Genomic DNA, 57257 nt, shown 5'->3' on the forward strand with positions numbered 1-57257 from the left:
CTGCGCACGGCGGGAATGTGGTCGGTGGGCGGGCGCAGCACGTTGCGGATGCGGTCCGCCATCAGCACCAGCAGCGCATCGCCGGCGGCCGAACCGAGCGTGTCGTTCACCTGGCGGAAGCGGTCGCAGTTCATGAACAGCACGGCAAAACCGGTATCCTCGCGCCGTCCCCCAGCCACGCGCACTTCGCCCCCATGCAGGTCGCCATGGCGGCGCAGCAGGATCGCGCGCAGTTCCTCCTGCACGGCGGCGCGGTTCGGCATGCGCGTGAGCGTGTCGGTGCGCGCCTCGGAGGACAGCCGGCTGGCCAGCCGCTCCTGCTCGCGCCGCGCTTCCAGCGTGATGTCGCTGACGGCCGCCATCAGGCGCTGCGAATCGAGCTTCATCACGTTCAAGGACAGCACCTGCGCACCACCGGGCGCATCCGGCACCACCACGCGCAGGCCATCGACCACGTCGCCGGACGGGTTGGCGAAGGCGCTCACGGCATCGCGCAGTTGCGGCACCGCGTCGTTGAAGATGGTGAACAGGTTGTCGAGCTCGCCATCCGGTGCCAGCGGCATCAGCAGCTGCGCGGCCATCGGGTTGAGCATGTCCACCGTACCGTCCATGCCCGCCTGCAGCAGGCCGATCGGCGTGCGGTACAGGAACTGGATGAGCGCTTCGTAAGCGAGCTTGTCGTCCGCCTGCGTCATGGGGCATCCTCCAGGTCCGGCGACCAGCGCACGATGCGGTTGCGCCCGGCCGCCTTGGCGGCATACATGGCGCGGTCGGCGCGGTGCAGCAGCGCATCCACGCCGGCCACCTGCGCATCCCAGCTGGCCACGCCGGCACTGAACGTGAAGCGGATCTCGGTGCCCTCCCACGGCACGCCCTGCAGCTCGATCGCGGCGCGCAGGCGCTCGACGACGGCGCTGGCCTGGATCACGTCCGTCGAAGGCAGCAGCACGGCGAACTCCTCGCCGCCCAGGCGCGCCACCACGTCCACCGCGCGGAACACGCCGCGCAGGGCCTGCGCGAATGCGCCCAGCACGGCGTCGCCCGCGGCGTGGCCGTGCGTGTCGTTGATGCGCTTGAAGTGGTCCAGGTCCAGCATCACCAGCGCTACCGGGCGGGGGAAGCGCTGCGCGCGGCCCAGTTCCATCTCGACCGCGTAGAAGAAGGCACGGCGGTTCGCCACGCCCGTCAGGTGATCGCTGAAGATGGCCTGGCGCCAGGTTTCGCTGGCCTCGCGGCGGTCGGTGATATCGCGCAGCACCAGGCTGTAGGCAGGGTCCGTGTCCGGCGCCTGCGGATCGCGTTCCGGCAGCGGCGCGATCAGCACGCTGCCCCAGAACGGCGTGCCGTCGGCGCGCAGGCGCAGTCCTTCGTCCAGGCTCCAGCCGCTGTCGTCCGCCTCGCGCAGGCGGTCGCGCAGGCCTTCCGGCGTGGTGGCATCGGCCGGGTCGAACACCGAGTACGGCTGCCCGACGATGGCCTGCGTGTGGCCCGTGACGCGGCCGATGCTGGCGTTCCACTGGTCGACGCGCCCCGCGCCATCCAGGCTCACCAGCGCGTAATCCGTGATGCTGGCCAGCAGTGCGTTGAGCCATGCATCGCTCTGGCGCAGCTGGCGTTCGCGCTGGACCTGCAACGTGACATCCTGCAGCACGGCCATCAGGCGCTGGCCATTCAGCTTCAGCAGGCTGAGCGACAGGATCTGCGGCGTGTTGCGCTGGCCGCCATGCAGGTGCAGGTGCTGCCCGTCGCACACCATGCCGCTCGGCGCGGCGAAACGTTCGCAGGACGCACGCAGGTCCGGCGCCACGTCCTGCAGCGCCGTGAACAGGTTGTCCAGACCGCCATCGCGCGACAGCGGCATCAGCAGCTGCGCGGAGATCGGATTGATCAGCGTGATGGCGCCATCCATGTCCGCCTGCACCAGGCCCACCGGCGCCAGGTACAGGAACTGGATCAGCGCTTCGTGCTCGGCCGCTTCATCGCTGCCGGACGGAAAACCGCTCACGACTGGCGCTGCACCAGCACGTAACGGACGGCCGCACCGGGCAGCGCCAGCAGGCGCAGCTGCACCTTGGTCGGCCGCATGCGCAGCGTCAGCACGTAGGGAATCGTCACGTCCAGCGCGCCGCCCTCGGCCAGCGCATCCTCGAAGCGCTGGGCCACCATGAAGTTGTTCATGCAGGGCGCCACGCTGGTGAAGAACGGCTGGCCCAGCACGGCCTGCGGCGACAGGCCGGCGGCCTGCGATTCGAAGCGGTTGTAGCGCTGCACCACGGTCGCGGCATCGAAACCGATGACGCCGAACGCGGCCTCGTCGAGATCCGCGTCGCTCAGTGCCGCCAGTTGTTGGCCCAGGTCGGGCTGGTCGAAAGCTAGGGCTTCCATCCGGATCTCCAAGAAATTGCGCAAAAGAAATGAATGCTGACATGCTCACAATAGGCTGTCAACGGGCGTTTGATAAATCGAAGATATTTGCAAGGCGCTGAAACAGGTTTTTACAACAGGCAATCGCGCGCAGCCGCACGCGAGGCGGTGCTAGAGTCAGGCCTCGCGTGATCGATTAATCTTTTTGTAATCGGCTCCCTGCAATCATAAACCCAATAACTCGCAAATAAAGGACCACATCATGAACATGACCAAAGCCCTTTTCGCAGCCGCCCTGTGCGCCGGACTGGCCGCTTGCAGCACCGCCGAAACCACCAGCACCGCCACGGACGCTTCCGGCGCCAGCGCCGCCTCGGCCACCGGCTCGAACTCCGGTTCGAACCCGGCCACGTGGAACCAGGATGGCAACACGCCGACCACGGCCACGCCAGGCACCTCGCCAGCCAATCCAAGCAACGCCGACGACAACTCCGTCAAGAAGTAAGCGCAGCCGTTCCGCGCCACTGGCCCGCTTCGGCGGGCTTTTTTTTCGCCCGCGTTTCGCAGCAGGGCCCGTGTCTTGGTGCCTGGCACCAGGACATGGCCGAGCTTGTGTCCTGGTGCCTGGTACCGGGACACGGACCCGACAGTTGCACGCGTCTCTTGCAGCATGCTGCTGTTGCGCGCCCGTCCGGATATTTTCCAGCGGCCGGAACCATTTACCCCGGCCGTGGTCATAATGCTGTCATCAAGGGGAGGCAGCCATGAACGCGTATGCACGAGCGTGGACGGATGCGGTACAACCCTCGGCGGTGCGGGCCACGGGCGCGCCGCTTGCCCCCCGTGCGCGCCGCCGACGGCGCGGCAGCGCTGCCCTCGCCGCGGCCTGTGCCGGCGCGATGCTGCAGCTGGCCCCTGCTGCCTTCGCGCAGGAGCCTGCGGTGGGCCAGTCGATCCAGCGCGTGATCGTCACCGGCTCGAACCTGAAGCGCATCGAAGCGGAAACGGCCATGCCCGTGCAGGTGATCCGGCACGAGGAAATCACGCGCATCGGCGTGAACACGGTGAAGGAACTGCTCGATACGCTCACCTCGTCGGACCGCCAGGCACTGTCCGATGCGGGCGGCAGCAATTCCTTCGCGGGTGGCGCCTCCGCCGTGGCGCTGCGCGGGCTGGGCAAGCAGTCGACGCTGGTGCTGCTCAACTCGCGGCGCGTGGCGCCGTACGCGCTGGCCGACTACAACGAGGTGTTCACGAACCTCGATGCGCTGCCGCTCGATGCGGTGGACCGCGTGGAGATCCTGCGCAACGGCGGCTCCGCCGTGTACGGGTCCGATGCGGTGGCCGGCGTCGTCAACATCATCACCCGCTCGGACTACGAAGGCGTGCAGGCGCGCGCTTCCCACAACCAGTCCACGCAGAATTCCGAGTTCCACGAATCGACGGCGGCCATCACGGGCGGCTTCGGCAACCTGGCCACGGACCGCTGGAACGTGCTGGCCAATATCGAGTTCTACCGGCGCAAGGCCGTCAACTGGCGCCAGGCGGTGGACGACATCAATCCCGATTACGGCGACGCGTTTTCGGCCGTTGCGCCGGGCAGCGGCCTGATGTTCGGCAGCCGCGGCGCGCCGTCCACCTTCAGCTTCCCCGGCAATATCATCGGCCAGGGTGCCCTGCCCGGCTGCGCCACCGTGAACGCGGCCGGCCTGTGCGTGTACGACCGCTTCGCCCACTTCCAGGCGCAGCCCGCCGCCCACCGCGTCAATGCGCTCGTCTCCGGCAAGTACCAGTTCAGCGATGGCCTGGAAGCGTTCGGCGAGCTGCTGCTGTCGCGCACCAAGACGGATTACTCGGGCGCCCAGACCACGTATGGCTCCACCACGGCGGATGCGATCTGGGGCAACCCCGCCACGGGCGAGCAGCGCAGCTTCACATACCGGTTCCTGCCCCCCACCCATCCCCTGAACGAACTGGGCGAAGAAGCGGAACTGCGCTACCGGTTCGCGGACGATCCTTCCTACCGCCACACCGTGAGCGACCAGTACCGTGCGCTGACGGGCCTGCGCGGCACGTGGCGCGACTATGACTGGGAAACGGCGCTCGGCATCATGGGCAGCAAGACGAAGGACCGCAGCCGCGGCGGCTTCTTCAGCCTGTCCGGTTTCCAGCAGGTGATCGGCGCCACCGATGCCACCAGCGACGATCCTCTGCTGTTCAACCGCGCCTACCGGCTGGGCGAACTGAACACGCCGGAGGTGGTGAACACGCTGTTTCCCGAGAACGGCTACGACGGCAAGATCACCCAGACCTTCGTCGATGGCAAGATCACCGGCGAAGTCGCGAAGCTGGGCGGGCGCGGCGTGAACCTGGCGCTGGGCGGCGAAGTGCGGCATGAAAAGTTCGAGATCAACCCCTCGGCCAACCTGCTGGCGGGCGACATCGTCAGCAACGGCGCGGCCACCTCGAACGCCAGCCGCACCAATGCCTCCGTCTTCACCGAAGCCAACCTGCCGCTGCTGGACAAGCTGGAACTGATCGGCGCGGTGCGGCTGGACAAGTTCAAGGACGTGAAGGCGCACGCCTCGCCGAAACTGGCGGCGCGCTGGGAAGCCACGCCCCGCTTCCTGCTGCGCGGCACGTTCGAAAAAGGCTTCCGCGCGCCGAACCTCACGGAGAGCGCGCAGTCCAGCAAGTTCGCGTTCGACAACGGCCAGTTCGACCCGAAGCGCTGCGACCAGGCGCAGGCGCTGGCGAACGACCTGCGCGCCCAGTCCGATGCGCTGCCCGCCTCCGATCCGAACAAGGCACTGCTGGCGGCACGCGCCGATATCGTCGAGGGCAACGAATGCGCGACCGGGATCGCGAGCACGGTGCGCAACAACCCCGGCCTGAAACCGGAAACATCGAAAAGCACCACGCTCGGCTTCGCGATCGAACCGGTGTCCGGCACCAGCTTCACGCTGGACGCCTGGCGCATCGAACGCAAGGACGAGATCGGCGTGAAGACAACGGCCGAGCTGCTGGCGGCCGAGGACTCGCTGCCGCCGGGCACCGTGATCCGGCAGTCCCTCGACCAGGACCGCACCTTCACGGCGGCGGAACGGCAGCGCTATGGCGTGACGGCGGGTCCGCTGTCCGCTACCACGGGCATGTTCGAGAACACCGCACAGACGGTGACGCGTGGCGTGGACCTGTCGCTGGGCTCGCGGGTCGATACGCCGCTGGGCCGGCTCAACGTCACGGGCAATGCCACCTACCTGTTCGAGTACAAGGAATGGGCGCCCACGCGCAACGGCACGGGCGGCTGGGGCGACAACCTGGCCGGCCGCTGGAACTACCCGAAGACGGTGGCCAACCTGACGGCAACGCTCAGCCGCGGCGACTTTGCGCACACCGTACGCAGCAACTTCCGCAGCTCCACCACGCTGCAGGGCGACTACTACGACGACGAGTACAGCGCGCAGGGCTGCGAGGACCGCGGCTGGACGCCGGCCCAGTGCCGTGTCGCGTCGTTCGTGCGCTGGGACTACAACCTGAGCTACTCGGGCATCCGCAACCTGACGCTGTCGCTGTTCGTCCGCAACGTGCTGAACCACCGCCCGCCGCTCGACCTGTACCAGTTCAACAGCTCCGGCGGCGGCGTGATCCCGCAGGATACCGATGACGTGCAGGGCCGCTCGGTGCGCATCACGGCCGAGTACAAGTTCAAGTGAGCGTCACCAGTACTGCGCTGCCAGGTTGCTGCTATCCGCCGGCATTGCCCGGCAACGCCAGCCGGTAGCGCAGCTTGACGCGCTCGCCGCGCCGGTACGTCTCATAATAGGGCGGAATCTCCACTGCCTCCACCAGTTCGCAGCCAATGCGTTCCAGCGTGCGCCGGCACGCCGCGTTGTCCGGGGTGGTGGTGATCCACGCGGTATCGATGCGCAGCTGGGCCACTTCCGGCAGCAGCAACAGCACGGCCCGGGCCGCATAGCCGTGGCCGCGGTGCGCCGCGTCGACGGCGAAGCCGATGTGGCCCAGCAGGTGCGTGTACACGCGCGTGTGGCCGTCGCGCAGGCTGATGGTGCCCACCCGCGTACCGTCCGCCACGATGTGATAGCGCCAGGCACGCACGCCCCACGGCGAGTTGGCCGGGATGAACGCGGTCTCCAGCTCGAGACGAAGGTCCACGGCCGGCGATACCGTGACGGCACTGCGCCCGGACACTTCGACTGCTGCAGGCAATGTGGCCGGACCCGTGGCCGGACCCATGGCCGGACCTGTGGCCCGATCGGCAGCCAGATCTGGAGCCAAATCTGCAGCCGAATCTACAGCGAAATCTGCAGGCAGTTTCGTGGCTGCCCCCGCCTCCACCACCACGCCCGACCGCGTCCCCGGTCCAGCGTCCGACGCTGCCCCTGCCGCCGCCCCTGCTTCCAATCTTGCGCCTGAACCCATCCGGGTGGCCCCTGCCGATCCCGGCACGTACAGCGGTGGTTTTGCGAACATGGTCACTTCGATGTGAAAGGCTGGTTAATTGCAGAGTGAGTCGCGATGCCACCTGCATCCGGCAGCAAAATCGAACGCCCGATCGAACGCCAACTTCGATGCGGCGTCCAATGCGAGCCTGGTCTGAATCGACGCCGACGTGGACCGGACCCGTGGCGGCGTCCGGATCCGGAATCGACGCTGGATCGATGCCTGTATCGATGCCTGTATCGATGCCTGGATCGATGCTGGATCGCGATGCTGGATCGAACCCGGATCAACCCTGCATCGAGGCCGGCAAAGCCGACAGGGACGCCGAAACGGCCCCGCCGGGAACGTCGAACAGACTGTTGACGATCTTATCACGCGTCGTCAGGGATCCACATTCGGTGGTTGAATGCTGGCCATTCCTGCCGAACTCCACTACCATATATTTCCACACAGCATTAAATATATCCATGCGTTCACATCTTCGCAACGTCCTGCCGCTCGCTGCCGTCTTCGTCGCCACGTGCGCCGCGCCGGCTGCCCACGCCAGCCAGTCGCCACGCGAACTCGTCTCGCTGATCAATGCCTACCGCGCAGCGCCCGGCACGTGCGCTGGCCGCCCGGCCGCGCCCGTGGCACCGCTGGATGCGGCACCGGCGCTGTCCGGCATCCGGATCGGTGCCGGCATGTTCCTGGAACCGGCGCTGGAACAGGCCGGCTACCCGGCCGACCATGCGGAAGCCATGTCGATCACGAATGTCAGCGACGCATCCGACGCCATGCGCACGCTGCGCGAACACTATTGCACCCAGCTGCTGAGCACGGACGTTTCGGCGATCGGCGCGGTGCGCTCCGCCGCCGGCTGGGACATCGTGCTGGCCCGTCCCCATCCCGAGCGCCGCCTGCCGGCCCCGGGCGACGTCGCCGACGAAGTGCTCGCCGCCGTGAACGCCGCACGGGCCCAGCCGCGCAACTGCGGCAGCCGCCACTTTGCCGCCGCACCGCCGCTGCGCCTGAGCCGCCAGCTCGATGCCGCCGCCGTCAATCACAGCACGGACATGGCCGAACTGCGCTACTTCAGCCACCAGGCGAAGGATGGCAGCGTGGTGGGCGACCGTGCCATCCAGGCCGGCTACCGCTGGCGCGCGATCGGCGAGAACATCGCCTCCGGCCAGGAATCGGCCCGCGCTGCCGTCGATGGCTGGCTGGACAGCCCGGGCCACTGCGAGAACATCATGAACGCCGCGTTCACGGAAATGGGCATCGGCTACGCCGTCAACCCGGAACGGGGCCGCGTGTACTGGACCCAGGTGCTGGCCAGCGCGCGCTGATCCGCCAAGCGGGACAGCGCTGCACGGCGATTGTCCCGCATCGTCTCCACAACGTAACGACACCCTCCTCCCACGACCACCCCGCAGCGACGTCGTCGCAGTGCAGGCGCCGTCACGGCAATCTGTGGCATCACGGCAGCGCCAGTAACGCGCCCGATTCCACAGGCTGCGGTGACAGCGCGCCGCGACCATCGCAGCGCCGTCCTCACAGCGACTTCCTGACATCGCGCACCACCCGCGCCGCATCGCGCGCCATCTGGCCGATGTCCTTGTCCTTGCGCCGGTCCAGCCAGCGCACTACGCCTCCCAGCAGCCACCAAGACGGCAACCCCGCCAGCACCAGCACAGGTACGGCTACGAACAGGATGCCCAGCGCGGCAGGGATGCCGCACAGCTTCATCACCAGGCCGGCGGACACGAACAGCGACGGCCACCACGAATGCAGCGCCACCAGCAGGAACGGACCGATGATGCCGGCCATCGCCACCGCGCACAGCAGCCGGGACCCCGCCTCGCCACGGGAACGGGGCCGCCGGAACAGGCAGGTCAGCGCGAACGCCGTGACGCCGGCGCCGAGTGGCGGCCCGAAAATGGTAATGAGCGCGCTGGCGGCGGCCCCCGCTTCGATGTTCATGCTGTCTCCTCGCTGTGGCACGGCAGCCAAAAGTTCCGCGTTTTCGATTGAGCGAACGCATAAACATGTTCAGACCGCTTGCAACCGACTTTATCAATTGATATATTTCGAGTCAAGCGTTTGATAATTTATCAAACGATAAATTTATGGTCTGATCTCGGCATGAATATGTACCAATACCGCAGAGAGCGCCTGACGTCCCTGATCCGCGAGCAGTACGGCGGCATCCGCAAGATGCTGGCCGATGCCAGCGGCTGGAGCGAGGCGCGCATTTCGCAGATCCTGTCGTCCACCTATCGCGAGGGCCGCGCCTTCAGCGAGAAGATCGCGCGCAAGCTGGAAGACGATTTGGCCCTGCCGGCCATGTTCTTCGACCAGGGCGCGATCACGGTGCCCGAGGAACCGGCGGCCGCGCCCAGGTTCCGGCGCGTGCGCGCGATCGACGAGGACACGCCCGGCATCGTGCAGATCCGGCGCGTGCGGCTGCGCCTGTCCGCCGGCATCGTCGGCTTCGCGATCGATCCGGATGAAGAGGCGGGCCCGCCCTTCAACGTGGAAGACGACTGGATCGCCCGCAACCGCTTCAACCCGCAGGACCTGATCGCCATCGAGGTCACCGGCGAGAGCATGGAACCGCGGCTGTACCGGGGCGACCTCGTCGTGGTCAACACGGGCGACAAGCAGCCGGCCGATGGCCAGGTGTTTGCCGTGAACTACGAAGGCGAAGCGGTCGTCAAGCGCCTGTCGCGCGATGCGGGGCACTGGTGGCTCACGTCCGACAATGCGGACCAGCGCCGCTTCCCCCGCAAGCTGTGCGATGGCGTGAGCTGCCTGATCGTCGGCCGCGTGGTGCTGAAGAAAAGCGAGAACATCTAGTGACGGAGCGAGAGACGATGACACTGCGCCGGCTCGCCTGCGCCTTCGTCGATGGCGTGGAGAACGCCGCCACCCAGTCGCTGCACTTCGTCGACGGCGCGCCGGACCGCGTGCTGCTGGACGCGCCGGGCGCCGTCACGGAGCTGTGCATCTGGGTATCGGTGGACGCTGCAACGAGCCTGCCCTTGCGCCGCCTGGCCCTGTCGCTGTGGGCGCACGGCCAGGAGATCGACTGGATCACCTACGAGGATGCCGCCGTCGCACCGCCCGACGGCTGGCAGGAAGCGGCCTACACGGTCGACCACATCTTCAGCATCCCGCACCACCTCACCTGGCGCGAAGCCATCTTCGAAGTGCGCGCCGCCAGCGAACTGGGTCCGATCGGCAGCGCGCAGCTGACCCTGGAGCTGCCGCCGCCGTTCTAGCCAGCCAAGCTCCCCACCGGCAGAGTGCGTGTCAACTTCGGGGTCAGTCACCAAAGTTGACACGGGCTGATCGCTTACAAGGATGAGCTCGTGTCAACAAACGTGACTGACCCCGACGTTGACACGGGCTGGGCAGTCAGCGCGTGGACGACGACACCGCGTCCACCCGCACCCGACCCACGGGCAGCCCATCGGTGGCCAGCGTGACGTCGATCGGCCCCGCCTGCAGGCCGGCGCGCACCACGGCCACCAGCCGGCCATGGAACGTGGTGCGCACGCCCGACTGCAGGCTCGATGCATCCATCGGATTGCCATTGCCCGCACCGGCCAGCGTGCCGGCCCCCCGCACGGTCACCGTGAACCGGCGGTCGTCGGCGCGCGCATAGACCGGCGTGCCGTTCGCATCGACCAGCTCCACCGTCACGTAGGCGAGATCCTCGCCATTGGCGCGCACGGTGGCGCGGTCGACCTGCACCTGCACGGCCGCCGGCGCGCCCGCGGTGCGCAGCTCCCACTGCCCGGCCGCCTTGCCGTCGCGGTAGCCCACCGCCAGCAGGCGGCCGGGCGCATACGTCACGCTGTAGTCGGCCTTGTACTCGGTGGCGCGGCCCACGCTGCGGCGGCCCAGGCTGCGGCCGTCGAGGAACAGCTCCACTTCCGGGAACTCGGAGTACACCACTACCTTCAGGGGCCTGCCTTCCTGGCCGGTCCACGTCCAGCTGGGGTGCAGGTCATGCAGCGACCAGTCCAGCTCCGGATGTTCGGCAAACAGCTCGCGGTCCGGCAGGTCCGCCGTGCCGGCCGGCTGCTCGACGAAGGCGGCCACCGGGTCGATGCCCGTCCCCCACAGCACCTGGCGGTAGTAGGCGGCGGGCCGCTTGCGTCCCGTGGTGTCGATCTCGCCGCTGTAGGCCAGGTTCCACGGATACGGGCCGAGCTGCTTCCAGTCCTTCGTGTAGCCCATCCAGCCGATGCCCGTCTCGCCGATGTAGTCCACCGCGGTCCAGACGAAGTCGCCGATCACCCACGGCATGCGGCCCACCGGATCCCAGTAGCGGAACGCATCCTTCGACGTCGATTCGGAGGTGTACATCACGCGCTGCGGATGCGTGCCGTGCTCCTTCTCGAACAGGTGCACGCGGTAGTTGTAGCCGGCCACATCGAGCTCGGCGAACTGCACGGCGTTGTCCGGCCCGTCCATGTTCACGCCCTGCGTCACGGGCCGCGTGGTGTCGAGACGGCGGATGCGCTCCTTCAGCTGGCGCGCGATGGCGGCGCCTTCCTTCGAACCCTGTTCGGGAATCTCGTTCCCCACGCTCCACATCACCACGCTCGGATGGTTGCGGCCCGAGACCACCAGGCTGTCGATGTCCTGCTGCCAGTTCGCATCGAAGAAGCGCGCGTAGTCGGCAGCGCGCTTCTCCTTGCGCCACATGTCGAACGCTTCGTCGATCACGAGCATGCCCAGTTCGTCGGCCGCATCCAGCGTGGCCTGGCTGGCCGGGTTGTGCGCGCTGCGGATGGCGTTGTAGCCGGCCGCCTTCATCAGCGCCACCTTGCGGGCATCCGCATCCGGCGCACCCGCGGCGCCCAGCATGTAGTTATCGTGGTGGATGTTCCCGCCGCGCAGGTCGTACCGCCTGCCGTTCACGCGCAGGCCGTTCTGCGCATCGACCGTCAAGGTGCGGATGCCGAAGCGGGTGCGCCGCACGTCCTTCACCACGCCGTCCACGCGCACTTCCTGCACCAGCGTGTACAGGTTCGGCGCATCGGGCGACCACAGCTTCGGCTGCGCCACGGCGAGCCCTTGCGCGATGTCGGCCGAGCCGCGCGCGGCCACCGTCATGGCCTGCCGCGCCGTGGCCACCGTCGCGCCGTCCGCCCCCACCACCTGCGACGTGACCTCCACGCGCACCGGCCTTGCCGCGCGGTTGCTGACGGTGGCGCGCGCCTCCACCTCGCCCCGGTCGGCGGTGGCCGAGCGCGTGCTCACGAACACGCTGTCCGGCGCGATGTGCACCGGATCGAGCACCTCCAGCGTCACCGGCCGGATCAGGCCCGAACCGGCATACCAGCGCGACGAGGGATCGACATGGTTCACACGCACGGCGATCACGTTGTCGCCCGCCTTCACCTTGCCCGTCAGGTCCACGCCGAACGCCGTGTAGCCGTAGCGGTGCCGCGCCACGTGCGTGCCGTTCAGCCAGATGTCCGCATCCATGTAGACCGCCTCGAACTGCAGCCGCAGCACGCGCGCCGCGTCGGCCGCATCGAGCTTCATATGGCGGCGGTACCAGCCGATGCCACCCGGCAGATAGCCGGCATCCTGGCCGCCCACGGCCTTCGCATCGAACGGCGGCGTGCCATCGGGGCGGTCCATGATGCCGAAGTCGTGCGGCACCACCACGCGGCGCCAGCCGCTGTCGTCGAAACCGGGCTGCTCGGCCCCCGCCAGTTCCCCTGCGCCGAAGAGCCAATCCTGCGACAGGCTGCGCCGCTCGGCGGCGGCCGGGCCGCAGGCCAGTGCGATGGCCAGTGCCAATGGCAGGAGTTGCAGAAGTCGTCGGGGTGAGTGGGTCATGCGCCGGTCCTGTGGATGAGTGGAATAAACCCGCGCATACTAGCAGACGGGGTTGCCGGAATCGCATCGTCATCGGGCAGCCGGCCGGCCGCGTTCCCGGACCTGCGAACCGTGCGCGGGCCGGCGCAGCCGGACTATATAATTTCCGCCTGAAACTTCTTTCGCCGACCGCCCCACCCCCGCGACGGTTTATTAGCGCCGATGGCGCCCGGCTTTGCCACCTCGGCCAAACAGGCTGCCGGTGTTGGCTAGGTCCCTCGAAGAGAGCGGCATGACACTGGCAACAGACCAACAACCGGAGCGCGAGGGCTTTTCGCCCACGTCCCTGCAGTTCCTATCCATGCGCGACGCCGTGATGGACCACTGGGAGCGCGAAGTGCGCGCCCAGGTGGCCGGCGCGAGCGACCTGCTCGGCCCGGTGCTGACGAACACGCTGCCGGCCTTCTACGACAATATCGCCGAGGCGCTGAGCCCCGGCCACCCGCGCGAGAACGCCACCAGCGACACCAACGCGGCCAGCGCCCACGGCGGCGAGCGTGCCCGCATGACGCCGTACGGCCCGGACCAGGTGATCCATGAATACCAGCTGCTGCGCGCCGCCATCGCCGCCGTGGCGCAGGAGCGCTTGACGCTGGGGCCGTCCGACTGGACGATCATCGACGACTCCATCGACGAGGCCATGCGCCAGGCGATCCGCGCCTTCACGCGCAGCCACGACGAGCTGCGCCGCAAGGTGGCGGCCGCCCTGTCCCACGACATGCGCACGCCGCTGTCGGTGGTGCTGACGGGCGCGCAGCTGATCGGCATCGCGCCCAGCATGGACATCGCCCGCAACACGGCCAGCAAGATCGCGGCGAATGCGGTGCGCCTGCGCGACATGATGGGCGACCTGCTCGATACGCTGACCTATCACGGCGATGCCTCGATCCCGCTCGACCTGTCGCAGTTCGACGTGTTCGAGCTGGTGAAGGAACTGCGCGACCAGTACTGCCAGTCGCGCGAGGGCACGCTCGATTTCGAGGCCGTCGGCGAGGCCGTCGTCGGTTTCTGGGACCGCGGCTCGATGCACCGCGCGCTGGAAAACCTCGTCAACAACGCCGTGAAATACGGCGATGGCGGCAAGATCAAGATCAAGGCCTGCGAAACGCGCGGGCGGCTGATGCTCAGCGTGCACAACGACGGCCGGCCGATCCCGCCGGACCAGCACGACCGCATCTTCGAATACCTGCGCCGTGAAGGCGGCTCGCCCGCCGCAGCCGGCTGGGGCATCGGCCTGCCGTTCGTGAAGATGGTGGCGCAAAGCCACGGCGGCACGGTGGCCGTGGACAGCTCGGGTGCCACCGGCACCACCTTCCTGATCGACATCCCCGTCGACTGCCGGCCGTTCGTGGGCGGCGGCGAAGGCCAGCTGCCCGGCTGAGCCCTGCCCGGCCTGCGCCGCGTTCAGCCCTGCCTGATCGCGGCCAGCTGCCGGTCGAAGTCCGCCGGATCGAAGTAATCGCGCCACACCGTGATCTGGCCGTCCACCACCGTGATCGTGCCCATCACCGGCAGCGTGATGGTGCCACCGTCGCGGTGGCGGAACACGTCGATGCGCTCGTTGAGCACCACATTGCCCGCCTGCGCGATGTGCGTGACCTGCCAGTCGAGCAGGAAGTCGGTGCCGATGCCGAAGCCGCGGTGGAACTCGGCAACCGCCGCGCGGCCCACGATGTCCGGGAACGGCACGTTGTCGTACAGGACATCGTCGGCCAGCATCGCCAGCGCGGCGTCGATCCGGTTGTGGTTCCAGTGTTCGAAGAATCGTGCGGCGATCTGCAGTGGCGACAGCGCTTGCGTGGACATGGTGACTCCTTGAGGGTGGATGGCGCCGGGCCGCTGCCCGGCGCGCGTTTCGATCAGATTGCGATCAGATTGCGATCAGGTTGCTGCGATCCGGTAGGAACGCTGCGGATCAGGTGAGCTGCCCGCCGTCGACGGTGATCGCCGTGCCGGTGATGTAGCCCGCATCGGGTCCGGCCAGGAATGCCACCGCACCCGCGATGTCCTCCGGCCTGCCGTAACGGCCCAGCGCGGCCATCCCTGCCAGCGCCGGCGCATGATCGGCCGTCGCCGGATTCATGTCCGTGTCGATGGCGCCCGGGTGCACCACGTTCACGGTGATGCCGCGCGCGCCCAGGTCCCGTGCCCAGGCGCGGCTGTAGGCCGCAACCGCCGCCTTCGTCGCCACGTAGTCGCCGATGCCGGGAAACGGCGCCCGCAGCGCGCCCGTCGTGCCGATCGAGACGATGCGCCCGCCGTCCGCCAGTAAAGGCGCCGCGGCCCGCACCGCCGCAACCACGCCACCGACATTGACGGCATGCTGGCGTTCGAACGCGCCGATATCCGCCTGGGCATCATCGACCGCACCGGTGACGAACACGCCGGCGCTGTTGACGAGGATGTCGAGCCGGCCGAAGTGGCGGTGCACCCGCTGCACCAGCGCCGTCACCTGCGCCGCGTCGCCCTGGTCGGCGCGCACCGCCAGCGCGCCCACGCCCTGCGCCTCGATTCCCCCCGCCACGGTGCGCGCCCGGTCCTCCGCATTGGCATAGCTGAACGCCACGTTGGCGCCCTCCCCGGCCAGCCGCCGCGCGATGGCCGCGCCGATGCCGCGCGAACCGCCGGTGACCAGTGCCGTCTTGCCCTGCAGTGGCCTGGACGTCCGTGCCTGCGCTGTCCGTGCCTGCGATGTCCGTTCCTGCGATGTCCGTTCCATGGTGTGCTCCCGAAAGGCCGGCCGGCGGGATTGCGCGGTTCGCGGCCTGATGGAGACACTCTAGTCGCTTCGAAAACAGGGATAAAGATGCAAAACCGGCCAGCACTGTTCCTGTTCGGGTGATAATCGTGGTCCAGACGGAGCATCCGGACAAGGAGAACGGGCGTGGATTACTACCTGGCCGTGAAGGCCTTCATCGGCGTGGCGGATACCGGCAGCTTCAGCAGGACGGCCGCCCACCTGGACCTGCCGCGCAATGCCGTGACGAAGCTGGTGCAGAGCCTGGAAGCGCACCTGAAGGTCCGGCTGTTCCACCGCACCACGCGGCGCGTGGCACTGACCAGCGACGGCAGCGCCTACTACGAGCGCATCGCCCGCGTGTTCGACGCCTGGCAGGAAGCCGCCGCCGACCTGGCTGCCGCCCACGCGGCACCGCGCGGCCGGCTGCGCGTGGACATGGGCACGACGATGGCGTCGCTGCTGGTGATCCCTGCGCTGCCCGAATTCCAGGCGCGCTATCCGGAACTGCAGCTCGACCTGGGTATCGGCGACCGCACCGTCGACCTGGTGCACGAGCGCGTGGACTGCGTGGTGCGTGGCGGGCGCATCGCGGACGAATCGCTGATCGCCCGCCCCATCGGCGACATGCATTTCGTGACCTGCGCGAGCCCCGCCTACCTGGCGCGTCACGGCACCCCGGCGCACCCGGCGGACCTGGAGGACGGCCACCTGCTGGTCCGGTATTTTTTCGCGGGATCGGGCCGCAGGATGCCGATCGTTTTGCGGCGCGGCGACGAACAGGCGACGGTGACGGGCCGCCAGTTCCTGGCCGTGAACGACAGCAATGCCTACCTGGCGGCGGGCCTGGCCGGGCTCGGCGTCCTTCACACGCCCGCCTTCATGGCCGAGCCCCATATCGCGTCGGGCCAGCTCGTGCGCCTGCTGCCGGCGTGGTCGGCCGAGCCCCATCCGATCAGCATCGTCTACCTGCCGAACCGCCACCTCAGCGCGCGGGTGCGCGTGTTCGTCGACTGGATGGCGGAGCTGTTCGCGCGCCAGGCCCGTTAGCGCATCGGGGCTGCGGGCTCAGTGATCGTGCGGCGTGAACCCGGCCACGGGGCCGAGGTAATCCTCGTCGCTCACCTTGTCGAGCCACACGACATTCACGCCGTCCAGCGCTTCCTGGATGGCGATGTGCGTCATGGCCGTGGTGGCCGTGGCGCCGTGCCAGTGCTTGTGGCCGGGCGGGCACCAGACCACGTCGCCGGTGCGGATCTCCACCTTCCCTTCCCCTTCGCACTGGGTCCAGCCGCAGCCGGCCGTGACGATCAGCGTCTGCCCCAGCGGGTGCGTGTGCCAGGCCGAGCGCGCGCCCGGCTCGAACGTGACGGCGGCGGCCGACACGCGTGACGGTGCCGGCGGCGAGTTCAGCGGATCGATGCGCACGGTGCCGGTGAAGTACGCTTCCGGGCCTTTCATGGAGGGCTGCGAGCCCACGCGTTTCAGTTCCATTTGTTTTCCTTGGTTGAGCTGTTGCGGATTCATCCTGCCGCGGCGGGCATCAGTACAACGCCGCGGGCGAGCGCGGCAGAATACGCGTCACCGGTCTCGCGGCTTGCGGTACTGCGCCTCGCTCACCTTCTCCAGCCACTGCACGTTCCTGCCGTCCCGCGTGGCGCTCAGCGCGATGTGCGTCATGGCCGTGGCGGGCGTGGCGCCGTGCCAGTGCTTCACGCCGGGCGGACACCACACGGCATCGCCTTCATGCAGCTCCTCGACGGGGCCGCCCTCGGCCTGCGTCCAGCCCGTGCCGGCCGTGACGATCAGGTACTGGCCGGCCGGATGCGTGTGCCAGGCCGAGCGCGCGCCGGGCTGGAAGGTGACGCGGCCGGCGCTCATGCTCACCGCCGCACCGGCCGGGAAGACCGGCTGCACGGCGACGGCACCCGTGAACGTGTCCGCGCTGCCTTGGGACGGCGCCTGCGTGGCGGCGCGGTAGATGGTTTGCGTGGCGGGTGCATCGGCTGCCATGGCAACGGTGCCGGCGGCGGTGAGCAGCGCGAGGGCCGCGATGCGTTGTGCAATCATGGGTTCTCCTGGAATGGCGTTCATGCGAAGCTGCGGGACGAGAATGACGGCGTGACGGGAGCGACGGGGTGACGGAGTGACTGTAACGCTGTGCCAACGGCGCGCCTAGACCGCACGGCTGCAAGCCCTTATGAGCAGGGCTCATGAGTAAAGGGCTGAATCGGCCTCCATCCATGAACTGCAGCCATCAATCACGACATTGATTGATGTTGTATCATCGGAATTTCCCCACGACGCAGCCCATGGCCCGAGACAACCTGAACGACATCCTGGCCTTCTTCGCCGTCGCCCGCGAGCGCAGCTTCACGCGCGCCGCGGCCAAGCTGGGCATCACGCAGTCCGCCCTCAGCCACATCATCCGTTCGCTGGAAAGCCGCCTGGGCGTGCGGCTGCTCACCCGCACGACGCGCAGCGTGTCGCCCACCGAAGCGGGCGAGCGCCTGCTGCAGAACGTGGCGCCGCGGCTGGAGGAAATCGAGGCGGAGATCGCCGCCGTCAGCGACCTGGGGGACAAGCCGGTGGGCACCATCCGCATCACGGCGATCGACCATGTGATCGACACGGTGCTGTGGCCCCGCATCGCGCCGCTGCTGCCGCAGTATCCCGACCTGCACGTGGAGATCAGCTCCGACTACCGCATGGTGGACATCGCCGCCGAGCGCTACGACATCGGCGTGCGCCATGGCGACCAGGTGGAAAAGGACATGATCGCCGTGCGCCTGACGGCCGATACGCCGATGGCGATCGTCGGCTCGCCCGGCTATTTCGCCTGGCACCAGCAGCCGGCGTCGCTGCAGGAACTGCTCAAGCAGAACTGCATCAACCTGCGGCTGGCCAGCAGCGGCGGGCTGTATGCCTGGGAGCTGGAACACGAGGGCAGGCCGATGGAAGCGCGCGTGCGCGGCCAGGTGGTGCTCACCAACGTGTATCACATCCTGAACGCGGCACTCGATGGCTGCGGCCTGGCCTTCCTGCCCGAGAGCATGGTGGCCACGCACGTGCGCGAAGGACGGCTGGTGAGCGTGATGCCCGACTGGTGCCCGTCCTTCCCCGGCCTGCATGCGTATTACCCGAGCCGCCGCCACACCTCGCGGGCCCTGGCGCTGATCATCGATGCGATCCGCCACAAGGAAGATGGCGACCCGGCCGGGGTGCTGTCAGCCGCGGCGTTCGGCGCGCGCCGCTAGCACGGCGCACATGGCGGCGGCCACCAGGATCGCCGCGCTCAGGTGGAAGGTGGCGCGGTAGCCGGCCGCATCGAACACCAGGCCGCCCACCGTGGCGCCCAGCATGATGGACAGCTGCACCGTTGCCACGATCAGGCCGCCACCGGCTTCGGCATCCTGCGGCAGCGTGCGGGCCAGCCAGGTCCACCAGCCCACCGGGGCCGCCGTGGCGATCAGGCCCCAGACGGCCAGCAGCGCCGTCACCGCAACTGCCGAACTGCCCAGCGCCACCAGCGCCAGCGCGATCACCGCCATCACGGCGGGAATGGCGATCAGCGTGCGGTACAGGTGCCCCTGCAGGAAGCGGCCGATCAGCGTGGTGCCGATGAAGCCGGCCACGCCCAGCACCAGCAGCATCAGCGACAGCGTCGACACGCCCACCCGCGTGACCTTTTCCAGGAAGGGCCGCAGGTACGTGAACAGCGCGAACTGGCCCATGAAGAACAGGCCGGAGGCCGCCATGCCGAGCACCACCACGGGCCGGCGCAGCAATCTCGACAGGCTGCCGAGGCCCTGCCCGCCCGCCGCCTGCATCGGCGGCAGGCTGGCCAGCTTCCACGCAAAGGCGATCGCCGCGACCGGCACCACGCAGAAGAACGCGCCGCGCCAGCCGATCGCCGCGCCCAGGAAACTGCCCAGCGGCGCCGCCACCACGGTCGCCAGCGCATTGCCGCCGTTGAGGATCGCCAGCGCGCGCGGCACGTCGGCCGGCGGCACCAGCCGCATCGCCGTGGCGGCGGACATCGACCAGAAGCCGCCGATCGCCACGCCGATCAGCGCGCGGCCCACCATGAAGATGGCGTAATTCGGCGCGAACGCGGCCACCGTGCCGGAGACGATCATCAGCACCGTCAGCGCCAGCAGCAGCACCTTGCGGTCCAGCCGCCCGGCCAGCGTGGCGATGAACAGGCTTGTCAGCAGCGCGAACGCGCCGGAGATCGCGATGGCCTGGCCGGCCTGCCCTTCCGTGATGTGCAGGTCCGCCGCGATGGGCGTGAGCAGGCTGACGGGCATGAACTCCGAGGCCACCAGCACGAACGCCCCGAGCGACATCGCCAGCACGGCGCCCCACGCGGCGGGCCGCGCCGCCACCGGTTCCGGAGCGGCGCTGGCTTCCAGATTCATCATCGGAGCAGCCCCCAGGTGTGGCAGCGGGCGGCACCGATGGGAAGGCAAGGAAGGCGCGATGCGCGGCGGGTGCTGCCCGGCGCTGCGCGGGGCTGGTCGCCGGCGCGGGCGCCGGAGAGGATTGCGGTCATGGATGCTTCCTGCGTGGGATTGGATCAGGGAGGCATGGTAATGGCCAGCACAGCCCGGCGGAGGGGCAACGATTTGATGGGCTTATGACGGCAGCTCATGGATCTCGGCGGAGATTATATATTTGGAGACATGAAATTGGGTGCCAGGTCGGCTCGCCAAAGTCAGCGGTGCCGCCCCGACAGCCGATATCCTTTACCATATTCCTTTGCCGTTTCGTCCTGAACACCCGTCATGCAGCCCTCTTCCGATTTCGAACGCCCCCTGTCCGTGCAGGGCGCCGCGCAGCGCGAGAGCGAAGAAAAATTCCGGCTGATGGCCGATGTCCTGCCGCAGATCATCTGGGTCACGGATGCCGAGGGCCGGGTGCAGTTCTTCAACCAGCAGTGGCGCGACTACACGGGCATCGAATTCCACCCTGCCACCGCCGCGGAAGTCGCCGCGGCCGCCGTGCACCCGGACGACGTGGCGCTGACCATGGCGCGCTTCAACGAGGCGCGGCACACGGGCGGCACCTTCCTCGTCGAGCACCGCATCCGCTCGGCGGCCGGCAACTACCGCTGGTTCCTCGTCAAGGCCGAGCCGTACCGGGATCCCGCCAGCGGCGCGATCACGCGCTGGTTCGGCTCGTCGACGGACATCCACGACCGCAAGCAGGAAGAAGAGGCGCGCCACCGCTTCGCGCTGCGCCAGAGCTTCCAGCTGGCGCTGGCGGACCGCATCCGTCCGCTGGCCGATCCGGAGGCCGTGATCGCCGAGGCCAGCGAGCTGCTGGGCACCCAGCTGGGCGTCACGCGCGTGATCTATGGCGAGACGACCGACGGCGGCGCATCGCTGGTCCTGCACCGCGACTGGACCGACGGCACGGTGCCGTCGATGGCCGGCCTGCAGGTGACGCTCGACGACTACGGTCCCGGACTGGCCGCCAGCCTGCAGGCCGGCATCGTGATGGCGGTGCCGGACGTGGCCGCCAACGAGCATACGGCGCCCTACCGCGAGCGCCACGAGGCCGTTGCGGTACGCGCCTTCCTGGCCATCCCGCTGATGAAGCATGGCCAGCTGCAGGCCATCCTCAGCGTGCATGACGCGGCCGTGCACCACTGGACCGCTAACGACATCGACATGGCGCGCGACATGGTCGACCGCACCTGGTCCGCGGTGGACAGCGCGCGCGCCCAGGCCGGCGCGCTGGTCAATGCGGAGCGCGTGCAGCTGGCGCTGGCGGCCGGCGCCATCATCGGCACCTGGTTCTGGGACCTGCGCACGGACCGCTTCACGGTGGACGAAGCGTTCGCGGAAGCCTTCGGCATCGAGCCGGCACTGGGCCGCAGGGGCCTGAGCCTGGCGCAGGTGGTGGCCACCGTGCACCCGGACGACCAGGCCGGCCTGGCGCAGGCGATCGGCGACGCGATCGCCGCCGGCGGCCATTACGCGCACCAGTACCGCGTGCGCCGCGCCGATGGCTGCTACTACTGGATCGAGGCCAATGGCCGCGTCGACCTCGATGCGGAAGGCAAAGGCATGCGCTTCCCCGGCGTGCTGATCGACGTGGAGAACCGCCGCGCCGTGGAGGCGGAGCGCGACCGCGCCATCGTCAAGCTGCGCGCGCTGAACGACGAGCTGGAACAGAAGGTGATGGCGCAGCTGCTGGCGCGCGGCCGCACCTGGAACGTCAGCCCGGACATCCTCGGCGTGCTCAATGGCGCCGGCTTCTTCGAGGCCTCGAATCCCGCCTGGGGCGCCACGCTGGGCTGGTCCGAGGAAGAGATCTTCCAGACGCCGTTCCTGGACCTGGTGCATCCGGACGACCGCGACGCCACGCGCGCGATGTGGCAGGCGGCGCTGGCGCAGAACACGCCCGTGCCCCGTTTCGACAACCGCTACCGCCACCGGGACGGCGGCTGGCGCTGGCTGTCGTGGGTGGCCGTGCCCGAGGAAGGCAAGCTGTACTGCTCGGCGCGGGACATCACCGTCGTCAAGCAGGCCGAGGACGAACTGGTGACGCGCACGGCGGAGCGCGACCGCATGTGGAATTCATCGCCCGACCTGCTGCTGGTGATCGATTTCGACGGCTACCTGCGCCGCGTGAATCCGGCCTGGACCGGCCTGCTGGGCTACCAGCCGGACGAGCTGGTGGGCCACCACGTGACCGAGTTCGTGCTGCCGGACGATCACCCGTCCACCATCGAGGCGTACGTGGGTGCCGCCGACGGCAACGTGGCGCGCCTCGTCAACCGCTACCGCCACAGGAACGGCTCGCTGCGCTGGATCTCCTGGGTGGGCGTGCCGGCGGCGGACATGACGTATGCCACCGGCCGCGACGTCACCACGGACCGCGAACGCCAGGCCGAGCTGGAACAGGCGCAGGAGCAGCTGCGCCAGTCGCAGAAGATGGAAGCGGTGGGCCAGTTGACGGGCGGCCTGGCGCACGACTTCAACAACCTGCTGGCCAGCATCATGGGCGGGCTGGAGCTGACCGGCATCCGCCTCCGCCAGAACCGGCCGGACGACGTGGAGCGCTACATGGGCATGGCGATGGGCGCCACGCGCCGCGCCGCCGCCCTCACGCACCGCCTGCTGGCCTTCTCGCGGCGCCAGACGCTGGCGCCCACGCCCACCAACGTCAACACGCTGGTGGGCGGCATGGTGGACATCATCCGCCGCACCGTCGGTCCCGGCGTGACGGTGGCCACCGACTGCACGGCGGCACCCTGGACCACGCTGGTGGACCAGTCGCAGCTGGAAAACACGCTGCTCAACCTGTGCCTGAACGCGCGCGATGCAATGCCCGACGGTGGCACCATCACCATCCGCACGCGCAACCATGCCGTGACCGCAGCGGAGGCAAAGCAGCACGAGATGCCGGCCGGCGAATACCTGTCGCTGAGCGTGGCCGATACCGGCACCGGCATGAGGGCGGAAGTGCGGGCGCGCGCCTTCGAACCCTTCTTCACCACCAAGCCGCTTGGCCAGGGCACGGGCCTGGGCCTGTCGATGATCTACGGGTTCGCCCGCCAGTCCGGCGGCAACGCGCGCATCGAATCAACGGTGGCGGAAGGCACCGAGGTCTGCATCCTGCTGCCGCGCCACCATGGCGCACCGGAAGCGGAGGCCGGTACGCCGGCCACGGAACCGCTGGCCATGCAGAAGAGCGCCAAGACCATCCTCGTGGTGGACGACGAGCCGGACGTGCGCCTGTTGGTGATGGACGTGCTGAAGGACATGGGCTACATCGCCATCGAGGCATCCGATGGTGCCGCGGGCCTGGAAGTGCTGGCATCGAATGCCCGCCTCGACCTGCTGGTCTCCGATGTGGGCCTGCCCGGCGGGATGAACGGGCGGCAGATGGCCGATGCCGGCCGCGTCCACCGTCCCGACCTGAAGGTGCTGTTCATCACGGGCTACGACGAAGCGGCCTCGCTGGACAAGGGCCAGCTGGCGCCGGGCATGGCGGTGCTCACCAAGCCCTTCCCGCTGGAGGCGCTGGGCCTGCGCATCCGCGAGATGATCGGCTGAGCCGGCACTGCCGCCCTTACTGGTCCGCCGGCTGGAGCACGTCTACACGCCGCTCCGCCAGCAGCGGCAGGATCCGCCCGACGACGAGCGCCTGGTAGTGCGGCGACTGGCGGTGCGCGTCGATGGCGGCGCTGTCGCGGTACTGCTCCACCAGCAGCAGGCTGTCGGCGCCATCGACATCGCGGTACACCTCGTAGCGCAGGCAGCCCTCTTCCGCCAGCGACTGCGTGCGCAGTTCGGCAATCAGGCCAAGCACTTCTTCCAGCGCCCCGGCGTTCAGGACCCAGCGGGCGATGACGGTAATAGGCGCGGTGATGGGCCCGGTGATGGGCGCGGTGATCGGCGCGGTGATCGGCGCGGTGATCGGCGCGCTCATGCCGCTTCTCCCTGCAGTGCCGCGACGATGGCCTGGGCAAGCGGTCCGCCCGATGCCGGATTCTGGCCGGTGAGCAGGCGCCCGTCGACCACCACGCCCGGCTGCCACGGTGCCACCGACGAATACTCTGCCCCTTCCGCACGCAGCGCCGTCTCCAGGTTGAACGGCACGTCGGCCTGCGCGTAGTTCGCCTCTTCCTCGTCCGAGAACGACGTGAGCTTGCGGCCCTGCACCAGCCTGGTACCGTCCTCCAGCGTCACGCCCAGGAAGGCCGCGGGACCGTGGCAGACGGCGGCCACGATGCGGCCGGCATCCCAGGCCCGCGCCACGGCGCGCTTCACCTCGGGGTCAAGGGCGATGTCCACCATCGGGCCCAGGCCGCCCGGGAAGAAGATCGCGTCATAGTCGAGCACATCGACTTCCGACAGCTTGCGGCTGCGGCCCATGCGGCGGATCGCCTTGCTGCCGCGGAAGGCGCGCTGCGCCGGGTCGTTCTCGTCGTAGCCGTCGAACGGCGGCGTGCCACCCAGCGGCGAGGCGTATTCGATGGCGATGCCGGCCGCGTCGAACACCTCGACGGGGTGGGCTACCTCGGGGAAGAAGTAGCCGGTGGCGCGGTGGTTGGGGCCGATTTCGGCAGCGTTCGTCAAAATGAACAGCACGTGTTTCAGGCTCATGGTGCACTCCTCGTTGGTTGACCGGCACGACCGGCATGAGTGAACTATAGGTGTCCGAACGACGCCTGTGTAGATACTGGCAAGATGACGCAATGTCAAAACCGTTGATACAATCCTTGTACAATCCGGCACATGACCGAACCCCTGCCGATCCTCGACGAACTGCGCGCCATGGTGATCTTCGCCACCGTCGTGCGCGCCGGCAGCTTTGCCGCCGGCGCCCGCGCGCTGGGCCTGACGCGCGCCGTGGTGAGCCACCACATCCGCGGCCTGGAAGCGAAGCTGGGCGTGCCGCTGGCCCAGCGCAGCACGCGCAGCTTCAGCCTCACGCCGGCGGGCGAAGCGTTCCGCGTGCACTGCGAACGCATGCTCGACGAGGCCGTGGATGGCATGCGCAGCATGGAGCTGCTGCGCGCCGAACCGAGCGGCGAGGTGCGCATCACCTGCTCGCACCACTTCGGCAGCAAGCGCATCCTGCCCGCGCTGCTGGAGTTCCGGCGGCGCTATCCGGCCATCCGCCTGCACGTGGCGATGAACGATGCGAACGTCGACCTGGTCCAGCAGGGCATCGAGCTGGCCGTGCGTGCCGGGCCGCTGGCCGATTCGGCGCTGGTGGCGCGCCGGCTGGTGATGGAGCCGACGATGCTGTGCGCCTCGCCCGCCTACCTGCGCCGCAACCGCGTGCCGACGTCCGCGGCGGAACTGGAGCAGCATCGCTGGGTGGTGTACCCGCCGGGCCAGCGCAGCATCAACGTGCGGATTGGCGAACGGGATGTGCCGGTGGCGGTGCGTGGGGATGTGGTGACGGACAGCGCCGCGTCCCGGCTGGCGTTCGTGCTGGCCGGCGAAGGCATCGCGCGGCTGCCGGCCTATGACGCGGCCGCGCTGCTCGCTTCCGGCGAACTGGTGCGCGTGCTGCCCGAAGCGGAGACGGCCTCGCTGCAGATCTACCTCGTGCACGCGAAACGCATCGGCCCCAGTGCGCGGCTGCTGCGCGACTTCCTGCTGGCAGGCGCCGGCAACGAGGTCGCCGCCGCCTGAAGAACAGGCCCGTTGCTTACTTGACGGTGCGCCCCAGGAAGTCACGCATCAGCGCACCGATCGCGGCACTGTCCTCTTCCAGCGCGAAATGGCCCGTATCGAGCAGGCCTGCAAGCTGCGTGACGGGGACGCTGAAGGAGGCGAGGCCGAGAGCGGAAGCGAGGCGGTACAGGGTGGCGACATTGAACATGATCAGTCCTTTGGAATAGGCTTCGACGGGAAGGTCTCGAACAGGAACAGCCTCGAACAGGAACGGGCCGGCATGGGAACAGGCCAGGTGGAGCGGATGCAGGGGAGATCGTCAACGCTGCGGACGCAGCGCAGTCCATTCTAGGGACATGGCCAGGGCCGGGAAACGCCATCGCCGGCAAGACACCGTTGCGCGCGGCGGAATGGCGCGCACGGGTGGGATCGGCTCAGTGGAACTGCCGGTGCTCGCGCAGCCCGCTGGCCAGCAGGTCGATGAAATGGCGCACCTTCGACGAGCCGAACTTGCTCTCCCGATGGAGCACGTGCACGGGCCACGGCGCCTCCTCGTGATCGGCCAGCACGATCTGCACGCGCCCGGCCGCCAGTTCGTCGGCGATCTGGTAGGACAGCAGCCGGCAGATGCCCAGCCCGGACGTGACGGCGGCGATGGCCGCGTCGTTGCTGGTCACCGTCAGGCGCGGCCGCATGCGCACCACCAGCGGATCGTGCGTGCCGAACTTCCATTCCACGCGCGGCGAGATACCGCTGGCGGCAATGATCGTATGGCGCTGCAGGTCGACCGGATGGCGCGGCGTGCCGTGCTTGGCCAGGTAGTCAGGAGAGGCGCACAGCACGCGCCGCACCTCCCCGACCTTCAGTGCCTTCAGGCTGGAATCGGGCAGGTGGCCGATGCGCACGGCCACGTCGATGCCCTCGTCCATCAGGTTCACGATGCGGTCGATGAAGTAGGCCGACACGTCCACTTCCGGATAGTCCTGCAGGTAGCGCAGGATGCAGGGCATGACGAAGGCCTTGCCGAACAGGACGGACGCCGTGACGGACAGGTTGCCCTTCGGCGCCGCATTGACGCCGGCCGCCGCCTGGTTCGCTTCGGCGATGCTGGCGAGGATATTGCGCGCGTCGTCGAGGTAGCGGCGCCCTGCTTCCGTGAGCCGCACATTGCGCGTGGTGCGCAGCAGCAGCTTCACGCTCAGCTGCTCTTCCAGCGCCGCGATGGCCCGCGTGACGGCCGCCGGCGACAGCTGCAGGCGCCGTGCCGCGGCCGCAAAGCCTTCCTCTTCGCCGACCGCCACGAAGACATTCATCAGGTGGATCTGGTCCATTGCTGCTCCGGGCGAAATGGTGATTTACGATGGATGCCGATTCTTGATCCCGGCATTATTGGGGAAAATACCAGGCTTCGCAATGCACGGGGCCGCCGCTTTCATGCGGCACCCCATCACCTATTCCCAATTGGAGAGACATGGACCGTCGTGATTTCATCAGCGCCGCCGCAGTCAATGTACTTGCAACCGCAGCCGCCACCACCACCACCGCGCACGCCGCACCACGGCACACATCGACCGCAGTGACCGTCACGCAACCGGATGGCCTGAACCCGCCCGGCATCCGCACCGCCGGCGTGCGCCTGGTGCCCGTCGTGAACGGGAAGTACAAGGTGTGGACGAAGAAGGTCGGCAGCGGTCCCGTGAAAGTCCTGCTGCTGCATGGCGGTCCCGGGTTCACCCACGAATACCTGGAAGCGATGGAAGCGTTCCTGCCGCAGGCCGGCATCGAGATGTACTACTACGACCAGCTGGGCTGCGGCAATTCGGACCGGCCCGAAGATCCGTCCCTGTGGACGCTGCCTCGCTACCTGGAGGAGCTGGAAGAAGTGCGCGTCGGACTGGGCCTCGACCATTTCGTGTTGTACGGCCACTCGTGGGGCGGCATGCTGGCGATCGACTACGCGCTGCGGCACCAGCGCCACCTGCGCGGCCTCGTGATCTCGAACATGACGGCGGGGATCGGGTCGCTGCTGCGGCACCTCGGCACGATCCGGCGCCAGCTGCCGCCGGCCACGCTGGCCCGGCTGGAAGCGCTGGAACGGGCCGACGGCTACGACACGCCCGAGTACCAGGCGATCATGATGGAGCAGCTTTATCCGAAGATCATCTGCCGCACCGTGCCCTGGCCCGACGCCGTGAACCGCGCGTTCGCCCACGCCAACCTGCAGATCTATAACGCCATGCAGGGCAAGAACGAGTTCGTCTTCACGGGCAACCTGAAGGACTGGGAGCGCTGGGACCGGCTGCACGAAATCACCGTCAAGGCCCTCGTCATCGGCGCGCGGTACGACGAGATGGACCCGGCCGACATGCCGAAGATGGCACAGGCCATGGGCCGCGCCACGGCCGTGGTCTGCCCGAACGGCAGCCACCTGTGCATGTGGGACGACCAGGCGTTCTACTTCCAGCGCCTGCTCGCCTTTCTCAAGACGGTGTGATCACTTTCCTGCCGCAGGCGCGTCGAACGTGAACACGCGGTGGGACGAGGCGGCGATCGCCAGCACGCCCAGCAGGCTCAATGCCAGCGCAATGCGCAGGTCCGAGCGGTGCGCGATGAAGCCCACGATCACGGGCCCGATCAGCAGGCCCACATAGGCCAGCCGCGTGGTGATGGCCAGCCCCGTCGATGGCGACACGCCGTTGGCCAGCGCGATGCGGCCGGCCGACGAGAACATCACGGGAATGATGTTGGCGACACCGAGCCCGCACACGAGGAAGCCCGCCAGCGCGGTCGCCACCGTGGGGAACAGCAGCGCCACGCCCAGGCCCGCGATGCACATGGCGCAGCTGGCCACGACCAGCGCCCCTTCGGAAAAGCGCGCGCGCACCGGGTCGCCGGTGAAGCGCCCCGCCGCCATACCGATCGAGAACGCCGCATAGCCGGCGCTCACGAAGCCGCCCGTCGCCAGCGCCACCTCGCGCATGTAGACGGCGGTCCAGTCGTACATCGCGCCTTCCACGATCAGCGCCAGGAAGGCCAGGCAGCCCAGCACCACCAGCTTGCGCTTGACCCCTGGTGCGAGATGCTCGCCAGCGTGCGGCGTGCCGTCCTCGTTGGTACGCACGGCCGGTTCCGGCAGCAGCCAGCGCGCCGTGGACAGCGTGAGCGCCGCGCACAGCGTGCACACGGCCGCCAGGTGCCACTGGTTCGGCCACTGCATGCCCTGCCAGGCGCTAGCCACCAGTGCGCCGAACATGCCCCCCAGGCTGAAGCTGCCGTGCAGCGAACCGATCACGGGCCGGTCGAACGTTGCTTCGATGACGGCTGCCTGCGAGTTCGCGGCCACGTCGTTCACGGCCGACATCGAGCCATATAACGCCAGCCAGAACAGCAGCAGCGCGTACTGCGGCATCAGCAGGATGCCGAACGCGGCCAGCGCCATCAGCATGCCGCTGGTGACGGACGCGCGCGCACTGCCCACCTTCGCGATCCAGCGCCCGGCCCAAGCCATGATGAGGATGCCGCCCAGCGCCACGGCCAGCATCGACAGCGACAGCGCCGCGTCGGACAGGCCGAACTTGTCCTTGATGGTGGGCACGTGCGTGCCCCACGAGGCGTAGATGACGCCGTTGCAGAACAGGACGGACATCGCGGCAAGGCGGGCCCTGGCGAGGTTGGGCAGCGGCTGGGCAAGTGCGGAGGAGAGCTGGGCGGGATTGTGCACGGCGGTGAAGTAAAGAACCGGGCTGCGCAGTGTAGCCGATCGGCCCCGCGGCGGCCGCCATGCACAGTTTCGGCCGTCAACGACAATTGCTTTGTTTGTGAACTAATGGATTGAGGTAAACTTGCATTTCCACGGCCCCGACCCATGGCCGACCACAGCGGCTGCTAGAAAGGCGGTGTCCATGCGGATCATTCCATGCACTTCGATCGGGCAGGAGGGCTGGCTGGCGTGCCGCCAGGCCCTGTGGCCCGACACCATGGCGGGCGAGCACCTGGCCGAGATGCGCACGGCGCTGGGCGATCCGGACCGGTATGCCCAGTTCATGGCCAGCGCCACCAATGGCAGGGCGCTCGGTTTCGCGGAAGCCGCGCTGCGGATGGACTACGTGAACGGCACGGACAGCACGCCGGTCGCCTTCGTGGAAGGCCTGTACGTGACGCCGGAATACCGCCGCCAGGGCATCGGCACGCTGCTCATCGTGGAAGTCATCCTGTGGGCCAGGGCGCATGGCTGCACCGAGCTGGCGTCCGACGCGCTGCTGGACAATGAAGTGAGCCAGGAGATGCACCGCTCGCTGGGCTTCGAGGAAACCGAGCGGGTGGTGTTCTTCCGCAAGCTCATCTAGGCGATGCGGACGGCCGCCGTACCCAGACCCCAGACCCGCCCGGCCACGTACGTGGCGCCATCGCGCGTTGCCATCAGGTCGCCCACGATCGCACGCAGCGCGCGGGCGCCGGGATCGGGCCGCATCAGGGCGACCTGCGCGCGCGACCAGTCCAGCACCCGGGCACCGAGCGGGTGCCGCTCCGCCTGGTAGGTATCGAGCAGTCCCTCGGACGCCCGGCCCTGCACGGTCGCCGCCAGTTTCCAGCCCAGGTTCAACGCATCGCCCAGGCCCAGGTTCAGGCCCTGCCCGCCCAGCGGCGAATGGATGTGCGCCGCATCGCCGGCCAGCAGGACCCGGCCGTTGCGATAGGCCGTGGCCTGGCGTGCGCGGTCGGTCCACGTGGTGGCCAGGTGCAGCGTTTCGATCGTTACGTCACTACCCGAAATGCGGCGCAGGACATCCTGCAGATGCTCGCGCGTGACGGGCAGGCCGGCATCGTGGAAGGCGCCGCCATCGAACGCCTGCAGCACGATGAAGCCGGGCTGCGACTGGAGGTACATGCCGCGCGCCGTCACGTTGCGGCCCGGCTTGAGTGCTGCCGCGCCGGACAGCTCCGCGCTGAACGTGTAGCCCGTGAATTCGGGCTCCGTGCCGGCAAAGTCGAACCCGCCCGCCTTGCGCACGATACTGCGCGCGCCATCGCAGCCTACCAGCCAGCCCCCCACGAACGTTTCATCACCGGCATGGACCGTGACGCGGTCGGGCTCCTGGTCGAAGCCGGCGATGGCGGCGCCCCGCCGGATCGTCACGCCAAGCTCGCATGCGCGGCGCGCCAGCACGGTCTCCAGTTCCGCCATCTCGGACAGCAGGCTGGCCGGAAGACCGTCCGGCTGATCCGGCCACTGCGACATGTCGATGTCCTCGTGATGGAAGACGAGCCCGGCGAAATGGCCGGCCGGGCGTTTCGCTCCCGGCGACGATGGGCCGACGAACGGGTTCTTCATGCGCTGGTGGAGATCGAGCGCATCGAGCAGCCCGCGGCGGTGCAGCGCGCCGATGCTGGGTGCGGACAGGCCGCGCAGGCCGAACGGCATGCGCTTCAGTGGCGAATCGGGATCGGCGGCCTGTTCCAGCACCAGCACCGCACAGCGTTCCAGCGCCAGCTCGCAGGCCAGGAACAGGCCGACGGGACCGGCGCCGGCAATGATGACGTCGTAATGTGGCTGCGCAGTGCTCATGTTCTCGAACGTGTGGTTGACGATGTCCGGCACTGTAGCGATGCGTGGCTGTCCAGGCTTGTACAAACCCGCCAAAGTCAGCTCTTGCGCAGCCGCTGCGCGAAGGCCGCCGGCGTGGTGCCCGTGTAGCGCTTGAACTCGCGGCTCAGGTGCGACTGGTCCACATAGCCGAGCGCCTGCGCCAGGCCGGCGATGCTGCCGTGCGGCTGCGCGAACAGGGAGTTGCGCACCCCCTCGAAGCGCATCACGCCGGACACCTCCTTCACCGTGTAGCCGGCCCGCAGCTTGAACCTGCGCTCCAGGGTGCGCACGGTGGCATGGGCCGCCGCCGCCACGGCGCTGACGGACAGGGTGCCCTGGCCTTCCCGCAGTGCCGCGCCGGCACGCAGCAGCATGGCATCCGGCGCGATGCCCGATGCCGCCTGCGTGAAATGGCGTTCGAGGTGGGCCAGTGCCTCGTCGACGTGGCCGGCCTCGATGCACCGCGCCAGCGTCGGCTGCAGGCGCGCGACGGGGTGGTCGAAGCGGCGCACGCCGTCCTGCCCGGCGGGCAGCCCGAGCAGGTCGTACACGGCCCACGGATAGCAGCGGATGGCGAGGATGTCGACCCGGCCCTGCGCCTGCAGCATGACGGGCTGCGTCAACAGGCCCATCAAGAATGGCGACGGCAGGCGCTGCACGCGGCCCCCCATCACCATGCCGCACGCGCCACCGAAATGAAAGATGATCTCGGCGCAGCCATCCGGCAGTACCTCGAAGGCGGACGGCAGCGGACCGCCCTCGATGCGGTCGGTCCAGAAGCACTTGACCGCGTGCTTCAGCGCGGTCGGCGGGGCGAATTCGTGGTGGTGGGGTCGCAGGGGCAGCATGGGTCGGTCAGTCGGATCGGGCAGCATGCCGGACGGCGCCCTGCCCGCCTTGTACAAATGCGACAAAGCCGGCGTAAGCGTCAGCCGCGCCGCGCCGCTTCGATGGCGGCGATGTCGATCTTCCGCATCGTCATCATCGCCTCGAACGCCCGCTTCGCCGCGGCCGGGTCGGGGTCGCCGAGCGCCGCCATCAGCGCGCGCGGCGTGATCTGCCACGACAGGCCCCACTTGTCCTTGCACCAGCCGCACTCGCTTTCCTGCCCGCCGTTGTCCACGATCGCGTTCCACAGGCGGTCGGTTTCCGCCTGGTCGTCGGTGGCAACCTGGAACGAGAACGCTTCGCTGTGCCTGAACATCGGGCCGCCGTTCAGGCCCAGGCAGGGAATGCCCATCACGGTGAACTCCACAGTCAGCGGGTCGCCCTGCCTGCCGTCCGGGTAGTCGCCGGGCGCGCCGTGCACGGCCTTCACTGCGCTGTCGGGAAAGGTGGCGGCATAGAAGCGCGCGGCTGCTTCCGCGGTACCGTCGAACCACAGGCAAATCGTATTTTTGCTCATCATGATCGGTCTCCGGGTGACAAGGGTGGGAAGCCGATTGGACCGAAGTTCGGCGGCCGGGTCAAGCGGCATCGGCGCCGGCCGTCAGGACCGTTGCGCGCCGACGGTGGCCACCGCCATGGTGATCATGCCCGCCACCACCTGCTGCAATGTCGGCAGGCTGTCGGCGGAGGCCTTGATGCCGGTGGTGGCCACCCGCAGGATATAGGCGATCTCGCGCGCGCTCATTGTCCCGCCGGGCCCGATAGCCGGGGCTAGCACGGCGGCCAGGTGTGCTTCCAGGCTGTCATAGATGTCGGCCAGCGCCCGGGGCGCGTAGCTGCCGCAATTGGCCATCATGTCGATGCCGTTCGGCGAGTGGATCACCGAGGCCGCCGGTTCGATCACCCAGATCTCGAACAGGCACGCCAGCTGCGCGGCGATATCCCCTGCCAGCGGCAGGCGCTGTGCCGTGGCCGCATCGCTGCGGGCGCGCTGGCGCAGCACGAGCGCCGCGAAGATGGCTTCCTTGTTGGCGAACGAGGCGTACAACGTGGGCCGCGACATGTCGCACGCCGCCGCGATGTCGCTCATGCTGACCTTGGGGTAGCCATGGCGGATGAACAGGTCGAATGCGGCATCGACGATGCGGGTTTCCTTCGGTTCCATGCACTCTCTTCAATGGAATAGCAATGATTTACAGTTTACATATTTTGTAAACCTGTTAGGATGCTTTACAGATTACATTGAGTGTAAAGCCCCGACGAGGAGAAGTCCATGAATGCCCCTGCAACGAACGCCATGACCCCCGCCTACGCCGCACTGGAACGGAACGGCCCGCTGGTGCCCTGGCAGTTCGAGCGCCGCGCACCGCGACCGGACGACGTGGTGGTGAAGGTTCTGTACTGCGGCGTATGCCACAGCGACCTGCACGCCACCGGCAAATGGGGCCAGTCGTTCCCGCTCGTGCCCGGCCATGAAATCGTCGGGGAAGTCACCGCGGTGGGCAGCGCCGTCAGCGTGTTCGGCATCGGCGACAGGGTGATGATCGGCGTGATCGTCGATTCCTGCCGCGTCTGCCAGCCCTGCCGCGACCACATGGAAGTGTATTGCCGCGAGTTTCCTACCCAGACCTTCGACGGCGTCGACCGTGTCGATGGCACCCGCACCCGCGGCGGCTACTCGGCCCGGTACGTGGCTGACCAGCGCTTCGTCTATCCATTGCCGGCGAACCTGGACCCGGCGGCTGCCGCGCCCCTGCTGTGCGCGGGCGTGACGACCTATTCGCCGCTGAAGCACTGGAACGTGGGGCCGGGGATGACCGTGGGCGTGGTGGGCATCGGCGGCCTGGGCCACCTGGCGGTGAAGTTCGCGCGGGCGCTGGGGGCGCATGTGGTGGCGTTCACGACCTCGCCCGCGAAGGTGGCGGCGGCGCTGGCGCTGGGTGCCCACGAAGCGGTGCTGTCGACGGACGAGACGCAGATGGCGGCGCAGGCGTACCGCTTCGACTTCATCCTCGACACGGTGTCCACCACCTATCCGATGACGCCGATGATCCAGGCCCTGAAACTCGATGCCACGCTGTGCTCGCTGGGCATTCCCGACCGGTTCGACTTCGCACCGCTGATGCTGACGATGGGCCGGCGCCGGCTCGCCAGCTCGGGCGCGGCCGGTACCGCCGACACCCACGACATGCTGGCGTTCTGCAGCGCCCACGGCATCGTGGCGGACGTGGAAGTGATCGCCATGGACCAGATCAACAAGGCATTCGGGCGCCTGGCCAGGGGCGACGTGCGCTACCGCTTCGTGATCGACATGGCGACGCTGGCGCCCTGAATCGCTGTTGGCACCGCCAGCCTGAGGGCGGCTTGTTGACCTTTGGTAGAATGCGCAAAGCGCCCGACAGTAATCAGGAAAATGATTATTTTCGGGCGCTTGTACCAACCGACCAACAGCAAGCCTAAGCTTTCGGAACGATCTCGAGGAGCCACGCATGGACATGATCAATCGGCTGAGCCCGGCGATTCTCGGCTTTATCGCATTTGCCAGCTATGCGGTGGCCACGGCACTGGTGCCGGAAGACGATCTCACTGCCGCGACATTCGGCATGCTGGTTGCGTTTGCCGCCGGTTACGCGCGGCTGCCGTCCGGCCCGTTCGTGGCCGGCGTGCTGGTTTCGATGGCCTGCTGGGTCGGCGTGGGACTGGTCTCGGACAATGAACTCAATCGCGCCGCGGCCATCATCACCGTGCCCGTGTTCGTGCTGATGACGTTGCTGTACGGGGGCGGCAGTTTTGTTGCCGGCAAGCTGGTGGGGCTGGGCGTCAATGCGTTGCGGCGGGCGCAGCCGAGCCGGTAGTCCCGCTGGCCCTTGCAGTATCATGCGCGATTGAACAGACGGTGGGCCGGCCCGCCCGCCTTCGCGCACATCGCAAGATCATGTCAGAACAGAAGAACCCGGCGCTGTCCCCGCAGGCGCCACCACCCCGCACGGCGCCACGCCTGCCGCCCACCCGCCAGGCATCGGAAGCGGCCGCCGCCGACCGCGCCGCCCACCAGGCCGCCCGCGAGCGCAAGGATGCGCAGGTGCGCGGCGTGGTGTCCATCGAGGCGATGCGGGAAGCGATCAGGACCGCCTCACGTGCGCTGCCGCCGATCACGGAAGTGCCTCGTCTCAAGGCGCTGGGCACGGCGGCCTTCCGCGAACGCGCCGCGCAGGGATTGCCGTTTTTGATGACGGGGATCGTCGACCGCTGGCCTCTGGCTGCCCTGGACGTGGCCACGCTGCGCGAGCGCTACAGCGACCTGCCGGTGCGTGCCCGCGTGGGCGACTACGTGAACACGGCCTTCGCGCCGGACCGGGCGATGCGGGACATGCACCTGGCCGACTACCTGGACCTCGTCGCTGCCGGCACGGAGGGCCTGCCGCCGTACCTCGGCAACCTGGAAATGCGCGAGCTGAACCGGCTGTGCCACTGGCCGTCGTACTTCGACAAGATGGGCCCGCCGCGCTTCTGGCTGGGCCCGGCCGGCACCGTCACGCCGCTGCATTGCGACTATGACGACAATGTCTTCGCGCAGGTCTGGGGCACCAAGCGCATCACGCTGGCGCCGCCCCATCATGACGAATTCCTGTACCCGAACGCAGCGAACGCCATCCTGTTCGGCTCGCCGTTCGATCCGGAAGCGCCCGACTTCGACCGCTTCCCCCTCGCCCGCCACGCCACGACGATCGAATGCATCGTCCACCCCGGCGACATGCTGTACGTGCCCGCCGGCTGGTACCACCAGGTGCGCTCGCTGAGCTTCTCCCTCTCGTCGAACCGCTGGGCCCGCGCCCTGCCGCTGGCGCTGCCCCCCGCCGCTACCGCCCAGCTCGTGTCCACCGTGGGGTCAACCCTAAAATCGGACACGGACTGAGCTGTAGAAGATGCGCGATGTGTGCTGTTTGAAGATGAGATCGTAGTAAAACTGCTTCTACCCCCCAGGAAAGCTGAACGCTACAGACCAGCTCGTGTCCGATTCTGGGGTTGACCCCACGGTGGACACGGGCTGGGCAGTGAGACTCAGGCGCCCAGCCGCAGCTGCAGGCCGGTGCTGGTGTAGGTCGGCGTGACGGTGTGGCCGTCGACGGTGATGGTGTCGAAGCGGCCCTTGAAACTGGCGGCGCTGATGACGGTCAGCGTGGTGCCGGCCGCCGGCTTGTAGCCGTCCTGGAACTTGATGCGCAGCGTGCCGCCGCCGACGGTCGCGGCGCCGGCCACCGTCAGGCGGCCCTGTTCGGTGGCGCCGAGGCGCAGCTCCAGCGTGCCGCCAAGCAGCTGCGTGTATTTGCCGCCGATGGCCAGCGCGGCCGGTGCGTTGCTGATCACAGTGCCGGCGGCGGTGACGTAGACATCGCCCGTGCCGAACGCCGTGGCCGACAGCGCTTCCAGCGTGCCCCCTTCGACCTGCGTACCGCCCGTCCAGCCGTTCTTGCCGCCCAGCTTCAACGCGCCCGTGCCCTGCTTGACCAGCTTGCCGGTGCCGGTGATGTCGTTGCGCCAGCGGTCGGCTGCGCTGAAGCCGCCCTTCGTCGCATCCATGTTCAGCACCACGTTGCCGGTGAAGACGCCGTAGCCTTCCGCCGCCGCGAACAGGTTCAGGCGGCCCCAGCCTTCCGCATCGTCCAGCACCGGATAGCCGGAAGCGATCGCGGTGGTCTTCAGCACCACGCGGCGCTGCGCATCGCTCAGGTACGGCAGGCGCGTTTCCAGCAGCACTTCGGCGTCCTTCGGCACCACGGCCGGTGCATTGGCGGCGGCGATCTGCGGCAGGCCGTAGGTCATGCGGCGGATGTAGTTGGCCTTGCTGGTGGCGTAGTCGGCGAAGCGGTCGTTGGCCGGCGTGCCGGACACGGCAAACGCGGGGAACGTGGCCGTCGTCGTGTTCGTCAGTTTCATCAGCGTGGTGTGAGCCTGCGTGACGGCGGCCGCACGCGTGGCGGTGCTGGCGGCCAGCAGGTTGGCGGCAGCCACCGCCTGGGCCTGCACGCGGCCGCTGATCACGTCCAGCGGCGAGTGCATGCCTGCCAGGATGCGGCTCTCGCCCAGCTCCAGGCCGCGGCCGACGAGTTCCTGGTAGCGCTCCGGCAGCACGTAGGCCATGGCGACGGCATTACGGGTGGCTTCGGCGGAGTGGCCGCTGGTGAAGCCGCCGTCCGTGCCCGGCGTGGTGCTCTTGGCCGGTTCCAGCTGCGGCACCACCTTCACGGCCGTGCTCCAGCGGAATGGCCGCGCGTACTTGTAGAAGCGCTTGGCCGGTTCCGTCGAGCCGTTGTTGCCCATCGAGTTGACCAGGTCGACGACCTTGCCGAAATCGGCATTGGCATCGCCGCCCACGCCGTTGTTGTTGCCGGCGTCGTCGTACTTGACGGTGGTGGCATTGGCCGGCACGTCGTTGATCGTGGTCGTGGCACGCGAGGCCGCGCGCCAGGCACTCGTCAGCGGACCCATGCCTTCGGTCACGCTGTAGCCCTTGCTGCGGCGGTCGTCCAGGTAGGCCAGCTGCGCCTGCTCCGCGGTGCGGCTGGCGGTGGCCTTCACCACGTAATCGATATTGGCATTGTGGACGGCCGCGTTGACGATCGTGCCGCCCGGCGTGCCGTCATTGGGCACGCCGGTCCAGGCCGACTTCACGACGGCCGGAAAGCCATCCACGGCCGGTGCCGGGGAGTCGGCATCGACCAGCTCCGTCAGCGGCTTCCAGATCGCCAGCATGCCGCCCAGCACGCGCACGCCGGCATTCGTCGTCAACGTCGCGTAGCGGGCATCGCCGCGCTGGTTGGTCGCCGCGGTGTCCACGAAGGCCGTCGCCGTCGGTACCGGTGCCGTATCGGCCGCGCCCTGGTCGGCCGGCGCCGCCGGGATCACGACCGCCACGTCGTCATTGTCGTGATCGGAACCGCCGCATGCCGCCAGGGCAAGCATGGCACCGATGGCGATGGCGAGAGGAAGACGGCGCAGCTGGCTGGCGTGATGCATGTGAAACCCTTCTGTTGGATGGTGGAACGAAAAATTGAGGGCATCATAGGGAGCGACTGTGACGGCTTGATGACGCCGCCTTGTCAGCTTTGCACAACACTCCCCTGCGCCGCCCCGCCTCTCTCCTCCCTGCGGCCGACCGCCATTCAGCAATTTCGTAATTCACTTCAAAAAGATCGCAACGATCTGGCCGGACCAATTTCCCTAAGATGGGCCTGCTGTACGAAATATTTAAAGAACATCGATCGTACGCCATCGCCACGGGGCGAAAAACAAAAATCAGGAGACGACATGAACCAACCGATCGACCAGCGGTGCCGCTGGCTTGCATGCACCATTGCGTCCGCCGTTTTGCTGAGCGCCTGCGGCGGCGGCGATGACGACGATCCGCCAGCGCAGGAAGCCGCCCGCGGCACCGTGCTCGCCAAGCTGCAAACGGGCGCTAACGCCTGCGGCCTCGACGCCGTCAACGTCACCGTCAGCAAACTGCGCCTGAACACCAGCGCCAACGCAGCCACCGGCGACAGCGGCTGGGTGGACCTGGCCCTCGCGCCGGCGCAACGCATCAACCTGATCGACGCCGCCACGGTGCCGGGCGGCGCCACCACCGACCTGGGCGAAGTCTCGCTCCCCGCCGGCATCTACACGCAGGCGCGGCTGGTGCTCGATGCGGCCGGCAGCACGGTGCGGGTCGCCGGTGCCGCGGCCGACACCGCGCTGACGACCGATGCGTCACTCGGCAGCGACGGCATCCGCGTGCCGGTGGACGTGAAGGTGGACAGCGCCGGCAAGGCCACGCTGGTGGTGGACTTCAACGGCTGCGGGTCGATCCAGCGCCGCGGTAGCGCTTATGTACTGAAGCCACGCGCGGCTGCCGTACAGCCCACGCTGAACGGCATCGCCGGCTTCATCGACAAGGCCGCGCTGGCCAGCGGCATCGTCATCACGGCGCAGCAGAACGGCGGCATCTTCGCCACCGCCGTGCCGCATCCGACGACCGGCGAATTCCTGCTGCCACGCCTGCCGGCCAACAAATACGATGTGGTGATCCAGGGCCGCGGCCGCGCCACCGCGGTGATCGGCGCCGTGCCGGTGGAGGCGGCCGCCATCGTGGCCATCGCCACCGCTGCCGCACCGATCGCGCCGGCCACCAGCGCCACCGCCACCGTCAGCGGGCAGGTCAGCTACGCCGCCGGCAAGGCCGCGCCGGACAGCGGCACCTGGGTGCAGGCCGCGCAGACCATCGCCGCCAGCATCAACGTGGGCAATCTGGCGACTCCCGTCACCTACCGCCTCCAGCCGGTGGACCTGGCCAGCGGCGCCTACACGCTGCCCGACCTGCCGCGCGCCTCGATCCAGTACGCGCTGTACAAGCCGGCCCTGCCGCTGGCGCTGGCCAACGCCACCACGAGCCTGGGCAACGGCCGCTATCGCATCGATGCGGTGGCCGCCGGCTACTCGAACACGGCCAGCACGGCATCGACGAGCGTGGACATCAATGCCACCAGCCCGGCCGGCATCAACATCGTGCTGACCCAGTAGAGCGCTGCAAAAATCAAAATAATCGGAGACGACAATCATGCAGAACACAAAGTACGACATGCGTCCGAGGCCGCTCAGCTTCGCGGTCTCGATGGCGCTGGCCGCGCTGGTGACGGGCAATGCCGCGCTGGCACAGGAGCCGGCACCGGCCGGCGATGCACCACAGGGGCCGGTGACCACGGTGACCGTGTCCGCCACGCGCGTATCGGCCCAGTCGAGCATCGACCGCAAGAAGAACGCCGCCACCGCGATGGATTCGATCGTGGCCGAAGACGTGGGCGCCCTGCCCGACCGGAACGTGGGCGAGGCCATCTCGCGCATGGCCGGCATCGCACTCGACCGCGGCGACTACGGCGAAGGCGTGAGCGTGGCCGTGCGCGGCAACTCGGCGGACCTCACGCGCGTGGAACTGGATGGCCAGGCCGTGCAGTCAGCCGGCGGCGCGGACATGGGCGGCAACAGCGGCGCCAGCGGCCGCGCCGTCGAATTCCGCCAGCTGTCCTCGGACCTGATCAAGAGCGTCGACGTGGTGAAGGGCTCCACGGCCGACATGACGGAAGGATCCCTTGGCGGCGGCATCATCATCAAGACCCGCACCGGCCTCGATTTCAAGAAGCCGTTCGTGTCCGTGCGCGTGGCCGGCTCGCAGGGTTCGCTGAACAAGAAGTGGGAACCGGATGCCAACCTGATCCTGGCGAACAAATACCTGGACGGCCGGCTGGGCCTGATCCTGAACGCCTCCAGCACCACGCTGGCCAACGAATCGCACTCGGTGCAGAACGCCTTCAGCGGCCTGCAGGGCTACTACCGCGTGGCCGACTTCGACAACTCGCCGGAAAAAACGTTTACTTTCCAGCCGCAGACGCTGAACCTGGCCGATGCCAGCGCCACGCAGCCGATGCTGCAGACACCGCTGCTCTCGGGCGGCTTCCTGACGGCGGCCAGCCCGCAATCGGTGCTGACGCAATCGGCCGCCGCGCAGACGAAGGCCGCCTGCTACGCGGCCTTCCCGGACCTGACGACGGCGCAGCGCAACAACATCGCCACGGCCAACCTGAACGCGGCGCTGGCGCAGCGCGGCAACGAGCTGGCCACCTGCCTGAACCAGTGGAACGACTACACGCCGTCGAACGTGCGCTACTTCGTCAAGCGCGAGATCGACCGCCGCCAGAACCTGGACCTGCGCGCCGACTTCAAGGTGAACAACCAGCTGACCGTCTACGCGAAGGGCAGCTACAACCGCCGCCGCGACGACCTCTCGCAGCTCACCTACACGCTGGGCAACGTGCTCACGAATACGGGCACGACGATCGGCCCGAACTACACGGGCCCCACGTACACGGACAACACCGCCACGGGCGTGCGCAATGCGGTGCCGGGCTCGGGCTACTACGCCTACGACTATCCCACCCCGCGCAGCAACGGCTATCCGCTGGCGAACACGGTGGTCAACATCGTGCCCGGCTCGATCGTCACGGATGCGAACCACCACCTGACGTCGTACACGATCAGCGACGGCCAGGCCACCACCGACCAGCTGCACGACATCGCCTACGTGACGGCGAAGTACCTGCAGCTGGGCGGCACGTACAAGAACGACGGCCTGACCGCCGAGTTCTTCGTGGGCGACGCGCAGTCCGACTTCCGCCGCGCCCAGAAGCGCATCAGCTTCACCAACTTCTTCGGCGCCACGCAGATGGCCGTGCTGCCGAACGGCCTGTGGAGCTACAGCTTCCCGACCGGGAATTTCAACCAGGCCGATCCCGCGCAATACGTGAAGCTGTTCCCCGCCACGTCCAACGCCAGCGCGCAGCCGCTCGGTCCGCTGAACACCCGCTACGTGCCGGCCTACACGGCGGCGCAGCAGCCGCTGGTGAGTTCGAGCTCGCCCCGCACGGAAGCGTTCTGGAATCCGCAGATCCGCGAGAGCGAGGAAAAAACCGCGAAGCTGGACGTGAGCTACGTGGCACCGGAGTGGATGCCGTTCTTCAAGCGCTTCAAGGCCGGCTTCAACTTCCGCGACAACAGCGTGAACAACTGGAACCCCGGCGATGGCAACAGTGCCGGCATCGTCATGCAGGCCGCCGTGGGCACCTACGGCCAGCCGGGTTACCAGGCGCCTGTCGTCATTCCCACGCCGATTGCACGCGCCGTGGTGCAGGCCTGCCAGGACACGCCCGGCTCGCTGGGCCCGGGCGGCAAGCCCTGCCAGTACGGCTACACGCCGGTGGCCGATCCGCGCCTGGGCCTGAACAGCACGGTGCAGCTGACGCCGCAGCAGTGGCAAAGCCTGATCGGCCAGGTGCTGCAGGGCCAGGCCACGCCCACGCAGTTCTTCAGCGGCGCCAAGGGCCGCTCGGACGGCATGCTGGACAACTGGACCCAGATCAACGTGGAAAAGGCGTTCTCGCTGCTCGGCGTCCCGAACAACAACTACGACTGCGTGAAGACGTGTACGGCCACGGACGGCAAGATCTACGAACAGCCGGTGCAGCGCCTGAACGAACGCACCAAGGCGCTGTACCTGATGGGCGACTTCGGCATCGACCACATTCCGTTCACGAAGATCGCCTTCCCGTTCGACTGGGAGCTGGAAGGCAACCTGGGGTACCGCTACGTGCGCACGGATGTCAACGGCACCGGCATGATGACGCTCACGTCGATCGCCAGGACGGCCTCGTACGATCCGCTCGATCCGGCCAAGGCCGGCGGCACGATCACGAACTCCTACGTGCGCAACACGGCGATCAATGCCAGCACGACGGACTTCCTGCCGATCTATAACCTGGCGCTGTGGGCGATCCCGGACCAGCTGGTGGTGCGCTACAACCATGCGAAGACGGTGGCGCGTCCACCCATCACGCAGCTGATCGCCTCGGGCACCTGCACGTACGACGAAACGCGACTGGACAGCGGCGAAGGCGCGCAGCGCTGCAGCGGCACGCTCGGCAATCCTGGGCTGCAGGCGCAACGCAACGTGAACCAGAACCTGAGCGTCGAGTACTACCCGAACCGCGACACGATGTTCTCGGTGGCCGTCTTCAAGCAGAAAGGCATCGTGGGACCGGCCATCAGCCAGGGCGTCAACAATATCCCCCTGTTCTCCGGCTCGTCGCTGATCGATCCCGCCACCGGCGTGGACCTGTCTTCGCTGCCCTTCGACTACTCGATGTGGATGAACGGCGCGGCCACCACGCGCAAGGGCCTGGAACTCGCCGCCAAGTCCGCGTTCACCTTCCTGCCCTGGAACCTGCGCTATACGGGCTTCGATGCCAACGTGACGAAGCTGCGCTCGATCACCACCACGCAGAACGCGGTGGACCTGCTGACCGGCACGCCGCTGCCGCCGCAGCGCGAGTCGAAGTACTCGTACAACTGGGCGGTCTGGTATGACGACGGCAAGTTCTCGGCGCGCGTGGCCGTGCAGGCGGTGGCTTCCTACTTCACCTGCATCGCCGGCTGCACGCAGCAGGCCGCGATCCAGAACTACCCCGCCGTGAGCCTGACCTCGACGAAGTTCCCGTACAACCCGGGCTCGCCGAACTTCAAGGACGGCACGCGCTTCATCGACGGCAAGGTGGCCTACAAATGGCGCCCGAACATCGAGTTCTTCCTGGAAGGGCGCAACCTGAACAACTCGACCACCACCAACAGCCAGGGCGGCTACACGCCGTTCGCCGACGGCACGCCGAACCTGCTGGACTACGCGTATGCCGGCCGCCGGATCATGGTGGGGGTGAACTTCCGCAACCTGTGATGCACTCGCCGGCCTGGCGCGCTGCGCGGTGTGCCTGGATGGCGGGTGTTTTTGGTGGAGCGGGCCTGGCCTGCTCCACCTTTTTTTCGTCCGTCATGATTGACTACTTCGTTGCGGCCGTCAGGCAGCCTGCTCCGCCCTCTTTGCATCCAGCCCGGCCTGGTATTCGCGCAACAGCGCCACCCGTTTCGGCCGGAAGCTGCTCCCCGCCAGCGCTACCGCGGTAATGCGGTCGGCACGAAACATCCGGAAGTCTTCGCGCAGGCAGCAGCGCGCCAGCACCACCAGCAGCCGGTCCAGGTAGACGATCGCCAGTGGCCAGATCGTCCGGCTGGTAACCGCGCCCTCCCGGTCCTTGTAGCCGATCTCCAGCGCCTCTTCGCGCCAGCACGCCGTGCGGATCATCGCCATGTCCGGCAGCGGCGGGTAGCGCTCGTAGAAGTGATGCACCTGCGAGACTGCATGCAGCAGATGCTGCTGGCTCAGTGAAGGCAGCGTGGCGGCCACCTTGCCCAGCACGGCATTGGCCGCGGCGGTCAATGCCGGGTCGCCCATGTGCTTTACTTCGGCCAGTCCCAGCATCAGCGCTTCGATTTCCATGCGGGTGAAAGTTTGCGGCGGCAGCGTGCCGTCTTCGATCAGCGTGTAGCCGTAACCGCGCTCGCCGCCGATCTCGGCGCCACTGGCGCGCAGGCTGTCGATATCGCGGTAGGTGGAACGGACGGACACGCCCGTTTCGGAGGCCAGCTGCGCCGCGGTGACGGGTGCGGGCAGGCTGCGCAGCGCCTGGAGCAGGCGGAATAAACGGTCGGAGCGGGACATCGGCAACTGACAAAAACTGGCAGGAGGGATGGCTATCATAGCACCGCGGTCGAGCACCGCCACCATTCAACCAAGGAGCCACGATGTCCATTCAAACCGTTACCCACCTCAATTTCCGCGGCCAGGCCCGCGCCGCACTGGCGTTCTACCAGCGCGTCTTCGGCGGCGACGTCACCGTTGTCACCTATGGCGATTTCGGCCGGGCCGAGCGTCCGGAGGAGGCGGACCAGGTCATCTGGGGCCAGGTCGCGGCCGACAATGGCTTTCGCGTCATGGCCTATGACGTACCGGCGGCCATGCCCTATCACGCGGGCGAGAACGCGTTCTTTGTTTCGGTGCGTGGCGATGCCGAGGAGGAGATCCGCGCGCTGTGGGACAAGCTGTCCGAAGGCGGCACGGTTGTCCACGCGCTGGCACCGTCACAGTGGTCGCCGCTGTACGGCATGCTGAAAGACCAGTTCGGCGTGATGTGGGTGCTGGATGTGGCGGCGCCCTATCGCGGCTGATACGCCGCCGTCCTTACACCTGACCGCTCGCGGCGGCGCGCTCCAGGGCATCCACATCGCCACCGCGGATGAGTTCCAGGTGCTCGGTGATCCACGCCACCGGGCGGTCCCACCACGCGATGGCAAGCAGGCGCTGCACGGTCGCGGCATCGAAGCGCTCGCGCAGCACGCCGGCCGGATTGCCGCCCACGATCGCATAGGGCGGCACATCGGCCGTGACCACCGAGCGGGCCGCGATGATGGCGCCATCGCCGATGCGCACGCCCGGCATGACCAGCGCATCGTAGCCGATCCACACGTCGTTGCCGATCACGGTGTCGCCCTTGTACGGCAGCTCGCCCGCCTGCGGCAGCGCCTTCTCCCAGCCGTTCCCGAAGATGAAGAACGGGTACGTGGAGATGCCGCCCGTCTGGTGGTTCGCGCCGTTCATGATGAACTTCACGCCGCGCGCGATGGCGCAGAACCGGCCGATGCGCAGCCAGTCGCCCACGAAATCGAAGTGGTACAGCACGTTGTTTTCGAAGTTGCGGACGCCGTCCGGATCGTCGTAATAGGTGTAGTCGCCGACCTCGATGTTCGGGCGCGTGACGATGTTCTTCAGGAAGCACACCTGCTCGAAGGCGGGCATGGGGTGGATGGTCTGTGGGTCGGGTCCGTGCATGGGGTCTCGAATCGAGCGGGGTTATCGAATGCCAGGGTTATTTCGCTGGCGGCGCTGGAGTGGTTGCTGGCGCGGGCGGCGGTGGCGTCAGCGCCGCCTCGACCTGCCGCCGGGCGGCTTCGGCGATCGGCTCCCGCACGGGGGGGGTGAAAAAGCAGCACCAACGCTCAATTTGTTGAGCAGGTATCATCGTGCGACGATGCTAAGCTCGTTCCCCATGCCGCAGGCGGGTCCGCCCGCGCGGCCGTGCCTCAACAGGAAGATTACATGATTCGCAGAGAATTCATCATCAGCACGCTGGCGGCCATCGCCACCGCGCCCGCCTTCGCAGCCCCGCAACCCGGTACCCGCCGCCCCAACATCATCTTCATCCTGGCCGACGACATGGGCTGGGGCGACACCGCCATCTACGGCTCGACCAAGATCAGGACGCCCAACATCGACCGCCTGGCGAAGAGCGGCATGCTGTTCACGCAGGGTTACGCGGGAGCGCCGGTGTGCGGACCATCGCGCTGCGCGCTGATGACGGGGCAGCACACGGGCCACGCACGCATCCGCGACAACACCTCCGTCGGCGGTGGCCGGCTGGGAACGAAGGGCAAGGGGAAAGAACTGTGGCGCCGCCCCAACCTGCTGCCGGAAGATCACACGGTGGCGCAGTACCTGCAAGGCGCCGGCTACCGCACGGGCCTGATGGGCAAGTGGCACCTGGACGGCTTCGAGCCGAACGCCACGCCGCCGAAGTTCGGCTTCGACGAGTTCAAGGGCTGGCTGATCCAGCAGGAGAGCACGCAGGGCTACTGGCCATCGCAGCGCATGCACAACGAGAAGCTGGTGGACATTCCCGAGAATGCCAACGGCAAGCACGGCCTGTACGAGCCGAACATCCTCACCGAGGATGCACTCGACTTCATCGAGCGGAACAAGGCCGGGCCGTTCTTCCTGTTCGCCGGCTACAACAGCCCGCACTCGCCGTACACGGCGCCCGACTTCGGACCGTACGCCGACAAGGCCGGCTGGGCGGACGACGAGAAGACCTACGCGGCAATGATCCACTACCTCGACGTCGGCATCGGCAAGCTGCTCGACAAGCTGGCCGCCGCTGGCCTCGACAAGGACACGGTGATCTTCTTCGCCTCGGACAACGGCCCCCGTTCGGAGCCGACCGCGCAGCAGACCCGCCTGGCCGACTTCTTCGATTCGAACGGCGGCCTCACCGGCTACAAGCGCGACATGTACGAGGGCGGCATCCGCGATCCGTGGATCGTCAGCTGGCCGGGCCGGATCCCGGCCGGTGCCGTGAGCGACGTGCCCGTGTACTTCCCCGACTTCCTGCCCACGGCGCTCGACCTCGCGGGCGCCGCGGCGGCGAAGACCGATGGCGTGAGCCTGAAACCCTTCCTGGTCGATCCGCAACGCAAGGCCGAAGACCGCCTGCTGTACTGGGAATACTACGACCCCGAGTTCCGCCAGGCGGCGCGCTGGGGCAAGTGGAAGGCCGTGCGCCTGAAGCGAAACGGAGCGCTGGAACTGTACGACCTCTCCGTCGATCCGAAGGAGAGCAGGAACGTCGCGGCACAGCATCCGGAGATCGTGGCCAAGATCGCAGAGGGCATGGCGCGCGAGCACGTCGCTTCGGTCGAGTATCCGGACCCGGCACCGAAGGCCGGCAGCAAGGAAAGCTGAAACCGGAGCTGGTTCAACGCACCGGCCGGACGCAGCGGAAGCCGATGTTGGAGGCCGCGCTGTCCGGCGTGTTCTGCGTGCGCGCGGCCGGCCGGTAGCGGTTGCAGTAGGACGCGTGGCACAGGAACGAGCCGCCCTTCATCACGCGTGCAGCGCCAGCCGATGGTCCTTGCGGATCTGCGCTCGGCGCGGCGCTGAAATCGGTGGACCAGAAATCGGCGCACCATTCCCACGTATTGCCGGTGACCGAGTACAGGCCGTGGCCGTTGGGCGGAAACGCGTCGACGGGACAGGTGGCCGCATAGCCGTCTTCCGCCGTGTTCAGGTCGGGGAATTCGCCTTGCCAGACGTTGCACAGGTGGTGGCCCGCCGGCGTCAGTTCGTCGCCCCACGGGTACAGCTTCTGTTCGAGGCCGCCACGCGCGGCGTATTCCCATTGCGCTTCCGTCGGCAACGTCCCGCCGCTCCACGCCGCGTAAGCCATCGCATCGTTCCAGGACACGTGCACCACCGGGTGATCCATGCGCTCGCCGATGTTCGAGCCCGGGCCTTCCGGCGTGCGCCAGGAGGCGCCGCGCACCAGGCACCACCAGGGCGCCGCGGACAGCGTGTCTTCCACCACCTCGTCATACAGGGCATCCGGGATCTGGGCGTGGAAGACGAACGAGGTGCCGTAGCGTTCCGATTCCGTGACGTAGCCGGTGGCCTGCACGAACGCGGTGAAGTCGGCGTTGGTAACCGGGTAGGCGTCGACCGCATACGACGACAGCGACACGGGACGCACCGGTCCTTCGCCATCGCCGCGGTTGGCGCGCGCGTAGTCGGTACCCATCAGGAAGGTGGCTGCAGGCAGCGTCACCGTCGCGCGTGGCGCTGGCGCGGCGGCTAGTGCGGGCGTCAGTGGCGCGGACTTCAGTGCCATTCCTGTGCGCGAGGCCGCGCAGCAGGGCTTGAGGGCTGCCGCATCGGGCGGCGGAGTGGTTCCAGGCTGGTTCATGCGCGATCGCTGCGGTAGCTGAGACAGGATCTGCGATTGTAGGGGAGGACCTTATGCCTGCATAGCCGCAGCCGGTGCCTGCGGCCGCTGGCCCAGCTGCTCGATCAGCAGCGCCAGCGGCATGGGCCGGTGATACAGGAAGCCCTGCATGCAGGCGCCGCCCTGCTGTGCCAGGTAGGCCGCCTGCGCTTCGGTCTCGATGCCCTCCGCGACGACCCGCAGGCCCAGGTGGCCGGCCATCGACAGGATCGACTGCACGATGGCCGTGCTGTTGTGGTCCTGCGGCGCCTCCTGCATGAAGCTCTTGTCGATCTTCAGTTCGTACAGCGGCATCTTCTTCAGGTACGCGAGATTGGAATAGCCGGTACCGAAATCGTCCACGGAGAAGCGGATGCCGAGCGCGGTCAGCTGGTGCATGCGGGCGAGCGTCTGGTCGATGTCCTCGATCAGCAGGCCTTCCGTCACTTCGAAGATCAGCTGGCTGGCCGGCGCGCCCGTCTCGGCGAGGATCGCTTGCACCTTCTCGACGAAGTCCGGCTGCCGGAACTGCACCGGGCTGACATTGATCGACAGCGGCAGCGCGCGGCCGATCTCATCCAGCGCATGCCATGCCGCACAGGCCTCGCGCAGCACCCAGTGGCCCAGCGGGATGATCAGGCTGCTCGCTTCGGCCACAGGGATGAAGTGATCGGGTCGCACCATGCTGCCGTCGGCGCGGCGCCAGCGCATCAGCAGTTCGGCGCCCACCGGCGTGGCCTGGTGGTCGACCTGCAGCTGGAAGTGCATCGCCAGCTCGCCGTTGTCCAGTGCCACGGCCAGCTCGCGTTCCAGCGCCAGCCGGCGCTGCGCATCGACCAGCATGGCGCACTCGAACAGCATCACGCCATCGCGGCCGCCCGCCTTGGCGTGGTACATGGCGGTGTCGGCTTCGCGCAGCAGGTCGTGCGCGCTGACGCCGTCGCGCGAGGTCAGCGCCACGCCGATACTGGCACCGATGCGGAACGGCTGGCCTTCCAGTTCCAGCGGCAGTGCCAGCGCATTGCGCACCAGGTTCGCGGTTGCCAGTGCCGTGCGTGCCGCGATCGCAGGGTCGGCGCCGAGGTTCTCCAGCAGGATGACGAATTCGTCGCCGCCGATGCGGGCCACCATGTCGTCCGGATTCAGGGCATGGTGCAGGCGCGCTGCCGCGTGCTCCAGCAGCACGTCGCCCGTGGCATGGCCGCGCGCATCGTTGACGTTCTTGAAGTTGTCGATGTCCAGGTACAGCACGGCGCCGAGTCCCTGCCCTGCCGGACCTGCCGCCAGCATGGTTCCCAGACGCTCCATCAGCAGGCGGCGGTTGGGCAGGCCGGTGAGCACATCGTAATAGGCCAGGCGGTGGATGGCTTCCGCCGCGGCGCGGCGCTCCGTGATGTCGCGGCCGACCAGCACCCAGTGGGTCGCGGTGACACCCTCGCGGGCAAATGGCATCACTTCGACTTCGACCCAGAAGGCTTCACCTGCGCGCGTGTAGATCGTCAACTCGGCCTGGCATGGCTGGTTGGTCGCCATTGCCTCGTAGATGCGCGCGACGATGGCGTGATCGGTCTCCGGCCCGCGCAGGGCGTGCATGTCCCGCCCGACGATGTCGTCGCGCTGGTAGCCGGTGCGGCGCAGGAACGCATCGTTGGCGAAGATGATCGGCTGGACCGCCTTCGGGCTGTCGCCCGCCGTGGCGATGATGACCATGTCGTTCAGGCGCGCCACGGCGGCGGACGTGAGCTCCAGTTCGCCCAGCGACCGCGACAGCCCCTTGAGCAGCATGCTGCAGGCGAGCGACAGCATCGAACTGACGGTGCTGTAGTTGATCGCTGCGACCAGCGACGCCTTCAGCGGTTCATCGCCCATGCCCGGCATGTTCAGGGCGATGTGGCCGGTGGCACCCGCCACGATCAGGGCCGCGACGCCGAGGCCAGTGGCGATCATCGCGGACCTCAGGTTCAACAGGATGGCGGCAATGAGCGGTGGCCCGAGCAGATAGCTCAGGCTGGCCGAACCAACGGACAGCATCAGCACGATGGCCAGCACGTAGACCACGGCCAGGAAGTTCAGCACGCGAACCGTATAGGACAGGCGTCTCAGGCGCCAGATGGCGAACATCCACACCAGCGCCAGCGTATCGGCCAGCGCCACCGGCCACATGGCATGCTGGACCAGGAAAGGGATGATCGCGACCGTGGAGATCGCGCCGACAACCAGCACGACGGCCAGCAGCGAAGAAAAAATGCGTTCCCGCCATGCGGCGATATTGTTAGCGTTGCCCATGGCAGTGCGTGCACGCAGGTGATGTCCCTGGGCAATTTTTGGGAAGGTTGCTATGCTAAATTGCGCAGCGGCAAGTGTCACGCGTTTTCGGGGGGATGTGACGTTGTTGTTGCAGATTGGTACCGCGTCATTCTCTTTCCGATGTGTTTTCCTGTCGTGACACCGGTGGGATTTTCTTCGTCAGCACGCCGAACAATACTGCACCGGCCAATGCGCAAAGACTAGGCAGGAGGAAATACGCTGCGCCACTGCTGAGCAGCATCGTCAGCGCGAGGCCCAGCAGGCCTACCAGTGCCAGCAGCGCCGTGGCGGTGAGACACAGGGAAAAGCCGATCAGGTTGACTAATTTTTTCATGGAGACGGGCATTATCGCATTGGGATATGCGCGTCTCTGATTGCGTGAGTTTGGCCGGCAAGGGCGGGTGAATTGGGAAGGCGCAGGGGCGCGTTGGGCGGAAGCTTGTAGACGCATGAGCGCGGCGTGCAAGCGGAGATTGTTGGAGACGCGTGAGTGCGGCGTGGTTGGAGACGCGTGAGCGCCGGGTGATCGGAGACGCGTCAGCGCGGGGTGTGAAAGCTGAAGTGGTTGACGACGCGCGCCCTCGGCGCGCGGCGCCGTTGAAGTGGGATTTTTCGCTGCGCGGAAAATCTCCACTTCAACGACAAATGGGCGATTCGAAGAGCCCCGCGCTGGCAGGCGCGAGTCTTCGAATCCCCCACGGAGAGTCCGCAGGGACTCTCCTTCTCTCCGCCATGAAACAAAAAAAATTGCCGCCTGGAGGCGACCATGTTTTTTGTATTCCTGGGAGAGGGGGATTCCTATTATTAGCGGAATCCCGCATGGCTGTTGGGTTTGCGCGATTGTGGACTTGGGTGTACCCCCAAACATGCCCCGCACGGTTGCGTTGATCGGCACGGCGACCAGAGCGGATGACCGACTCGGGCCGGTTGCCATCCTCGGCTTGGGCCGCTATCGACCCAAAGCGGACGGTCGAACAATGATGAATCCGTGGCCGCGCATTGAAGAAAGCCGTCTTTAAGCGCCTCGCAAGACGTGCGCACGTTTCTGAGTTTAGGGTCATCACCGCAGCGTCCAGCCGCTGATCAAGTCCGGGCTGCGCTCGTGCTTGGTCCTATGAGATCAATCGACCATCAGATCGCGTCATGCATGCTGAAAGTTCGCGACAAGTACAGGCATTATGCAGGGTCCACGAGGAAGTATTGCAGGACAGCGACAAGGTCCTGAAGCGCAACATCATTTTTTTCAATCAAGTACTGAAAAATTTCTTCCTGTGTCGCTATCTTCTTTTGCTGAAGATGGTAGTGAAAATCTTTATAGCCTGTAAAATCCTTCCGTTCGCTCACGAAAGGGAAGTCGGGGTCCGTCTCGCGATACACATAGAGAGCCTTTTCGACGCTTTCAATTGGAATCATATGCACTCGCGGATCTTGGCAGTATTTCTCGTTTTTCTGATCCCCGTCGAGTATCGAAATCACCTTTTCGGGATCTGCCAAGAACTGCTCCCTCTCATTTTGCCGCATCAGATTGACAACTTGCGGGCCGCCTCCCATTGGAATAATTTTGTAGCGAAAAAATACTCTCGGACAAAATTTTCCTATCAAGGCTTTTAAGAACCCTAGCAGCACCTCATCCTCGGTCAAGATGTATCGGTCCCACCCTATGAATCCGAACAGACGCGCTTTTGCATCGCTATATGAGGTCAGCCTAATCGACGCCTGACCGTTCAAATTTTCCATGAAAAAAAGTTCGGAATCATCGTCAATCTGGCGCATCAACGCGAGCGAGTGGGTTGTAAAAAGTATTTTGCATCTGAAGCGCGCACAGAAGGATCTTAAGCAACGCGACAAATTTGCCTGCGCTGCAGCGTCAAGAGAAATATCGATTTCATCAATCACTATCAGCTGTGCGGTTCCTTTGATTGTCCGATAGAGGTTAATAAGAAAATATTCTCCGGAACTCAAATAGTCTTCGCGGATGTAAGTGCCATCACCCTTCACGATGGCATAGTAACGTTTTCCCTTGACGCTGACCTCGACCATGTTTGAAAAGCGATTTGAACAGTAGATCTCATTTAGGAAATCAATGAGTTCACCAGGTTGCACATACACGCCGAGCGCAATCGCTTTGCGAATGTCCAGATCAGCCTCGCTAGCGCTTTTGAAGTAATTGAAGCGCGACCCGTGCGGAATCGGAAGTTCTGCAGCAATCAGATTTCGCAATGCCGGAGGTATCGCCTGGCGGCAGTTCAGCGATCGAATCCTGCGGTCAAAGTCGAACAGCACTTCGACCCCATCGACGACATAGGTGATTTTGCTACTGGTGGAAAACGCATGAGGTGTCGCAGTGCTAATAAAGGTATCAGCATTAGCAAGATTGCGCAGCGCTCTGACTAAGGTGGTTTTGCCCGTCCCATTTCGTCCTACGAGGCATACCAGACCAGGTACGGACAGGTCTAGGTCCAATGTCAAGTGTGCCAGATGTTGGATCGACTCCAGGGTGATTTTAAATTGCGTCATCGAGCCGTCTTGTGAAGGAAGCTATCGATGACCGTACTGCCGAACTTGATCCTCATCTTTTCGAGATACGCCTCGTCCACAGAGTGAACGTAACTGATGAGGCCGCTCAACCGTTCTAGCCCAGCTTCCATCACCTCGTCATTCTCCTCGGCGAAGATTTTCGCCAAACGGGAGCGATCGGTTACGTAGAAATAGAGCAAAGTCTCTACCCGATCACGCACATTTCGGTCAACAACTATGCCGCCTGTTGGCAAAACTACGAACCCGAGAAGCTTTACTTTGCGTCCGATAGTTGTGAGCTTGGTCTTGTCTTGATTTAGTCGAAAACTATCTCCGAGCTCAGCTCTCAAGCATTCTTCTACGACCTGACCTACATCATTTATCGCTGCACGAGAACCAGCGGAAATGATGATGTCATCAGCGTAGCGAGTGTATATCCAATTCCGCGCGCAGCTGGTAGCGGCCAAGCGCGCATCGAACCCCAGCAGACATGCATTGCTCAGTATTGGCGAGGTCGAGTAGCCGATTGGAAGCGCACCCTCGATTGTTAGCAAGCGGACAATATGTTCGACATGCTCGGCCAAATCAGCGACTGGGGTAGATGCTTGATCAAGAACCCTACGGATTAGGCTCGACGTGATACTTTCAAAGAAGCGCTCTAGATCAGTCTGAAAAAATGCTCGGCTGTAGGCATGAGGGGTCACCGCCTGGAGCAGCGAAGCACCTTTGCGGTATGCAAAGGAAACCGAATCGTTCACTGGGAGGTAGTCAAGAAGAAACCCGGTGATGAATTTATGAAAATCCTTCAGCGTCGGCGACGGTTTGTAAATCGTTCGACTCTTCCAAGGGATCGGGCTGTAGTGCTCTTCGGGTTTAAGGGCTAGGAACTCGTCGAACCGATACTTGTCGTGATACATCGCATCGAACAGCTGATGCAGCGGCTGTGGATTCATGAGTGACCCAAATCATCGTGCAGTTGCAAAGCGGCGTTGACCTCTTCGGATCGAATCCCAAATACGAAATGCCCGGTCGCTAGCCAGCGACCGGGCACACGTAAATTCATAAATCGCCCTAGGGACCAGACATTAGACCGGAGCTGCTCCTAGTCGCTGGTATGCAAAAATTCTACCATAAGTATGACGAAGGTGGTGGGAAGAACGATGTAAGTCCGCTTCTGGCCGATCTCGGCCGTTCGCCACATTGTAGCCGTTGCCGCACCAAAAAATTCATGGTCTCTCACGACAGGCTGCTCTCGACCCAAAGCGGACTGTTGCCAAGGCGTGCGCCAGCCTACGTGGTTGCTTCATCAGCTGCTGTCGTGTTGGCGTCCGGTTGCCCCACATTGAGGTTGGTATAAAGCTTCGCGTCTTTGAACAAATCCTCGATTAGGCTTGCCCAGCGCGTTTCGGCGTGTTCGATTCGAATTCTCTTGCATGCGTCAAGGAAGTGCTGAGGGCTGGAACCGAAGTGCGGCGCGTAAGTACCACGGTTGGCGTAAATGTCGAGGTTCTTGAGCATGAACAACTTGAGCTGTTGGCCACGGATGCTCAAGATTGTTCGCGTGAAATCGTCAACGGTCGCCGCTTGCATGACGGCCTCCTCAGAAGAGTTCCACCCGTCACTCCTCGCAAGGTAGAGACATACGTCCAACAGGGTTCTAGGCTGCTCGACGCGAACGCGCGCCTCTGCGAAAGCAGCCGCGATCGAAGGATGCAATGCGCGTCCCGTCCAGTTATCGAATACGAATTGTCTGGGATCCGCGCCCGGCGCCGCTGCCATCTCCCGCACTTGATCGACCCACAAGGACACAATCTGTTCAGAAATCGCCGCCCCTCCCGGCAATTTAACGAGGTAATCGTGCAGTGAGGTGACGCTATAGCAGTCCAAATGCGGCACATCGGCGAGCAACACACCTGCTGCCTCCACGATTTTTGCGGGCGTTAGTTCAGGATTCCATATTGTGGATTGGAAGAACTCGCCCACGCGTGCCTGTGCTCCAGTGCGTTCCTGCTCCCGACAATAGCGATCGACGACCGCATCGACTGCCGAACGGTCAACAAGGCCGGCATTCAGGTAGTCGGACACAAGCTTTTCATATTCGTCAGTGTACGAGATGCCGAGACGATTAAGCAGGAGCATCCATCGCGCATGTAGCTTGTCTTCATCGCTTGCTTCCTCGCCACGACGCTCGCGCTGGCTCCGTGCGATTTCGCGGCCCACATTAGACTGGGAGTCGAGAACGAAGGCCATGGTCGGGCCGTCCTCGATGCCCTTGTAATGGATGGCGGACAGCAGCACCGTGGAAGGAATGACGCGGTCTAGAACGTCATCCGGAAGCGTCAAATGCGCGGCAAGGATTTTGTTTGCAGCGCGGATGACCTTGCGAATTATCCTGATGTTGCTGATGCCGCAGGCTTCGACCGCCGGCTTGATCTTTGCTGCGAACGGACTCGGTGAAAGCTGGATACCGATGTCGAAGGCCTCTGCCGCAGTCGTGTCAAGCCGCAACTCTTCATCAATGACCTTCTCTCTGAATTTTTCCCAGACAGTCCTGTCGGCGAGCTGGTCAGTGTTCAGTATAAGCAGGATCCTGCAGCCGTAGTTTCGTGTGAAGTCGTCTATGAAACCCAAGACTTCATCGATTGTAAGTTTCTCATGTTTGCGCTCGATGTCATCGATCACGATGAACTTCTCTCGCACAATGGCTGGGACGGCAAGCAGGGCGAATTCGTCCAAGGCTGTTCCGAGTTTGAAAAGTCCCTGTGCACCATTCTTTATGGCACTAATCGCGCCCTTAACTGTATCTGCCTGAGGCCCCTTCCTCTTAATCATAGGTACCGCTGATTGGGCAAGCTTCAGCTTCAACTCGGCGATCGTAGCGACGCCAAACAAAGAAACGTACAGCGCCTCCTGAATATGGCTATCCGTCGAAGCTTTGCGGAGGCTGTCCCACATATGGCTTTTGCCCGTGCCCCATTTTCCGGAGAGCGCCATGACCCTTACCTCGCGGTCGGCGATAAGATCTTGTAGGGTGACTTTCGCTATCGACATGCTCATATGATGGAGTTCAACGTGAAATATCTCCTAACGTGACGCTTCTGTGACGCCTATTGGCGCGGGGGACCGCCTTTGGCCGATTCCTGCCGTCCAGTGCTGGGACGCTCGCCACATCATGCATATTGCCTTGATGCATTATACGCTTTTACCGCAGTACTTTAGCTTTTTTGGTCTTTGCAAGCGCCCAGGCAGCAAGTGCGCCGCAGACAATAGAAGTCACAAGTGCGATAAGCGGGGCGTAAACCAGAAGCGCCACGCGCCCCATTCTTTCCGATTCAGTCCACTGTGCAAGTGACGAACATGCGGCTTTTATTTTCTCAATATCCCTTGCCGCAGCAAGAGCTGCACTGAAATTCTCATAGACATGAGGCGCGCCTCCCAAGCTCATAAAATACATGGCTATCAGCTGTAGTAACGTAGCTGCAGCCGAGAGGATGCACATCGCAAGGATGAGCCAAAAGAATTTACGTGAATCCATCGTCGTCAGTACCATACCAAAGTCTGATTCTGGCCGATTGCTGCAATTCAGAACAGCATATCATGTTGCCACGCTGAAAAGATCATGTACTGTAACAAATGACCGACCGAATGAAGGTTTCGTAGGAAGTTTGTTCTCAAACGTGTCGTAGATCCGCATCATTTTAAGCAGAGCATATATTTCTTGTATTTTTATTATTTAATATTTTTGATATCGAGAAATGGAAGATGAATGCTCAACGCCTGTGCCCGCGTGACTTCGCCTGATTTGGCAAAACCAGAACTGATACGTTGCTTTGAATATCTTTGTTTCTGTCTTCAAACATCGTTCGCGCACGTTCCAACCAGAATTTAGCGTTCTGGCTGATCTTGGTACTTTCCTTACGAGCGAACACATAATTTACCCGCCAAATACTATCCAGATCGTTCCCAAGATTTACGAAGCCCGCGAGCCGTCCATATCCAGCGTTGACTATTTTCTTCCTGGCATCAGTGATCAAGCCCATCAGCTCCAACTCAGCCAGACGACGGAGCTCCGCAGGTAATGTCCTATTGGATAATTTCACCCACGCTTCAAATTCATCGCGAGCAATTTCGATGCTGACCGCTGGTACAAGTCCCTCGCGGCTCATCTTCGCCAAGTCGTCGCCATTGAGCGCGCCAAGGAGCGCCAGGCCGTGCTCGCCGTTCGGTCGGATGAAAATGTTGTGACCTCTCGCATTCATCCGCTGCAGCCACGCGACGTTCTTCAACACCTGATCCGTACTCCATTCCTTCTGGATCGGCTTCCCACTGATCACCTCGCGAAGCAGCACGTCGAATTG

The 57257-nt window shown here is 66.1% G+C and carries 49 protein-coding genes (1 of these 49 running past the window's edge); 19 read left to right on the forward strand and 30 right to left on the reverse strand.

What is annotated here, in order from left to right; all coding sequences use genetic code 11:
• The 3 genes in view from IP91_RS13970 to IP91_RS13980 are tightly spaced (each overlapping or abutting the next) and all read right to left on the reverse strand, a layout consistent with a single transcriptional unit that may run on beyond the window.
• Window positions 1–695, reverse strand: partial view of a putative bifunctional diguanylate cyclase/phosphodiesterase gene (locus tag IP91_RS13970; RefSeq protein ID WP_145649674.1) — the 5' end (the start) only. The gene continues 1078 nt to the left of window position 1, outside the view; the window shows 695 of its 1773 coding nt (coding positions 1–695); it begins with the start codon at window positions 693–695; the stop codon falls past the left edge of the window.
• Window positions 692–2005: a sensor domain-containing diguanylate cyclase gene (locus IP91_RS13975; protein ID WP_229474389.1), complete on the reverse strand. Its 1314-nt coding sequence runs from the start codon at window positions 2003–2005 to the stop codon at window positions 692–694. The genes IP91_RS13970 and IP91_RS13975 overlap by 4 nt, the downstream gene beginning before the upstream one ends.
• The gene (locus IP91_RS13980) at window positions 2002–2385 is read right to left on the reverse strand and encodes a phosphonate transporter (RefSeq protein ID WP_145649675.1); all 384 of its coding nucleotides are present in this window, start codon (window positions 2383–2385) and stop codon (window positions 2002–2004) included. Before IP91_RS13980 ends, IP91_RS13975 begins: the two co-directional genes overlap by 4 nt.
• Window positions 2386–2626: 241 nt before the next feature.
• On the opposite strand from IP91_RS13980, the gene IP91_RS13985 reads away from it, so the two are divergent.
• Together IP91_RS13985 and IP91_RS13990 are read left to right on the forward strand one after the other, a co-directional pair.
• The gene (locus tag IP91_RS13985; RefSeq protein WP_145649676.1) at window positions 2627–2869 is read left to right on the forward strand and encodes a hypothetical protein; all 243 of its coding nucleotides are present in this window, start codon (window positions 2627–2629) and stop codon (window positions 2867–2869) included.
• Between the two features lie 259 nt (window positions 2870–3128).
• The gene (locus IP91_RS13990) at window positions 3129–6080 is read left to right on the forward strand and encodes a TonB-dependent receptor domain-containing protein (RefSeq protein ID WP_145649677.1); all 2952 of its coding nucleotides are present in this window, start codon (window positions 3129–3131) and stop codon (window positions 6078–6080) included.
• A 31-nt stretch (window positions 6081–6111) separates the two neighbouring features.
• Here IP91_RS13990 and IP91_RS26050 read toward each other — a convergent pair whose 3' ends face one another.
• Window positions 6112–6576 (reverse strand): GNAT family N-acetyltransferase, encoded by a 465-nt coding sequence (locus tag IP91_RS26050; protein WP_158643141.1) that lies wholly within the window; start codon window positions 6574–6576, stop codon window positions 6112–6114.
• 719 nt (window positions 6577–7295) lie between these two features.
• Between IP91_RS26050 and IP91_RS26055 the strand changes: the two genes are divergently transcribed.
• Entirely contained in the window at window positions 7296–8156 is an 861-nt protein-coding gene (locus IP91_RS26055; RefSeq protein WP_158643142.1) for a CAP domain-containing protein, read from the forward strand.
• Between the two features lie 205 nt (window positions 8157–8361).
• Here the strand turns inward: IP91_RS26055 and IP91_RS14005 are convergent, their stop codons facing one another.
• Complete coding sequence (locus tag IP91_RS14005; protein WP_145649680.1) at window positions 8362–8790, reverse strand: hypothetical protein; 429 nt, start codon at window positions 8788–8790, stop codon at window positions 8362–8364.
• A 162-nt stretch (window positions 8791–8952) separates the two neighbouring features.
• Between IP91_RS14005 and IP91_RS14010 the strand changes: the two genes are divergently transcribed.
• Both IP91_RS14010 and IP91_RS14015 read left to right on the forward strand, forming a co-directional pair.
• Window positions 8953–9666 carry a S24 family peptidase gene (locus IP91_RS14010; protein ID WP_145649681.1) on the forward strand — a complete coding sequence of 238 codons (714 nt, stop codon included), beginning with the start codon at window positions 8953–8955 and terminating at the stop codon, window positions 9664–9666.
• Between the two features lie 17 nt (window positions 9667–9683).
• Window positions 9684–10091 (forward strand): hypothetical protein, encoded by a 408-nt coding sequence (locus IP91_RS14015; protein WP_145649682.1) that lies wholly within the window; start codon window positions 9684–9686, stop codon window positions 10089–10091.
• A 136-nt stretch (window positions 10092–10227) separates the two neighbouring features.
• Here the strand turns inward: IP91_RS14015 and IP91_RS14020 are convergent, their stop codons facing one another.
• Entirely contained in the window at window positions 10228–12672 is a 2445-nt protein-coding gene (locus IP91_RS14020) for a glycoside hydrolase family 2 TIM barrel-domain containing protein (protein ID WP_145649683.1), read from the reverse strand.
• 271 nt (window positions 12673–12943) lie between these two features.
• Between IP91_RS14020 and IP91_RS14025 the strand changes: the two genes are divergently transcribed.
• Window positions 12944–14092, forward strand: coding sequence for a sensor histidine kinase (locus IP91_RS14025; protein ID WP_145649684.1), 1149 nt, complete (start codon window positions 12944–12946; stop codon window positions 14090–14092).
• A 23-nt stretch (window positions 14093–14115) separates the two neighbouring features.
• Here IP91_RS14025 and IP91_RS14030 read toward each other — a convergent pair whose 3' ends face one another.
• Both IP91_RS14030 and IP91_RS14035 read right to left on the reverse strand, forming a co-directional pair.
• Window positions 14116–14517, reverse strand: coding sequence for a limonene-1,2-epoxide hydrolase family protein (locus IP91_RS14030; RefSeq protein WP_145649685.1), 402 nt, complete (start codon window positions 14515–14517; stop codon window positions 14116–14118).
• Window positions 14518–14626: 109 nt separating this feature from the next.
• Window positions 14627–15430, reverse strand: a complete 804-nt coding sequence (locus tag IP91_RS14035) for an SDR family NAD(P)-dependent oxidoreductase (protein WP_145649686.1) — start codon at window positions 15428–15430, stop codon at window positions 14627–14629.
• 165 nt (window positions 15431–15595) lie between these two features.
• On the opposite strand from IP91_RS14035, the gene IP91_RS14040 reads away from it, so the two are divergent.
• Window positions 15596–16498: a LysR family transcriptional regulator gene (locus IP91_RS14040; RefSeq protein ID WP_145649687.1), complete on the forward strand. Its 903-nt coding sequence runs from the start codon at window positions 15596–15598 to the stop codon at window positions 16496–16498.
• A gap of 18 nt (window positions 16499–16516) precedes the next feature.
• Here IP91_RS14040 and IP91_RS14045 read toward each other — a convergent pair whose 3' ends face one another.
• Together IP91_RS14045 and IP91_RS14050 are read right to left on the reverse strand one after the other, a co-directional pair.
• Window positions 16517–16942, reverse strand: a complete 426-nt coding sequence (locus IP91_RS14045; RefSeq protein ID WP_145649688.1) for a (R)-mandelonitrile lyase — start codon at window positions 16940–16942, stop codon at window positions 16517–16519.
• Window positions 16943–17029: 87 nt separating this feature from the next.
• A complete protein-coding gene (locus tag IP91_RS14050; RefSeq protein ID WP_199754597.1) occupies window positions 17030–17518 on the reverse strand; it encodes a (R)-mandelonitrile lyase in 489 nt (162 codons plus the stop codon).
• A gap of 242 nt (window positions 17519–17760) precedes the next feature.
• On the opposite strand from IP91_RS14050, the gene IP91_RS14055 reads away from it, so the two are divergent.
• The gene (locus IP91_RS14055; protein WP_145649689.1) at window positions 17761–18705 is read left to right on the forward strand and encodes a LysR family transcriptional regulator; all 945 of its coding nucleotides are present in this window, start codon (window positions 17761–17763) and stop codon (window positions 18703–18705) included.
• On the opposite strand, the gene IP91_RS14060 is transcribed toward IP91_RS14055, so the two are convergent.
• Complete coding sequence (locus IP91_RS14060) at window positions 18676–19869, reverse strand: MFS transporter (RefSeq protein WP_145649838.1); 1194 nt, start codon at window positions 19867–19869, stop codon at window positions 18676–18678. The genes IP91_RS14055 and IP91_RS14060 overlap by 30 nt on opposite strands.
• A 366-nt stretch (window positions 19870–20235) precedes the next feature.
• Here IP91_RS14060 and IP91_RS26445 point away from each other — a divergent pair, with 366 nt between their 5' ends.
• Window positions 20236–23517: a PAS domain-containing protein gene (locus tag IP91_RS26445; RefSeq protein WP_145649690.1), complete on the forward strand. Its 3282-nt coding sequence runs from the start codon at window positions 20236–20238 to the stop codon at window positions 23515–23517.
• A 16-nt stretch (window positions 23518–23533) separates the two neighbouring features.
• Here IP91_RS26445 and IP91_RS14070 read toward each other — a convergent pair whose 3' ends face one another.
• Together IP91_RS14070 and IP91_RS14075 are read right to left on the reverse strand one after the other, a co-directional pair.
• Window positions 23534–23893, reverse strand: a complete 360-nt coding sequence (locus IP91_RS14070) for a putative quinol monooxygenase (RefSeq protein WP_145649691.1) — start codon at window positions 23891–23893, stop codon at window positions 23534–23536.
• Window positions 23890–24570: a type 1 glutamine amidotransferase domain-containing protein gene (locus tag IP91_RS14075; RefSeq protein WP_145649692.1), complete on the reverse strand. Its 681-nt coding sequence runs from the start codon at window positions 24568–24570 to the stop codon at window positions 23890–23892. The genes IP91_RS14070 and IP91_RS14075 overlap by 4 nt, the downstream gene beginning before the upstream one ends.
• A gap of 132 nt (window positions 24571–24702) precedes the next feature.
• Between IP91_RS14075 and IP91_RS14080 the strand changes: the two genes are divergently transcribed.
• Window positions 24703–25611 carry a LysR family transcriptional regulator gene (locus tag IP91_RS14080; protein WP_229474398.1) on the forward strand — a complete coding sequence of 303 codons (909 nt, stop codon included), beginning with the start codon at window positions 24703–24705 and terminating at the stop codon, window positions 25609–25611.
• A 16-nt stretch (window positions 25612–25627) separates the two neighbouring features.
• Here the strand turns inward: IP91_RS14080 and IP91_RS26060 are convergent, their stop codons facing one another.
• Together IP91_RS26060 and IP91_RS14085 are read right to left on the reverse strand one after the other, a co-directional pair.
• Complete coding sequence (locus tag IP91_RS26060; RefSeq protein ID WP_158643143.1) at window positions 25628–25801, reverse strand: hypothetical protein; 174 nt, start codon at window positions 25799–25801, stop codon at window positions 25628–25630.
• Window positions 25802–26027: 226 nt separating this feature from the next.
• A complete protein-coding gene (locus IP91_RS14085; RefSeq protein ID WP_145649693.1) occupies window positions 26028–26924 on the reverse strand; it encodes a LysR family transcriptional regulator in 897 nt (298 codons plus the stop codon).
• Between the two features lie 140 nt (window positions 26925–27064).
• Here IP91_RS14085 and IP91_RS14090 point away from each other — a divergent pair, with 140 nt between their 5' ends.
• On the forward strand, window positions 27065–28087 hold the full coding sequence (locus tag IP91_RS14090; protein WP_145649694.1) for a proline iminopeptidase-family hydrolase: 1023 nt from the start codon (window positions 27065–27067) through the stop codon (window positions 28085–28087).
• Here IP91_RS14090 and IP91_RS14095 read toward each other — a convergent pair whose 3' ends face one another.
• A complete protein-coding gene (locus IP91_RS14095; RefSeq protein ID WP_229474400.1) occupies window positions 28088–29314 on the reverse strand; it encodes an MFS transporter in 1227 nt (408 codons plus the stop codon). It lies immediately after the preceding gene.
• Window positions 29315–29495: 181 nt separating this feature from the next.
• Between IP91_RS14095 and aac(6') the strand changes: the two genes are divergently transcribed.
• The gene (aac(6'), locus tag IP91_RS14100) at window positions 29496–29939 is read left to right on the forward strand and encodes an aminoglycoside 6'-N-acetyltransferase (protein WP_145649695.1); all 444 of its coding nucleotides are present in this window, start codon (window positions 29496–29498) and stop codon (window positions 29937–29939) included.
• Here the strand turns inward: aac(6') and IP91_RS14105 are convergent.
• The 4 genes from IP91_RS14105 to IP91_RS14120 form a co-directional block, all read right to left on the reverse strand.
• The gene (locus IP91_RS14105; RefSeq protein ID WP_145649696.1) at window positions 29936–31159 is read right to left on the reverse strand and encodes an FAD-dependent monooxygenase; all 1224 of its coding nucleotides are present in this window, start codon (window positions 31157–31159) and stop codon (window positions 29936–29938) included. The genes aac(6') and IP91_RS14105 overlap by 4 nt on opposite strands.
• A gap of 77 nt (window positions 31160–31236) precedes the next feature.
• Entirely contained in the window at window positions 31237–32028 is a 792-nt protein-coding gene (locus tag IP91_RS14110) for an AraC family transcriptional regulator (RefSeq protein WP_145649697.1), read from the reverse strand.
• Between the two features lie 80 nt (window positions 32029–32108).
• Window positions 32109–32588 (reverse strand): VOC family protein, encoded by a 480-nt coding sequence (locus IP91_RS14115; protein WP_145649698.1) that lies wholly within the window; start codon window positions 32586–32588, stop codon window positions 32109–32111.
• Window positions 32589–32669: 81 nt separating this feature from the next.
• Window positions 32670–33233 carry a TetR/AcrR family transcriptional regulator gene (locus tag IP91_RS14120; protein WP_145649699.1) on the reverse strand — a complete coding sequence of 188 codons (564 nt, stop codon included), beginning with the start codon at window positions 33231–33233 and terminating at the stop codon, window positions 32670–32672.
• A 108-nt stretch (window positions 33234–33341) separates the two neighbouring features.
• Here IP91_RS14120 and IP91_RS14125 point away from each other — a divergent pair, with 108 nt between their 5' ends.
• The 3 genes from IP91_RS14125 to IP91_RS14135 all read left to right on the forward strand — a co-directional run bounded on the left by IP91_RS14125 (window position 33342) and on the right by IP91_RS14135 (window position 35984).
• Complete coding sequence (locus IP91_RS14125; protein WP_145649700.1) at window positions 33342–34400, forward strand: NAD(P)-dependent alcohol dehydrogenase; 1059 nt, start codon at window positions 33342–33344, stop codon at window positions 34398–34400.
• 157 nt (window positions 34401–34557) lie between these two features.
• Complete coding sequence (locus tag IP91_RS14130) at window positions 34558–34923, forward strand: hypothetical protein (RefSeq protein ID WP_145649701.1); 366 nt, start codon at window positions 34558–34560, stop codon at window positions 34921–34923.
• A gap of 80 nt (window positions 34924–35003) precedes the next feature.
• Window positions 35004–35984: a cupin-like domain-containing protein gene (locus IP91_RS14135; protein WP_145649702.1), complete on the forward strand. Its 981-nt coding sequence runs from the start codon at window positions 35004–35006 to the stop codon at window positions 35982–35984.
• Between the two features lie 146 nt (window positions 35985–36130).
• On the opposite strand, the gene IP91_RS14140 is transcribed toward IP91_RS14135, so the two are convergent.
• On the reverse strand, window positions 36131–38086 hold the full coding sequence (locus IP91_RS14140) for a phosphatase PAP2 family protein (protein WP_145649703.1): 1956 nt from the start codon (window positions 38084–38086) through the stop codon (window positions 36131–36133).
• A gap of 291 nt (window positions 38087–38377) precedes the next feature.
• Here IP91_RS14140 and IP91_RS14145 point away from each other — a divergent pair, with 291 nt between their 5' ends.
• The gene (locus tag IP91_RS14145) at window positions 38378–39628 is read left to right on the forward strand and encodes a DUF4382 domain-containing protein (RefSeq protein ID WP_158643144.1); all 1251 of its coding nucleotides are present in this window, start codon (window positions 38378–38380) and stop codon (window positions 39626–39628) included.
• A 37-nt stretch (window positions 39629–39665) separates the two neighbouring features.
• Window positions 39666–43385, forward strand: a complete 3720-nt coding sequence (locus tag IP91_RS14150) for a TonB-dependent receptor (RefSeq protein WP_145649705.1) — start codon at window positions 39666–39668, stop codon at window positions 43383–43385.
• Window positions 43386–43505: 120 nt separating this feature from the next.
• On the opposite strand, the gene IP91_RS14155 is transcribed toward IP91_RS14150, so the two are convergent.
• Complete coding sequence (locus IP91_RS14155) at window positions 43506–44207, reverse strand: helix-turn-helix transcriptional regulator (RefSeq protein ID WP_145649706.1); 702 nt, start codon at window positions 44205–44207, stop codon at window positions 43506–43508.
• A gap of 83 nt (window positions 44208–44290) precedes the next feature.
• Between IP91_RS14155 and IP91_RS14160 the strand changes: the two genes are divergently transcribed.
• Window positions 44291–44713 carry a VOC family protein gene (locus tag IP91_RS14160; RefSeq protein ID WP_145649707.1) on the forward strand — a complete coding sequence of 141 codons (423 nt, stop codon included), beginning with the start codon at window positions 44291–44293 and terminating at the stop codon, window positions 44711–44713.
• A 13-nt stretch (window positions 44714–44726) separates the two neighbouring features.
• Here the strand turns inward: IP91_RS14160 and IP91_RS14165 are convergent, their stop codons facing one another.
• Window positions 44727–45374: a Vat family streptogramin A O-acetyltransferase gene (locus IP91_RS14165; protein ID WP_145649708.1), complete on the reverse strand. Its 648-nt coding sequence runs from the start codon at window positions 45372–45374 to the stop codon at window positions 44727–44729.
• 267 nt (window positions 45375–45641) lie between these two features.
• Here IP91_RS14165 and IP91_RS14170 point away from each other — a divergent pair, with 267 nt between their 5' ends.
• Window positions 45642–47060 carry an arylsulfatase gene (locus IP91_RS14170; protein WP_145649709.1) on the forward strand — a complete coding sequence of 473 codons (1419 nt, stop codon included), beginning with the start codon at window positions 45642–45644 and terminating at the stop codon, window positions 47058–47060.
• 13 nt (window positions 47061–47073) lie between these two features.
• Here IP91_RS14170 and IP91_RS14175 read toward each other — a convergent pair whose 3' ends face one another.
• From IP91_RS14175 to IP91_RS14205, 7 genes are all read right to left on the reverse strand, one after another.
• Window positions 47074–47982 (reverse strand): formylglycine-generating enzyme family protein, encoded by a 909-nt coding sequence (locus IP91_RS14175; RefSeq protein WP_145649710.1) that lies wholly within the window; start codon window positions 47980–47982, stop codon window positions 47074–47076.
• A 126-nt stretch (window positions 47983–48108) separates the two neighbouring features.
• The gene (locus IP91_RS14180; protein WP_145649711.1) at window positions 48109–50361 is read right to left on the reverse strand and encodes a putative bifunctional diguanylate cyclase/phosphodiesterase; all 2253 of its coding nucleotides are present in this window, start codon (window positions 50359–50361) and stop codon (window positions 48109–48111) included.
• Between the two features lie 127 nt (window positions 50362–50488).
• Window positions 50489–50716, reverse strand: coding sequence for a hypothetical protein (locus tag IP91_RS14185; RefSeq protein WP_145649712.1), 228 nt, complete (start codon window positions 50714–50716; stop codon window positions 50489–50491).
• 842 nt (window positions 50717–51558) lie between these two features.
• Entirely contained in the window at window positions 51559–52899 is a 1341-nt protein-coding gene (locus tag IP91_RS14190) for an AAA family ATPase (protein WP_145649713.1), read from the reverse strand.
• Complete coding sequence (locus IP91_RS14195) at window positions 52896–53852, reverse strand: reverse transcriptase domain-containing protein (RefSeq protein ID WP_145649714.1); 957 nt, start codon at window positions 53850–53852, stop codon at window positions 52896–52898. The genes IP91_RS14190 and IP91_RS14195 overlap by 4 nt, the downstream gene beginning before the upstream one ends.
• Window positions 53853–54189: 337 nt before the next feature.
• The gene (locus IP91_RS14200; RefSeq protein WP_145649715.1) at window positions 54190–55950 is read right to left on the reverse strand and encodes a P-loop NTPase fold protein; all 1761 of its coding nucleotides are present in this window, start codon (window positions 55948–55950) and stop codon (window positions 54190–54192) included.
• Between the two features lie 151 nt (window positions 55951–56101).
• Window positions 56102–56449, reverse strand: coding sequence for a hypothetical protein (locus IP91_RS14205; RefSeq protein ID WP_145649716.1), 348 nt, complete (start codon window positions 56447–56449; stop codon window positions 56102–56104).
• Window positions 56450–57257: the final 808 nt, after the last annotated feature.

Origin of the sequence: Pseudoduganella lurida, assembly GCF_007830455.1 — a bacterium.
GTDB lineage: Bacteria > Pseudomonadota > Gammaproteobacteria > Burkholderiales > Burkholderiaceae_D > Rugamonas > Rugamonas lurida.

Bases quoted from the DNA above. Each gene is read 5' to 3' on its own strand.
- IP91_RS13980 (WP_145649675.1), bottom strand. From the start codon at position 2,385: ATGGAAGCCCTAGCTTTCGACCAGCCCGACCTGGGCCAACAACTGGCG.
- IP91_RS13985 (WP_145649676.1), top strand. From the start codon at position 2,627: ATGAACATGACCAAAGCCCTTTTCGCAGCCGCCCTGTGCGCCGGACTG.
- IP91_RS13990 (WP_145649677.1), top strand. From the start codon at position 3,129: ATGAACGCGTATGCACGAGCGTGGACGGATGCGGTACAACCCTCGGCG.
- IP91_RS26055 (WP_158643142.1), top strand. From the start codon at position 7,296: ATGCGTTCACATCTTCGCAACGTCCTGCCGCTCGCTGCCGTCTTCGTC.
- IP91_RS14005 (WP_145649680.1), bottom strand. From the start codon at position 8,790: ATGAACATCGAAGCGGGGGCCGCCGCCAGCGCGCTCATTACCATTTTC.
- IP91_RS14010 (WP_145649681.1), top strand. From the start codon at position 8,953: ATGAATATGTACCAATACCGCAGAGAGCGCCTGACGTCCCTGATCCGC.
- IP91_RS14015 (WP_145649682.1), top strand. From the start codon at position 9,684: ATGACACTGCGCCGGCTCGCCTGCGCCTTCGTCGATGGCGTGGAGAAC.
- IP91_RS14020 (WP_145649683.1), bottom strand. From the start codon at position 12,672: ATGACCCACTCACCCCGACGACTTCTGCAACTCCTGCCATTGGCACTG.
- IP91_RS14025 (WP_145649684.1), top strand. From the start codon at position 12,944: ATGACACTGGCAACAGACCAACAACCGGAGCGCGAGGGCTTTTCGCCC.
- IP91_RS14030 (WP_145649685.1), bottom strand. From the start codon at position 14,517: ATGTCCACGCAAGCGCTGTCGCCACTGCAGATCGCCGCACGATTCTTC.
- IP91_RS14035 (WP_145649686.1), bottom strand. From the start codon at position 15,430: ATGGAACGGACATCGCAGGAACGGACATCGCAGGCACGGACAGCGCAG.
- IP91_RS14045 (WP_145649688.1), bottom strand. From the start codon at position 16,942: ATGGAACTGAAACGCGTGGGCTCGCAGCCCTCCATGAAAGGCCCGGAA.
- IP91_RS14050 (WP_199754597.1), bottom strand. From the start codon at position 17,518: ATGATTGCACAACGCATCGCGGCCCTCGCGCTGCTCACCGCCGCCGGC.
- IP91_RS14055 (WP_145649689.1), top strand. From the start codon at position 17,761: ATGGCCCGAGACAACCTGAACGACATCCTGGCCTTCTTCGCCGTCGCC.
- IP91_RS14060 (WP_145649838.1), bottom strand. From the start codon at position 19,869: ATGAATCTGGAAGCCAGCGCCGCTCCGGAACCGGTGGCGGCGCGGCCC.
- IP91_RS26445 (WP_145649690.1), top strand. From the start codon at position 20,236: ATGCAGCCCTCTTCCGATTTCGAACGCCCCCTGTCCGTGCAGGGCGCC.
- IP91_RS14070 (WP_145649691.1), bottom strand. From the start codon at position 23,893: ATGAGCGCGCCGATCACCGCGCCGATCACCGCGCCGATCACCGCGCCC.
- IP91_RS14075 (WP_145649692.1), bottom strand. From the start codon at position 24,570: ATGAGCCTGAAACACGTGCTGTTCATTTTGACGAACGCTGCCGAAATC.
- IP91_RS14080 (WP_229474398.1), top strand. From the start codon at position 24,703: ATGACCGAACCCCTGCCGATCCTCGACGAACTGCGCGCCATGGTGATC.
- IP91_RS26060 (WP_158643143.1), bottom strand. From the start codon at position 25,801: ATGTTCAATGTCGCCACCCTGTACCGCCTCGCTTCCGCTCTCGGCCTC.
- IP91_RS14085 (WP_145649693.1), bottom strand. From the start codon at position 26,924: ATGGACCAGATCCACCTGATGAATGTCTTCGTGGCGGTCGGCGAAGAG.
- IP91_RS14090 (WP_145649694.1), top strand. From the start codon at position 27,065: ATGGACCGTCGTGATTTCATCAGCGCCGCCGCAGTCAATGTACTTGCA.
- IP91_RS14105 (WP_145649696.1), bottom strand. From the start codon at position 31,159: ATGAGCACTGCGCAGCCACATTACGACGTCATCATTGCCGGCGCCGGT.
- IP91_RS14110 (WP_145649697.1), bottom strand. From the start codon at position 32,028: ATGCTGCCCCTGCGACCCCACCACCACGAATTCGCCCCGCCGACCGCG.
- IP91_RS14115 (WP_145649698.1), bottom strand. From the start codon at position 32,588: ATGATGAGCAAAAATACGATTTGCCTGTGGTTCGACGGTACCGCGGAA.
- IP91_RS14120 (WP_145649699.1), bottom strand. From the start codon at position 33,233: ATGGAACCGAAGGAAACCCGCATCGTCGATGCCGCATTCGACCTGTTC.
- IP91_RS14125 (WP_145649700.1), top strand. From the start codon at position 33,342: ATGAATGCCCCTGCAACGAACGCCATGACCCCCGCCTACGCCGCACTG.
- IP91_RS14130 (WP_145649701.1), top strand. From the start codon at position 34,558: ATGGACATGATCAATCGGCTGAGCCCGGCGATTCTCGGCTTTATCGCA.
- IP91_RS14135 (WP_145649702.1), top strand. From the start codon at position 35,004: ATGTCAGAACAGAAGAACCCGGCGCTGTCCCCGCAGGCGCCACCACCC.
- IP91_RS14140 (WP_145649703.1), bottom strand. From the start codon at position 38,086: ATGCATCACGCCAGCCAGCTGCGCCGTCTTCCTCTCGCCATCGCCATC.
- IP91_RS14145 (WP_158643144.1), top strand. From the start codon at position 38,378: ATGAACCAACCGATCGACCAGCGGTGCCGCTGGCTTGCATGCACCATT.
- IP91_RS14150 (WP_145649705.1), top strand. From the start codon at position 39,666: ATGCAGAACACAAAGTACGACATGCGTCCGAGGCCGCTCAGCTTCGCG.
- IP91_RS14155 (WP_145649706.1), bottom strand. From the start codon at position 44,207: ATGTCCCGCTCCGACCGTTTATTCCGCCTGCTCCAGGCGCTGCGCAGC.
- IP91_RS14160 (WP_145649707.1), top strand. From the start codon at position 44,291: ATGTCCATTCAAACCGTTACCCACCTCAATTTCCGCGGCCAGGCCCGC.
- IP91_RS14165 (WP_145649708.1), bottom strand. From the start codon at position 45,374: ATGCACGGACCCGACCCACAGACCATCCACCCCATGCCCGCCTTCGAG.
- IP91_RS14170 (WP_145649709.1), top strand. From the start codon at position 45,642: ATGATTCGCAGAGAATTCATCATCAGCACGCTGGCGGCCATCGCCACC.
- IP91_RS14175 (WP_145649710.1), bottom strand. From the start codon at position 47,982: ATGGCACTGAAGTCCGCGCCACTGACGCCCGCACTAGCCGCCGCGCCA.
- IP91_RS14180 (WP_145649711.1), bottom strand. From the start codon at position 50,361: ATGGGCAACGCTAACAATATCGCCGCATGGCGGGAACGCATTTTTTCT.
- IP91_RS14185 (WP_145649712.1), bottom strand. From the start codon at position 50,716: ATGAAAAAATTAGTCAACCTGATCGGCTTTTCCCTGTGTCTCACCGCC.
- IP91_RS14190 (WP_145649713.1), bottom strand. From the start codon at position 52,899: ATGACGCAATTTAAAATCACCCTGGAGTCGATCCAACATCTGGCACAC.
- IP91_RS14195 (WP_145649714.1), bottom strand. From the start codon at position 53,852: ATGAATCCACAGCCGCTGCATCAGCTGTTCGATGCGATGTATCACGAC.
- IP91_RS14200 (WP_145649715.1), bottom strand. From the start codon at position 55,950: ATGTCGATAGCGAAAGTCACCCTACAAGATCTTATCGCCGACCGCGAG.
- IP91_RS14205 (WP_145649716.1), bottom strand. From the start codon at position 56,449: ATGGTACTGACGACGATGGATTCACGTAAATTCTTTTGGCTCATCCTT.